Annotated in this window: 44 protein-coding genes, 2 pseudogenes and 2 riboswitches; of the genes and pseudogenes, 20 read left to right on the top strand and 26 right to left on the bottom strand. The window is 67.7% G+C overall.

All coding sequences use genetic code 11. The annotated features are described in order from the left end of the window. Positions 1-252: 252 nt before the first annotated feature. The gene (locus DFR50_RS29285; RefSeq protein WP_113893530.1) at positions 253-1,284 is read right to left on the bottom strand and encodes an NAD(P)-dependent alcohol dehydrogenase; all 1,032 of its coding nucleotides are present in this window, start codon (positions 1,282-1,284) and stop codon (positions 253-255) included. Positions 1,285-1,403: 119 nt separating this feature from the next. On the opposite strand from DFR50_RS29285, the gene DFR50_RS29280 reads away from it, so the two are divergent. Further along, positions 1,404-1,829 (top strand): MerR family transcriptional regulator, encoded by a 426-nt coding sequence (locus DFR50_RS29280; protein WP_113893528.1) that lies wholly within the window; start codon positions 1,404-1,406, stop codon positions 1,827-1,829. Positions 1,830-2,166: 337 nt separating this feature from the next. Here the strand turns inward: DFR50_RS29280 and DFR50_RS33220 are convergent. The 4 genes and pseudogenes from DFR50_RS33220 to DFR50_RS29260 all read right to left on the bottom strand — a co-directional run. Continuing rightward, positions 2,167-2,301: pseudogene (locus DFR50_RS33220) on the bottom strand (crotonase/enoyl-CoA hydratase family protein); the annotation flags it as partial. A gap of 31 nt (positions 2,302-2,332) precedes the next feature. Further along, entirely contained in the window at positions 2,333-2,740 is a 408-nt protein-coding gene (locus tag DFR50_RS29270) for a MaoC family dehydratase (protein WP_425376102.1), read from the bottom strand. Between the two features lie 2 nt (positions 2,741-2,742). Then, the gene (locus DFR50_RS29265) at positions 2,743-3,201 is read right to left on the bottom strand and encodes a MaoC family dehydratase N-terminal domain-containing protein (protein ID WP_113893526.1); all 459 of its coding nucleotides are present in this window, start codon (positions 3,199-3,201) and stop codon (positions 2,743-2,745) included. Next, the gene (locus DFR50_RS29260; protein WP_113893524.1) at positions 3,201-4,385 is read right to left on the bottom strand and encodes a lipid-transfer protein; all 1,185 of its coding nucleotides are present in this window, start codon (positions 4,383-4,385) and stop codon (positions 3,201-3,203) included. The genes DFR50_RS29265 and DFR50_RS29260 overlap by 1 nt, the downstream gene beginning before the upstream one ends. Positions 4,386-4,494: 109 nt before the next feature. Here DFR50_RS29260 and DFR50_RS29255 point away from each other — a divergent pair, with 109 nt between their 5' ends. The 7 genes from DFR50_RS29255 (at position 4,495) to DFR50_RS29230 (ending at position 11,793) form a co-directional block, all read left to right on the top strand. Beyond that, positions 4,495-5,658 carry an acyl-CoA dehydrogenase family protein gene (locus tag DFR50_RS29255; RefSeq protein ID WP_113893522.1) on the top strand — a complete coding sequence of 388 codons (1,164 nt, stop codon included), beginning with the start codon at positions 4,495-4,497 and terminating at the stop codon, positions 5,656-5,658. 36 nt (positions 5,659-5,694) lie between these two features. Then, a complete protein-coding gene (locus tag DFR50_RS29250; protein ID WP_113893520.1) occupies positions 5,695-6,507 on the top strand; it encodes an enoyl-CoA hydratase-related protein in 813 nt (270 codons plus the stop codon). Positions 6,508-6,534: 27 nt separating this feature from the next. After that, positions 6,535-7,146 carry a hypothetical protein gene (locus tag DFR50_RS31775; protein ID WP_147262964.1) on the top strand — a complete coding sequence of 204 codons (612 nt, stop codon included), beginning with the start codon at positions 6,535-6,537 and terminating at the stop codon, positions 7,144-7,146. 442 nt (positions 7,147-7,588) lie between these two features. Further along, on the top strand, positions 7,589-9,166 hold the full coding sequence (locus DFR50_RS29245; RefSeq protein WP_113893540.1) for a cobyric acid synthase: 1,578 nt from the start codon (positions 7,589-7,591) through the stop codon (positions 9,164-9,166). A gap of 5 nt (positions 9,167-9,171) precedes the next feature. Next, a complete protein-coding gene (cobF, locus tag DFR50_RS29240) occupies positions 9,172-9,969 on the top strand; it encodes a precorrin-6A synthase (deacetylating) (protein ID WP_113893518.1) in 798 nt (265 codons plus the stop codon). Then, a complete protein-coding gene (locus DFR50_RS29235; RefSeq protein ID WP_170153439.1) occupies positions 9,966-11,411 on the top strand; it encodes a cobyrinic acid a,c-diamide synthase CobB in 1,446 nt (481 codons plus the stop codon). The genes cobF and DFR50_RS29235 overlap by 4 nt, the downstream gene beginning before the upstream one ends. 52 nt (positions 11,412-11,463) lie before the next feature. After that, a complete protein-coding gene (locus DFR50_RS29230; protein ID WP_113893514.1) occupies positions 11,464-11,793 on the top strand; it encodes a cysteine-rich small domain-containing protein in 330 nt (109 codons plus the stop codon). Here DFR50_RS29230 and DFR50_RS29225 read toward each other — a convergent pair. From DFR50_RS29225 to cbiE, 9 genes are all read right to left on the bottom strand, one after another. Beyond that, on the bottom strand, positions 11,768-12,439 hold the full coding sequence (locus DFR50_RS29225) for a hypothetical protein (RefSeq protein ID WP_113893512.1): 672 nt from the start codon (positions 12,437-12,439) through the stop codon (positions 11,768-11,770). The two genes, DFR50_RS29230 and DFR50_RS29225, sit on opposite strands and share 26 nt — an antisense overlap. After that, positions 12,436-13,011: a histidine phosphatase family protein gene (locus tag DFR50_RS29220; RefSeq protein ID WP_113893510.1), complete on the bottom strand. Its 576-nt coding sequence runs from the start codon at positions 13,009-13,011 to the stop codon at positions 12,436-12,438. The genes DFR50_RS29225 and DFR50_RS29220 overlap by 4 nt, the downstream gene beginning before the upstream one ends. Positions 13,012-13,031: 20 nt before the next feature. Continuing rightward, positions 13,032-13,817 (bottom strand): CbtA family protein, encoded by a 786-nt coding sequence (locus DFR50_RS29215; protein WP_113893508.1) that lies wholly within the window; start codon positions 13,815-13,817, stop codon positions 13,032-13,034. Between the two features lie 138 nt (positions 13,818-13,955). Beyond that, complete coding sequence (locus DFR50_RS29210) at positions 13,956-14,165, bottom strand: CbtB domain-containing protein (protein ID WP_113893506.1); 210 nt, start codon at positions 14,163-14,165, stop codon at positions 13,956-13,958. A 48-nt stretch (positions 14,166-14,213) separates the two neighbouring features. Next, positions 14,214-14,301, bottom strand: a riboswitch (adenosylcobalamin (AdoCbl) riboswitch). Positions 14,302-14,390: 89 nt separating this feature from the next. Then, a complete protein-coding gene (locus DFR50_RS29205) occupies positions 14,391-15,701 on the bottom strand; it encodes a cobyrinic acid a,c-diamide synthase CobB (RefSeq protein ID WP_113893504.1) in 1,311 nt (436 codons plus the stop codon). Continuing rightward, positions 15,698-16,495, bottom strand: coding sequence for a uroporphyrinogen-III C-methyltransferase (gene cobA / locus DFR50_RS29200; protein ID WP_113893538.1), 798 nt, complete (start codon positions 16,493-16,495; stop codon positions 15,698-15,700). Before cobA ends, DFR50_RS29205 begins: the two co-directional genes overlap by 4 nt. A 66-nt stretch (positions 16,496-16,561) precedes the next feature. Beyond that, positions 16,562-17,323 carry a precorrin-4 C(11)-methyltransferase gene (cobM, locus tag DFR50_RS29195; protein WP_113893502.1) on the bottom strand — a complete coding sequence of 254 codons (762 nt, stop codon included), beginning with the start codon at positions 17,321-17,323 and terminating at the stop codon, positions 16,562-16,564. Continuing rightward, complete coding sequence (locus tag DFR50_RS29190; RefSeq protein ID WP_113893500.1) at positions 17,320-17,715, bottom strand: cobalamin biosynthesis protein; 396 nt, start codon at positions 17,713-17,715, stop codon at positions 17,320-17,322. Before DFR50_RS29190 ends, cobM begins: the two co-directional genes overlap by 4 nt. Further along, positions 17,712-18,923, bottom strand: coding sequence for a precorrin-6y C5,15-methyltransferase (decarboxylating) subunit CbiE (gene cbiE / locus DFR50_RS29185; protein WP_113893536.1), 1,212 nt, complete (start codon positions 18,921-18,923; stop codon positions 17,712-17,714). Before cbiE ends, DFR50_RS29190 begins: the two co-directional genes overlap by 4 nt. Before the next feature lie 26 nt (positions 18,924-18,949). On the opposite strand from cbiE, the gene DFR50_RS29180 reads away from it, so the two are divergent. Continuing rightward, complete coding sequence (locus DFR50_RS29180; protein ID WP_113893498.1) at positions 18,950-19,696, top strand: cobalt-precorrin-6A reductase; 747 nt, start codon at positions 18,950-18,952, stop codon at positions 19,694-19,696. Here DFR50_RS29180 and cobJ read toward each other — a convergent pair. The 6 genes from cobJ to DFR50_RS33215 form a co-directional block, all read right to left on the bottom strand. Then, positions 19,678-20,442 carry a precorrin-3B C(17)-methyltransferase gene (cobJ, locus tag DFR50_RS29175; protein WP_113893496.1) on the bottom strand — a complete coding sequence of 255 codons (765 nt, stop codon included), beginning with the start codon at positions 20,440-20,442 and terminating at the stop codon, positions 19,678-19,680. The two genes, DFR50_RS29180 and cobJ, sit on opposite strands and share 19 nt — an antisense overlap. Then, positions 20,439-21,164 carry a precorrin-2 C(20)-methyltransferase gene (locus tag DFR50_RS29170; RefSeq protein ID WP_245428214.1) on the bottom strand — a complete coding sequence of 242 codons (726 nt, stop codon included), beginning with the start codon at positions 21,162-21,164 and terminating at the stop codon, positions 20,439-20,441. Before DFR50_RS29170 ends, cobJ begins: the two co-directional genes overlap by 4 nt. Before the next feature lie 2 nt (positions 21,165-21,166). After that, on the bottom strand, positions 21,167-21,796 hold the full coding sequence (locus DFR50_RS29165) for a precorrin-8X methylmutase (protein ID WP_113893492.1): 630 nt from the start codon (positions 21,794-21,796) through the stop codon (positions 21,167-21,169). Positions 21,797-21,881: 85 nt separating this feature from the next. Next, positions 21,882-25,232, bottom strand: a complete 3,351-nt coding sequence (gene cobN / locus DFR50_RS29160) for a cobaltochelatase subunit CobN (RefSeq protein ID WP_113893490.1) — start codon at positions 25,230-25,232, stop codon at positions 21,882-21,884. A 12-nt stretch (positions 25,233-25,244) separates the two neighbouring features. Next, positions 25,245-26,276 carry a cobalamin biosynthesis protein CobW gene (gene cobW, locus DFR50_RS29155; protein WP_113893488.1) on the bottom strand — a complete coding sequence of 344 codons (1,032 nt, stop codon included), beginning with the start codon at positions 26,274-26,276 and terminating at the stop codon, positions 25,245-25,247. Further along, positions 26,273-26,674, bottom strand: coding sequence for a DUF1636 domain-containing protein (locus DFR50_RS33215; protein ID WP_245428213.1), 402 nt, complete (start codon positions 26,672-26,674; stop codon positions 26,273-26,275). Before DFR50_RS33215 ends, cobW begins: the two co-directional genes overlap by 4 nt. A 90-nt stretch (positions 26,675-26,764) precedes the next feature. Then, positions 26,765-26,947: riboswitch (cobalamin riboswitch) on the bottom strand. 65 nt (positions 26,948-27,012) lie between these two features. Between DFR50_RS33215 and cobO the strand changes: the two genes are divergently transcribed. The 3 genes from cobO to DFR50_RS29135 all read left to right on the top strand — a co-directional run bounded on the left by cobO (position 27,013) and on the right by DFR50_RS29135 (position 29,938). Continuing rightward, on the top strand, positions 27,013-27,621 hold the full coding sequence (gene cobO / locus DFR50_RS29145; RefSeq protein ID WP_113893485.1) for a cob(I)yrinic acid a,c-diamide adenosyltransferase: 609 nt from the start codon (positions 27,013-27,015) through the stop codon (positions 27,619-27,621). A gap of 315 nt (positions 27,622-27,936) precedes the next feature. Beyond that, positions 27,937-28,233 carry a GIY-YIG nuclease family protein gene (locus DFR50_RS29140; protein ID WP_113893483.1) on the top strand — a complete coding sequence of 99 codons (297 nt, stop codon included), beginning with the start codon at positions 27,937-27,939 and terminating at the stop codon, positions 28,231-28,233. A gap of 244 nt (positions 28,234-28,477) precedes the next feature. After that, a complete protein-coding gene (locus DFR50_RS29135; RefSeq protein WP_113893481.1) occupies positions 28,478-29,938 on the top strand; it encodes a cobyric acid synthase in 1,461 nt (486 codons plus the stop codon). Between the two features lie 626 nt (positions 29,939-30,564). On the opposite strand, the pseudogene DFR50_RS29125 reads toward DFR50_RS29135, so the two are convergent. The 3 genes and pseudogenes from DFR50_RS29125 to DFR50_RS29115 all read right to left on the bottom strand — a co-directional run. Further along, a pseudogene (locus DFR50_RS29125) lies at positions 30,565-30,847 on the bottom strand (class I SAM-dependent methyltransferase); the annotation flags it as partial. Positions 30,848-30,896: 49 nt separating this feature from the next. Further along, the gene (locus tag DFR50_RS29120; RefSeq protein WP_113893534.1) at positions 30,897-31,301 is read right to left on the bottom strand and encodes a GFA family protein; all 405 of its coding nucleotides are present in this window, start codon (positions 31,299-31,301) and stop codon (positions 30,897-30,899) included. A gap of 114 nt (positions 31,302-31,415) precedes the next feature. Then, positions 31,416-32,357, bottom strand: a complete 942-nt coding sequence (locus DFR50_RS29115; RefSeq protein ID WP_113893478.1) for a LysR family transcriptional regulator — start codon at positions 32,355-32,357, stop codon at positions 31,416-31,418. A 103-nt stretch (positions 32,358-32,460) separates the two neighbouring features. Here DFR50_RS29115 and DFR50_RS29110 point away from each other — a divergent pair, with 103 nt between their 5' ends. From DFR50_RS29110 to DFR50_RS29100, 3 genes are all read left to right on the top strand, one after another. Continuing rightward, positions 32,461-32,820: an FMN-dependent NADH-azoreductase gene (locus DFR50_RS29110; RefSeq protein ID WP_170153438.1), complete on the top strand. Its 360-nt coding sequence runs from the start codon at positions 32,461-32,463 to the stop codon at positions 32,818-32,820. A 27-nt stretch (positions 32,821-32,847) separates the two neighbouring features. After that, positions 32,848-33,477 carry an NADPH-dependent F420 reductase gene (locus tag DFR50_RS29105; protein ID WP_113893474.1) on the top strand — a complete coding sequence of 210 codons (630 nt, stop codon included), beginning with the start codon at positions 32,848-32,850 and terminating at the stop codon, positions 33,475-33,477. Positions 33,478-33,539: 62 nt separating this feature from the next. Next, positions 33,540-34,388 (top strand): pirin family protein, encoded by an 849-nt coding sequence (locus DFR50_RS29100; RefSeq protein WP_113893472.1) that lies wholly within the window; start codon positions 33,540-33,542, stop codon positions 34,386-34,388. Between the two features lie 282 nt (positions 34,389-34,670). Here DFR50_RS29100 and DFR50_RS29095 read toward each other — a convergent pair whose 3' ends face one another. Further along, complete coding sequence (locus DFR50_RS29095; protein WP_113893469.1) at positions 34,671-35,558, bottom strand: LysR family transcriptional regulator; 888 nt, start codon at positions 35,556-35,558, stop codon at positions 34,671-34,673. Positions 35,559-35,788: 230 nt separating this feature from the next. On the opposite strand from DFR50_RS29095, the gene DFR50_RS29090 reads away from it, so the two are divergent. The 3 genes from DFR50_RS29090 (at position 35,789) to DFR50_RS29080 (ending at position 37,691) form a co-directional block, all read left to right on the top strand. Next, positions 35,789-36,523: an SDR family NAD(P)-dependent oxidoreductase gene (locus DFR50_RS29090; RefSeq protein ID WP_113893532.1), complete on the top strand. Its 735-nt coding sequence runs from the start codon at positions 35,789-35,791 to the stop codon at positions 36,521-36,523. 67 nt (positions 36,524-36,590) lie between these two features. Further along, complete coding sequence (locus tag DFR50_RS29085; protein ID WP_113893467.1) at positions 36,591-37,190, top strand: NADPH-dependent F420 reductase; 600 nt, start codon at positions 36,591-36,593, stop codon at positions 37,188-37,190. Between the two features lie 84 nt (positions 37,191-37,274). Then, positions 37,275-37,691: a nuclear transport factor 2 family protein gene (locus DFR50_RS29080; RefSeq protein ID WP_113893465.1), complete on the top strand. Its 417-nt coding sequence runs from the start codon at positions 37,275-37,277 to the stop codon at positions 37,689-37,691. Positions 37,692-37,781: 90 nt separating this feature from the next. Here DFR50_RS29080 and DFR50_RS29075 read toward each other — a convergent pair whose 3' ends face one another. Further along, positions 37,782-38,342 carry a TetR/AcrR family transcriptional regulator gene (locus DFR50_RS29075; RefSeq protein WP_245428211.1) on the bottom strand — a complete coding sequence of 187 codons (561 nt, stop codon included), beginning with the start codon at positions 38,340-38,342 and terminating at the stop codon, positions 37,782-37,784. Between the two features lie 93 nt (positions 38,343-38,435). Here DFR50_RS29075 and DFR50_RS29070 point away from each other — a divergent pair, with 93 nt between their 5' ends. Then, positions 38,436-38,618 (top strand): hypothetical protein, encoded by a 183-nt coding sequence (locus DFR50_RS29070; protein ID WP_113893461.1) that lies wholly within the window; start codon positions 38,436-38,438, stop codon positions 38,616-38,618. Positions 38,619-38,812: 194 nt separating this feature from the next. Then, the gene (locus DFR50_RS29065; protein WP_113893459.1) at positions 38,813-39,565 is read left to right on the top strand and encodes an SDR family NAD(P)-dependent oxidoreductase; all 753 of its coding nucleotides are present in this window, start codon (positions 38,813-38,815) and stop codon (positions 39,563-39,565) included. A 207-nt stretch (positions 39,566-39,772) separates the two neighbouring features. On the opposite strand, the gene DFR50_RS29060 is transcribed toward DFR50_RS29065, so the two are convergent. Continuing rightward, positions 39,773-40,447, bottom strand: a complete 675-nt coding sequence (locus tag DFR50_RS29060) for a DNA-3-methyladenine glycosylase I (protein ID WP_113893457.1) — start codon at positions 40,445-40,447, stop codon at positions 39,773-39,775. Between the last annotated feature and the right edge of the window lie 363 nt (positions 40,448-40,810).

The raw sequence follows: 40,810 nt of genomic DNA, 5'->3' as shown, positions 1-40,810 counted from the left end.
CGCGGCGACGCGGTTACCTTCGACTTCCGGGCTCGCGAACAGCCCGGGCGTGGACTTCCACCACGCTGACAAAGCGTCCTCGCGGACGCACGAGGGTGCGCGTCTCGCGCACCCCGGCGGCGAGACGCCGCCGCTCCCGTTGAGCGCCGTGACCGCCGCTCGTACGCCGGCTTGGGAGTTACCTTTTCGCGTCCTTGGCGGTGAGGCCGGTCGAGCAGGCCCGGGCGCCGCGGCGCTCGGCCAGCCAAGCCGTCACGGCATCTCGACAACGAGCTTGCCGACGACGCGACCCTTGCGGCTCGTCTCGAGGGCTTCGATGACGCCCGCGGCGCTGAACTCGAACGCGCGCTCGATGGTCGGCTTCACCAGGCCGCGAGCGACCATGTCGTCGACTCGGCTGAGCAACGTGTTCGACGCGTCGAGAAAAGTCATGATGTATTTGTGCTTCTGGCCGAACCGGGACTGAAGCTGACGCCACAGGATCGGCGCCAGACGCAGCGCGGCGCCGAGCGTGACCTCGCCGTCCTCGTCTCGCGATATCGTCACAAAGCGCCCGCCTTCGCGCAGGACGCGCCGGGCGGCGAACCATTGCGCCTTGCCGCCGGCGCAGTCGATGACCGCGTCCATCGAGCCGACGGCGAGCGCGACGTCGAAGGCGCGGCTCGTATAGTCCAGAACGGCGTCCGCGCCGAGCGACCGCGCGAACGCTTCGTTGCGCGCGCTGCAGACAGCGACCACGCGGGAGACGCCGAGCGCCTTCGCCATCTGAACGACGAAGCTGCCGACGCCGCCCGAAGCGCCGACGACGCAAAGGCTGTCGCCGACGCCGACCTGCGCCTGATCGAGCGCGAGGAGCGCCGTCTGTCCCGCGAGGGGGATCGCGGCGGCTTCGGCAAAGCTGAGGCGAGGCGGGGCTAGGCAGACGAGATCCTGCTCGACGTTGACGACCTGCGACGCGCCGCCCCCGTTCAGCTTGTTGTCGCAATGCACGAAGTCGCCGACCTTGAACGTCTCGACGGATGCGCCGACAGCGGTGACGATACCGGAGAGATCGAAGAGAGGGACGAAGGGAAAGCTCCGCCGTGCGATCATGCGGCGATTTCCTTCGATCATCTGCCAGTCGATCGGATTGACCGAAGCCGCCCGGATCTCGATCTGCACCTGCGTAATCGAGGGCGCAACGACCGGGACATCCGATCTCCACGCGAGGACGGCGCCCGCGGACCCGTAGCGGGACTGGACGACCGCGCATTGAGTCGCCTTGGCGGACAGGGGGTAGACCATTGATACGGCTCCGAAACGTCGAACGGCGCGGACGAACGGAGACGCATCGCGCTTCCGGTTGTCACGCAGCGCCCGACGTGTAGACCTTCCACCGCACTCGAGGGTCAACAGGGGCCATCATGCGCATCGGCGAGATTGCGGCGGAAGCGGGGGTGACCCGAACGCGGATCCGGTTTTACGAAGAGCGCGGCCTGCTTCCGCAGGCGCCGCGGCGGAAGAACGGCTACCGCGACTATGCGCGTTCGACCATCGCGACGCTGAGGCTGATCGAGGACGCGCAGGCGCTCGGCTTCAGCCTGCGGGAAATTCGCGCCGTGATGCCGTCGCTCGGGTCGCCGAGCATAACGGGAACGATTCTCGACGCCCTCGAACGGCGACTTGCGTATGTCAAATCCGAAATCGAGACGTCGCGGGCTCTCCAGAGGAAGCTTGTGCGACTAATCGGGGAGCAGCGCGCCTGTGGCGCCGGCGCGGATGCGGCGCCCCCGCCGCAGGCCGACCGATCGCCGTCCAGGCCGCTTCCGCTACGGGCGCGCAGGCCTTAGGGCTTCGTGTCTCGGTGTCCTTGGTGGTGAAAGATTCCGTCGATCGGTTCACGACTCCGCGTCGGCTTCGTCCTTCCGCAGGCTCCCCGCTGGCGATCGTGGCAAGGCCGCGATCGATCTCGCAGGCGGCCGCCGCCTCGCCGAGATCCATTGCGCGATCGCCGACACGATCCTCAGGTCGCACCAGAGCGCAAGCTCCGTTCCGCCGGCGACCGCCGGTCGCAATCACCGGCTTGCCGAAGCTCGAGGCGAGTGGACCCCATCGGCCGAAGTCGCGGTCCTTCTCGAACCGCCCGGGCTCGTGCGCCGCCAGCGCCTCAAGGTCGGCGTCCGCGCAGAACGCTCCGCCGGCGCCGGTCAGCACCGCGACGTCGGCGCCCGGATCGGCGACGAACCCTTTGAACGCGTCAAAGAGGACGCGGGCGGTCGCGAGATCGACGGCGTTGCGCGCCTGCGGCCGCTCGATGGTCACGATTGTCAGCCGCCCCTCCGCGCCGATCGGATCAGACCGCGACAACGGCCTCGCCGGCGAGCTTCACGTCGCCGGTCTCGTCCTTCGCGGTCAGGGCGATGCGGGCGCGACGCTCGCCTTCGGCCTCGAACAGTTCGGCGACGGCGCCCTCGCAGGAGATCGCCGCGCCGAGCTGGGTGATGGCGACGAAGCGCGTCGAGAACGACCTCAGCCGGTGCGGCGGCGCGACGTCGGTCACCGCCTGCCCGAGCAGCCCCATCACGAACATGCCGTGCGTGAAGACGTCGGGAAATCCCGCCGCCCTGGCGAAATCGCTGTCGATGTGGATCGGGTTGTGATCGCCCGACGCGCCCGCGTAGAGCGCGAGCTTTCCGCGCGTGATCGCCGGAAAGGTCTTGGAGACGACCGCATCGCCGACCTTCGCCTCGTCGAGCGCCACGATCACGAGAGGCCTCCCTGGTTCCGCACCACGACCACGCGGACGCAGTCCGCGACCGGCTCGCCGCGCTGGTTGGTCACGTGGGTGGCGACGTCGACCAGCGTCAGCGCGCCGCCCTTCTTCTGCCGCACGTCGGTGACGCTGGAATGGAACGTCAGTTCGTCGCCGACGTAGGCCGGCGCGCGATAGATGAACGTCTGCTCGCCGTGCAGGATTCGGGCGATGTCGATGTTCAGCGCCTCGAGGATCGCGAACCGCCCGTCGTTGTCGATCATCTCAAGGCAGAAGAGATACGTCGGCGGGATCGGCCGGGCGGCGAAGCCGGCGGCCTTGGCGGCCACGGCGTCGCGATAGATCGGGTTCGTCTCGCCGATTGTGTCCAGGAAGAAGCGCAGGCGGCCCGGCTCGACGCAAGCGCGCGTCGGCTCGAACGTCATTCCGATCGTGGAAGCGTCGACCATCACGTCCGCTCGTACATCGTGACCACGCAAGCGCCCCCGAGGCCGAGATTGTGCTGAAGCGCATGGCGCACGCCCTCGACCTGGGTCGGGCCCGCGGTTCCACGCAGCTGGCGGGTCAGCTCGTAGCATTGGGCGAGGCCGGTCGCGCCGAGCGGATGCCCCTTGCTGAGCAGGCCCCCCGACGGGTTCGTGACCACCCGCCCGCCAAACGTGTTGTCGCCGGCGTCGATGAACGCCTCCGCGCCGCCTTCGGGACAGAGCCCCAGCGCCTCGTAGCTGATGAGCTCGTTGTGGGCGAAGCAGTCGTGCAACTCGACGACCCCGATTTCCTCCGGGCCGACGCCGGACGCCTCGTAGACCTTCAGCGCCGCCGCCTTCGCCATATCGTAGCCGACGAGGCGCATCATGTCGCGCGCCTCGAAGGTCGAGGGCGTGTCGGTGGTCATCGCCTGGGCCTTGATCGCGACGCCGGCGTCGAGGCCGCGCGTCCTGGCGAACGATTCCGAGACCAGCACCGCCGCCGCCCCGCCGCAGGTCGGGGGACAGGCCATGAGGCGGGTCATCACCCCGGGCCAGATCGGCGTGTCGTTCATGACATCGGCGACGGTGACTTCCTTGCGGAAAATTGCGAACGGATTGTGCTTCGCGTGTCGGCTCGCCTTGGCGCGGATTTTTGCGAAAGCGTCGAGCCTCGTTCCGTACTTCCGCATGTGGGCGAGGCCCGCGCCGCCGAAGTAGCGCAGCGCCAGCGGGATGTCGCGCGCGCTGACGAGTTCGTCGGCGAGCGCGTCGAAGTCCTCGAAGGCGCTCGGCCGGTCGGTGTAGACGGAGCCGAGCGCGCCCGGCTTCATCTGCTCGAAGCCGAGCGCGAGCACGCAGTCGGCGGCGCCGGAGGCGATCGCCTGGCGGGCGAGAAACAGGGCGGTCGAGCCGGTCGAGCAGTTGTTGTTGACGTTGACGATCGGGACGCCGGTCAGGCCCAGGCGGTAGAGCGCCCGCTGACCGGACGTTGAGTCGCCGTAGACGTAGCCGGCATAGGCCTGTTCGATGGCGTCGTAAGCGAGGCCGGAGTCGGCGAGCGCGCGCTTTCCGGCCTCTGCGCCCATCTCGTGATAAGGTGGGCTGGCGCCGGGCTTCGAGAAAGGGATCATGCCCACGCCCGCGACGACCACTCTCCCCGACATGACCCCTCCCCAACTTTCTCGCAGCACATTAGGGTTGCGGCGCGGCCCGGACAAGCGGCGCGCCGACAGGGACGGACGCCCTGGCTCGACGATTTCGGGGAGGAGACCGATGGCGGCGCTGGACATCGAGCGGGCGGATTTCCTGAAGGACGAAGACATCGTCATCTTCGCGCGATCGGTCGAGAAATTCCTGGACGAGCATGCGCCGCCGGGGCGCGTCGAATCCTGGCGGCGGGACGGAATCGTCGAGAGGGGGTTCTGGCGCGAGGCAGGCGCTGCGGGCCTGTTGTGTCCCGCGGTTCCGGAACAATACGGCGGCCCCGGCGGCGACTTCCGTCACGAGGTCGTGGTGATGGAGGCCGTCGCGCGCCGGCAGGTCAGCGGATTCGCGGCGTCGCTGCACAGCGCGATCGTCGCGCCCTACATCCTGCACTACGGTTCGGAGGAGCAGAAGCGGCGCTGGCTTCCCAAGATGGCGTCGGGCGAATTCATCGGCGCGATCGCGATGACCGAGCCGGGCGCGGGCTCGGACCTGCAGGGCGTGAAGACCAGCGCCCGCCTCGACGGCAACCACTACGTCGTCAACGGCCAGAAGACCTTCATCAGCAACGGCCAGCTCGCCGATCTGGTGATCGTGGTCGCCAAGACCGATCCGACAAAGGGGGCGAAGGGCACGTCGCTGATCGTGGTCGAGACGGCCGACGCGCCCGGATTCGAGCGCGGGCGGAACCTCGACAAGATCGGCATGGAGGCGCAGGACACGTCGGAACTCTTCTTCGACGACGTGCGCGTGCCGACCTCGAACCTGCTCGGGGCCCATGAGGGCATGGGCTTCGTCCAGCTCATGCAGCAGCTTCCGCAGGAGCGCCTGACGATCGGCGTCGGCGGCGTCGCGGTGATCGAGCGGGCGCTCGAGGAAACCATCGCCTACGTCAAGGAGCGCAAAGCGTTCGGCCAACGGCTGATCGACTTCCAGAACACCCAGTTCAAGCTCGCCGAGTGCAAGACCGAGGCGACGGTCGCCCGCGTGTTCGTCGACCGGTTGATCGGCCTGCATCTCGACGGCCGGCTCGACGCCGCGACCGCGTCAATGGCGAAGTACTGGGTCTCCGAACTCGAGAACAGGATCGTGGACACCTGCCTGCAACTGTTCGGCGGCTACGGCTACATGAACGAGTACCCGATCGCGCGCATGTTCCGCGACAGCCGGGTGCAACGCATCTACGGCGGCGCCAACGAGATCATGAAGGTGTTGATCGCGCGGACGTTGTGACGAACATGGCGTCATGACCTGAAAGGACGGCGGCGCATGACGATGGTCAAGTCCGAGCGGCGCGGCGCGGTCGCGCTCCTCACGCTCGACAATCCGGAGAAATACAACGCGCTCGGCGGCGCGCTGCTGGCCGATCTCAGGGCGGCGTTCGAGGCGGCCGAGGCCGATTCCGGGACGCGCGCCGTCGTGCTCACTGGCGCCGGCAAGGGATTTTGCGCCGGCGCGCAACTGGGGACGGCGACCTTCGAGGCCGGAGCGGAAGTCGGCGACTGGATGCGCGCCTCGATCAACCCGCTGATCGAAAAGGTGCGCGCTTCGCGTCTGCCCGTCGTGGTGGCGGTCAACGGCCCGGCGGCCGGCGCAGGGGTCGGTCTCGCGCTGATGGGCGACATCGTCCTCGCGGCGCGCTCGGCAAGATTCGTGCTGAGCTTCGTCGGCCTCGGCGCCGCGCTCGACGGCGGAACGACCGTGTTCCTGCAGCGCGCGATCGGCGCGCCGCGCACCCGGGCGCTGGCGCTGCTCGGCGAGCCGCTCTCCGCCGAGACCGCGGCGGTGTGGGGCCTCGTCTGGAAGGTCGTCGCCGACGACGACCTGATGCGCGAAGCGTCGGCGCTCGCCGAGCGCCTCGCGAACGGGCCGCCCGCGTCGATCGCGCTGATCAAGGCGCAGCTCGAGTCCGCCTGGAGCGCCGGGCTTGCGGAGGTTCTCGACGCCGAGGCGAGCGCGCAATCGACGGCCTTCGCCACCGACGACCTGCGCGAGGGCGCCGCGGCGTTCATGGAGAAGCGAACGCCTCGGTTCTCCGGCGCCATGCGCGCCCGAGGCGTGAAGCCGGCCAAGGGAGACTGAGCGCCGCAAAAGATCGAGGCAATTCGAATGGCTACAGTCGAACATTCTGGCGATTTACGCGTTCGTTTGCCTAAAGGTCATGGCAACCTGCGCTGGCTCGTAACGTTCGCGTTCGGCTTTCCCTTCGTTTTGATAGCGCTTGCTGCATTTCCGATTGGCTCTAATTTTGCCTATGTGTTGTTCGGCATCCCTTTATTATTTATCGTTTGGTTAATTGTAAATGCTATCCTATTCAAATTATTTGTTCGTTATCTCCTTGCAAAAGCGTGGAGACAAAGTCTTATTGCTCTGGCGCCACTGCTAATATTTGTTATTTTCGCGGTGAATCCAATTGCTTTCATCCGATTGAATAACCATATCGGGGACTTGGTTCACTTTGTCGTCTTGAAGCGCTATTATGACGAGAGGGTGGCTGCTCTCCCAAATGACGCGGGACCTCGTTTGGCGGTATTCAATTGGGGGGGCATGATCTGGGCGTCCCATGGGCTGGTCTACGATGAGTCGGACCAGGTATCCTTGCCACGCGGCCGCCAGTCGACGGACTGGGTGGAGAAGGCGAGGCGCAACGAATTGAGTTGTGAAGGCTATAGCGTTCACCGGCTTTGGGACCACTACTATCTGGCAAGCTTTCCTTGCTGATTTGCGGACGTTTGCGTCCGAAATTGCCTTGGCTCGCGCCACAGGCCGAGGCGAGGCGCCTCTCGAATGGCCGGCGCTGATCCGGCGGACAACGAGAACCGTATCGTCGGGTGGACAGGCGCGTCCGAATTCGTTTGATCCCATTGACAATCGTCACGTCCGGCGTGACGTAGCTCCGCCGCCCTTGACCGCGTCCAAAACCGGAACGAGTCGGATGCGCGGCCGCTGATCGACCTCGACCATGACGGTCCGACAGAGCGAGAGCCATTGACGGCGGGCTGATGAGGTTCGTGTTCGGTTGCAGGACGGTCGATGGCGCGGAGCGGGCCGATAAGGATCGCGCGCGCTTGTTCGCCGCGACCTGGACGGTCGACCATGGATCGGGGCGGCGCGGGAGCGCCTCCTATCGACGGTCATCCTTCATGAAGGACGAGTGTACGACATGACGCCCCCGCAAGTTGCCGAGATGATCGCGAGAATCCAGTACGCCGCGCGCCCGGACAGCGGTCCGCGCCGGGCCAGAAGCCTGATGATCCAGGGCACGAGCTCCGACGTCGGCAAGAGCATGGTGGTGGCGGGCCTGTGCCGCGCCTACGCCCGGCGAGGGCTGGTCGTGCGGCCCTTCAAGGCGCAGAACATGAGCAACAACGCCGCCGTCGCCGCGGATTCCGACCTGCCCGCCGGACCGGACGGCGAGCCGCAGCACGGCGAGATCGGCCGGGCCCAGGCGCTGCAGGCGCGCGCCTGCCGGGCCGCCCCCTCGATTCACATGAATCCGGTGCTGCTCAAGCCGCAAAGCGAGATCGGCGCGCAGGTCGTGCTCAGGGGCCGGGTGCTCGGCAATTGCCCGGCGAAGATCTACCACCACATGCGCCGCCAGCTGATGCCGGCGGTGGTCGACAGTTTCGAGCGCCTGGCGCGCGAGTCCGACCTGGTGCTGGTCGAGGGCGCGGGCAGCGGCGCGGAAGTCTACCTGCGGTCGTCGGACATCACCAACATGCGCTTCGCCGAAGAAGCCGACCTGCCCGTCGTTTTCCTCTCCGACATCGACCGCGGCGGAACGATGGGAGCCTTGGTCGGCAGCTGGGCGCTGCTCAGCGAGGCCGATCGCGCCCGCGTCGTCGGCTACATCATCAACAAGTTCCGCGGCGACTTCTCGATTTTCGAGCCCGGGTGCCGAACCATCACCGAGAACACGGGCTGGCCCTTCCTGGGCGTGCTGCGCTGGTTCCCCGCCGCCGACCGCCTGCCGGCCGAAGATTCCCTGGCGCTCGAGCGGGCGGCGGCGGCGAGCCGGGGCAAGGTCAAGATCGCGGTGCTCCGCCTTCAGCGGGTCGCCAATTTCGACGACCTCGATCCGCTGGTCGCCGAGCCGGACGTCAATCTCATCTGGATCCAGCCGGGATCGGCGATCCCGGGCGACGTCGACGTGGTGGTGATTCCGGGTTCGAAGGCGACGCGGATCGAGCTCGACCTGATCCGGCGCGAGGGCTGGGACATCGACATTCGCGCCCATGTCCGGCGCGGCGGTCGGGTCGTCGGCCTGTGCGCCGGCTATCAGATGCTCGGCCGCGTCGTGCGCGACCCCATGGGCGTCGAGGGGCTGCCGGGAGAGACCGAGGGCCTCGGCCTGCTCGATCTCGAAACCGACATGTCGGGCGACAAGCGCCTCGTCGAGGTCGACGCCTTCGACCGGATCTCGAGCGTGCGGGTGACCGGGTACGAGATGCACATGGGGCGAACCACCGGGGCGGGTCTCGCCCGACCGTGGATGTCGCTCGATTTCGGCGGCGGCGCGATCCGACCCGAGGGAGCCGTCTCGCACGATGGTCGGGTCGCGGGTGGCTACCTCCACGGCATCTTCGCCGGCGACGCCTTCCGCTCCGCCTGGCTGCGTCAGGTCGGGGCGCAGGCGTCGAGCCTCGCCTTCGAAGCGCGCGTCGAGGAAACGCTGGAGACCCTCGCCGACCACTGCGAAGCCAATCTCGACCTCGACGCCCTGTTCGCTCTGGCGCGGTAGCGGATATGCGCACGCTCTACCTGATCGGCATGGGTCCCGGCGGACCCGAGTACCTGACGACGCAGGCGATCGAGGCCCTGCGCAAGGTCGACGTTTTCTTCATCCTCGAGAAGCAGGGCCGCGGCAAGGACGCCCTCGCCGAGGCGCGCCTGCGCATCCTCGACGCCTGGCGCGGCCCAGGGAATTATCGCGTGGTCAAGGCCCCGAGCCCGCCGCGCGATCGGGCGACCGAGGATTACCTCGACGTCGTCGCCGACTGGCACGCCCGCAAGGCGGAGATCCTGGCCGATCTGATCGCAGAGCACCTCTCCGAGGGCGAGGCGGGCGGCGTGTTGGTGTGGGGCGACCCAGCGCTCTACGACAGCAGCATTTCGATCCTGCGCAAACTGCAGGACGACGGGCGCGTGCAGATCGCGCTGCAGGTGATCCCGGCCGTCAGCAGCCTGCACCTGCTCGCCGCGCGGCACGCCATCCCGCTGCACGCAATCGGCGGCGAGCTTCTGGTGACGACGGCGCGACGGCTCCTGGCGGGCGCGGCAAGGGGCCACGACGCCGTCGCCGTCATGCTCGATTCCAACGCCGCCTTCAACACGATCGACCCGGAGGATTTCGACATCTACTGGGGCGCCTATCTCGGGACCGAGCATGAGATCGTGGCCTCGGGGCCGCTCCGCGAGGTCGGCCCGGCGCTCGCCGAGACGGTGGCGCGCGAAAAGCAGCGCCACGGCTGGATCCTCGACATCTACCTGCTCAGGCGCGGCGGGGCGAAACCCTCGATCGATCCGGTGGAGGCGGGCCGTTGACGGCCCGGATCGTCGTCGCCGGCGTCGGCTCCGGCGTCGGCAAGACGCTGCTGACGGCGGGATTGATCGGCGCCTTGCGCCGGCGCGGCCTCGCCGTGCAGCCGTTCAAATGCGGTCCGGATTACATCGACCCCGGCTGGCTCGGCGCCGCGGCCGGACGTCCGTGCCGCAATCTCGACGCCTGGATGCTCGGCGACACGGCGATGCGCGAGAGTTTTGCCCGCGGCTGCGTCGGCGCGGACCTCGCGGTGGTCGAGGGCGTGATGGGTCTGTTCGACGGCGCGCGCTTCGACGACGACGCCGGCTCGACGGCCGCCATCGCCGCGACGCTCGCGGCGCCGGTGCTTCTCATCATCGACATCTCCGGCTCGGCGCGCAGCGCGGCCGCCATTGCCTTCGGCTTCGCCCGGTTCGATTCGCGCCGGCCGGTGGCGGCGGTGGCGCTCAACTTCGCCGGGTCCGAGGGTCACGCGCGCGGCTGCGCCGCGGCGATCAAGACGGCGACCGGCCTTCCCTCGCTCGGCTGGCTGCCGCGCAAACCGTCGCTCTCGGTGCCAGAACGGCATCTCGGCCTCGAACTCGCGGCGGAGAGCGGCGGACGCGGCGCGACGCTCGCTGCGGCAGCGGATGCGGTCGCCGAGGCGTTCGATCTCGACGCGCTGCTCGACGTCGCGCGCTCGGCGCCAGATCTGCCGCCGGCGGCAGCGCCCCATGACGTCCCGGCGGCGGACGGCGGGCGCCCCATTCTCGCGCTTGCTTCGGACGCGGCGTTCTCCTTCTACTATCAGGACGATCTCGACATCCTGGCGGCTATGGGCGCGCGCATCGTGCGCTTCAGCCCGGTTGCCGGAGACCGGCTGCCGAAGGGAACGGCGGCGGTCTTCCTGGGCGGCGGCTATCCGGAACTGTTCGCTCGCCAGCTCGCCGCCAACCACGGGCTGTGGCAGGATCTGCACGATCTGCATGGCCTTGGGGCGCCGATCCTGGCCGAGTGCGGCGGGTTCATGGCGCTGACCCAGGCGCTCGTCGACGCCGACGGCGTGCGCCACGACATGGCGGGCCTCGTCCCCGGGACCGTGCGGATGACGCAGCGCCTGGCGGCGCTCGGCTATCGCCGCGCCACCGCGCTCGTGGACACGCCGCTGGTCCGGGCTGGGGAAACGTTGCGCGGCCACGAATTCCATTACAGTGTCTGGGATTGTGAAGGCTCGGCGCCGGCCCCGGTCTGGTTCCTGCGCGGCAACCGGGACAGCGACCCGACCCTCGAAGCCGGTCACGCCGAGCGTGGGCTCGTCGCGAGCTACCTGCATATTCCGCTGGCGCAGCGACCGGAACTCGCCGCTCGCCTGGTCGAGCAGATGCGGGACGTCGACCGTCGCCGTCGGCGAGCGTCGACAACCGAGGGGTCAGCGCCCGAGTTGGCCGAACAGGCGCTGTCGTGACGAGCGGCTCGACAAGGCCCGGGAAACGGTATCGAGCGGAGAAGGGAACGACATGGAGCCGAAGAACACGACTGCCAACACCGCCTATATGGGGTTCACAAATTCCGCCTGTCCATTCATGCCCTGCCATCAGGGAGTGGAGCGCGAGTTCAACTGCCTGTTCTGCTATTGCCCCCTCAGCGCCTATGAATGCCCCGGACCGTACAAGGTGCTGGTCGATCGCAACGGGATCACGCGTAAGGACTGCTCCGCGTGCACCCTGCCGCACAACGGCTACAAGCGTTCGTGGAATTTCATCCAGCGCTGGCTGGAGAAACCCAGGCGCTGGGACGGAAGCGAGCAGGACCCGAGCCGGATCAAGGACGCCGATTCGCTTCCCTGACGCCGCGCTGTCCCTCTGTCGGAACAGCCGCCTCCGGACGGCGCCTGACGCGCCGCCTCGGCCATAGGCCCCACGCAGTCGCGCCGATTGCGACGGACACGAGGGCTGCGAACGCGGCGGTCGGGGGGTGCGACGGGATTTCGCTCCAGCGCGGAAATATCACGTCGTTGGTGTTGAACGGCTCGTCGCTGTAGCGGCACAGCGTCAGCGAGGCGCCGTTGGCCAGCATCTCGACCTCGATCTTGCTCGTGAGCGCGTCGACCGCCATGCGATCGACGCTCGACGCCGCGCGCAATTGCAGGAGGAGAGCCCGTCCGGCGGCGAGATAGGCATGGGCGCATTCGTTGAACGGGCTCGCCTCGTCCGCGACGGCGCCGGGAACGAGACCCCAGAGGCAGGCGAAGGACTGAAGGCTCAGGTAGTCCTCCAGCCGCCATGTCGTCATGTCGAATCCGGTTCGCGTCCCGGCCAACGCGCGGATCGCGGCGAGATTGTCGCTGATCACCGCCATCTGGCCATGGGTGAGACTGGGGATCGAGATCCCGGTCGGGGCCAGCCCGTCGCGCGTGGTCGTCCGATGCGCTTCCGCCGAAGGCGGCCCGAGCGCGACGATAGTCGCTGTCAGAGCCATGAGCAGGAGTTTCACGACTGGCCTCCGAGAGGTCCGAGCGCGACGAGATTCCAGCGCCTCTCGCGACCGCTGAGCCTTGCAAGCGTGAGCGGCGCGACGTCGATCCGCCAGAAGACCGAAGGACCGCCGCCGAGCACGCTCGCAATCGCCGCCCGGACGACGGAGGCGTGGGTAACGGCGAGCGTCCTGCCATCCCGCGCCGACAATTCGGCAAGCCAGGCGCCGACCCGCTCGATCAGAACCACGATCGACTCGCCGCCGTGGGGGGCGGCTGCTGGATCGGCGAGCCATGCCGCGAAACCGTCCGGCTCGCGCCCAGCGACATCGGCCGAGGCGAGTCCGCGCCAGCGTCCATAGTCGCAGTCCCCGAGCGCCGCCTCGACGACGGCGTCGAGCCCGAGCGCCGCAGCCGTCCCGCGCGACGCGCGGGCGGGGGCGGTCAGCACGCGATCATACGATCTGAGCCGACCGCTGAGCGCTTCGAGCGCGCCGACGGCGGAGGCTTCGAGCGCTTCGTCGTCCGGGAACCGCGCCGCGCGCGTCGCCGGAGAGGCGCCGTGCGCGAGGAGGTCGAGACGCGCGGTCATGGGCCTGCGCGCCGCCCGCGTCAGGCGGTCCGCAGCCTGCCCTGCTTCACCGGCGCGAGAACGCGTTCCACCCAGACCCCGAAGCCGAGACCAAGGACCGTCCACATGATCGCCTGCGCGCCGAGCGAAGCCATGCGGAACTGCCAGAGGACTACGGCGGGAAAGCCGTCGGGAACCTCGTTCAGCGGAGGCATGGCCAGGGCGAAGGCGACCACTGCGACAAGGTAGACGGCTCCGCCGACCAGCGTCGCATCCCATGCGCCGAGTTGGTCGACGAGGCGATTGCGGACGTTCCAGGCGGCGATCATCGAGGCCAGGGACAACAGCAGCATGCCGAAATAGATCGCGGTGCGCAGACCGATCGTGTCGGGGTTGCCGACCGACGGCGGGTTCGCCGGATACTTGAGGATCGGGACCACGTAGACGGCGATGAAGCCGCTGATCGCGATCAGCGCCGCGCTTGCGCGAGGGCTGTAATCCCCCATCCGGCCGTAGAGAATCGCGAAAGCCAGCGCGAACAGACCGCCGAAGGCCACATTGTAGACGGTGACGCCGGTGAAGAGCCCGATCCCGCCCTGAACGGGTCTGCTCACCAGCTCCTCCTCCTGCTCGACCGCAGGCGGGTTTTCGCCCTTGGCCACCGCGGCGTCATGTTCGGCCTTGGCTTTCGCCTCGTCCATCGCAGTCTCGAAAGCGATCGCGCGGTCGACCGCGGGTTCGCCCACCGTTTTCAGCAAACCGAACGAAAGAATGGCGGCGACAAAGCCGACGATCATTCCTCGCCACAGCAAAGATCCAGTCGTCATCGTGATTACCCTCGAGCCAAAGCGCGGCTGGCGCCGTCGCAGACGCTTCCAGCCGGCCGCAAGCAAATGCGTGTTTCCCTAATCAGCGCTCCCGGCGCGACTCGCGCCGCCGCCGGAGACAAGAACCCGCTGACATCGTCAGTGGCAGGGGAAGCCGAGGAGATGACGGCTGTCGTGCACGAATTCGTGAATATACATACCTTTGAAAATGGCAGTCGCGCCCTGTTCGGCGCCGACGAAATAGACTCCGAGCAGGCAAATCAAGCCGGCGAAGATCAGCCACGGCAGCACTTCGCGCAGCGGAATTGCTGTCACGCCAACGGTCGGCGCCAGATAGGAATTCGTCATGACCAAACACTCCTCGGGGAATTCGCGTCCCCATGCGTGACGCCCTTGGCTTCAGGAGCAGGTCTGACTTTTGGCCCGTGGGCCGATCACAGTGGCGCGACCGCGCCGGATTCTCACCGGCTTCCGCGCCCGAAGCGATGCGCGAGGTCATCATAGGCGGGACAAGTCGGGTGTCAATGCGACAACGGGCGGCATCCTACGCCGCGATGCAGGATTTTGCCTTCCTCACCCCTCCGCGATCACGTGAAAGAACGATCCGGTGACGCGCCCCCGGCGAGACCCCGTATTCTCGCTCGCGGCGCCGTAGGCGTCGGTCGTCGCGGCGAAAGGCGCATCCTCGCCCCTGCCCGCGATCGTGGCGTAGTGAAACTCGTGTCCGAGCAGAACCTGCCCGCGACGCCCGAGGGCGCAGTCGTCCGCCAGCGTCGCGCGGCGGTACCCGAGCGTCATCCGGCGTTTGAGGAAACTCGTCGAGACGGACAGGAGACCGGCCATCGGATGCGTCACGCCGGCGGCGTCGGTCAGCGACACGCCGAGCGCCATGTATCCGCCGCACTCGCCGTGAACCGGCTTCGTGTCCGCGAACCGCCGCAATCCGTCGAGGAAGCGGCCGGCGGCCGCCAGCCGGCCGGCGTGCAGTTCGGGATATCCCCCGGGCAGCCAGCAGACGTCTGCGTCGGGCGGCGGGGACTCGTTCTGCAACGGCGAGAAGAAGCGGATCTCGGCTCCGGCGGCGCGCCAGCCCGCCAGGAGATGCGGGTAGATGAAGGAAAAGGCGGCGTCCGAAGCGATCGCGATCCTCTGCCCCGGCGGTTTCAGCGCCGGCGTGCGGCCCGGCGCGCTCCGCGGCGGCCGGGCGAGCGACCGGATCGCGTCGACATCGACATGCCGGGCGGCGAACGCGCCGAGCCCCGCGAGCCGCGCTTCGAGGTCGGCGGTGTCGGCGGCCTGAACGAGGCCCAGATGGCGCTCGGGCAGCGCAATCTTGGGGTCGCGGGGCAGCGCGCCCAGCACGGGCAGGCCGATCGCTTCGATCGCCGTCGCCGTCAACCGCCGATGCCGCTCGCTGCCGACCTTGTTCAGGATCACGCCGGCGATCGTGAGCCGCGGATCGTACGAAGCGCAACCCTTGGCGACTGCCGCCGCCGATTGCGCCTGCCCCGAGACGTCGAGAACCAGCACGACCGGCAGGCCCAGAATGGCGGCAACGTCGGCGGACGCGCCGGTGCGCCCGGCGGGACCGGGAACGCCGTCGAACAGCCCCATCGAGCCCTCGGCGACGACGATGTCGGCGTCGGCCGCGGTCGCTGCGGCGAGCCCGGCGATCAGGCTTTCGTCCATCGCCCAGGAATCGAGGTTGACGCTGGGGCCTCCGGTCGCTGCGGCGTGGAACGCGGCGTCGATGTAATCGGGTCCCGACTTGGCGCCGGCGACGCGCAGCCCCTTGTCCCGGAAGGCCCGCATGAGCCCCAGCGACACCGTGGTCTTGCCGCTGCCCGAGCGCGGCGCGGCGAGCAGGAGCCCGGGGGCGGTCACGGCCGCGGCGCCGCATTCAGGAGCGTCGCCAGCAGCCGGTCGCGAAGCGCGACGATGGCCCCGACGGCGATGATCGCCGGCGCGGCGCAGCCCTGCGCGTCGGCGTCCCGCTTGGCTCGCCCCAATGTCGTCACGAGCACGCGCTGACGGGGCGTCGTGGCGTCCTCGACGATCGCCACCGGGGTGTCCGGCGCCGCGCCGCCGCGCATCAGCGCATCGGCGATCGACTCGAGTTTCTGCATCGCCATGTACAACACCAGCGGGACCCCCAGCGCGCCGAGCCGCTCCCAGTCCGGCGTTTCGGCATCCGCCGAATGCCCGGTCGCGAGGATCAGCGCCTGGTTGGCGCCGCGGGTCGTGGCCGGGACGCCCGCGTAGGCCAGCCCCGCGAGCCCGGAGGTCGCGCCCGGAATAACGCGGAACGGCACGTCGGCGGCGGCGAGGCGCATGGCTTCCTCGCCGCCGCGGCCGAAGACGAACGGATCGCCGCCCTTCAGCCGCAGGACGCGAAGGTTCTTCCGCGCGAGCTCGACCAGCCGGTCGGAGATGTCGTCCTGATGCGGCGACGGACGGCCGCCGCGCTTGCCGGCGAACTCGCGCCGCGCTTCCGAACGCGCGAGCGCGAGCACGTCGTCGCTGACGAGAGCGTCGGTGACGATCACGTCGGCGTGTTGAAGCGCGTGAAGGGCGAGCAGGGTGAGGAGGCCCGGATCACCCGGGCCGGCGCCGACCAGCCAGACCGTCCCCGGCTCGAAACGCGGCAGGTTCGGGGTCAGGGAGCGAGGGAGCGACACGGGGCCGAACTCATCGGAAAAGGACGCGCTTTGCTTCACGTTGGCGGAAACCTCGAAGAGGGGCGGTCAGGCGCGGCGCGGACGGAACCGGCGCAGATAGTCGGCGTCGTAGAGCGCGCTGTCGCGAAAGTCCTGCGCCGCCAGCGCTCTCCCGACAAAAATCAGCGCCGTACGCTCGATCGGCGCCTCGGCGAGGCGCGCTTCGATGGTCGCCAGCGTCGCCTCGAGGATACGCTCCTCCGGCCACGTCGCCCGGAACACCACCGCGACCGGGCAATCGGGTCCGAGGATCGGCGCGAGTTCCGCAACGACGCGGTCGATCGCGTGGATCGAGAGGTGGATCGCGAGCGTGGCGCCGGTGGCGGCGAAGGCCGCGAGCGTTTCGCGCTCCGGCATCGCCGAGGCCCGCCCGCTGGTGCGCGTCAGCACCACGGACTGCGCGACCTCCGGCAGGGTCAGTTCGCGCTGCAGGGCCGCGGCGGCGGCGGCGAAGGCCGGCACGCCCGGCGTCACGTCGAAAGGGATGCCGAGCTTGGCCAGGCGCCGCGTCTGCTCGGCGAGCGCGCTCCAGATTGACAGGTCCCCCGAGTGGAGCCGGGCGACGTCCAGGCCTTCGGCGTGCGCCCGCTCGATTTCCGCGACGATGTCGTCGAGACTCATCGGCGCGGTGTCCACGACGCGCGCATCAGCGGGGCACCATTGCAGCATCTCCCGCGGCACGAGCGAACCGGCGTAGAGGCAGACCGGGCAGCGGGCGATGAGGTCGCGGCCGCGCACTGTGATGAGGTCCGGCGCGCCGGGGCCGGCGCCGATGAAATGGACGGTCACGCGATGGCCTCCGGGGCGACGGCGACCGCACAGGAGACGCCGTCAGCGCTGAATTTGGCGACGACGAGGCGCGAGCCCGCCCCCGCGCCGACGAGCGCGGCCGCTTCCGCGAGGCTGCCGACGCCGATGATTTTTTCCACGCGCGCGGATCGCGATACGACCTCCACGTCACGCGTCGCAAGCGTCGCCTCGTTGTGAAAGACGAGATCGAGCCCGAGGCTCAGCGCGGCCTGCCGCAGGGCCGCGTCGCCGGATTTTCGGTCGCTTGTGTGAAGGGTGGGCGCCGAGGCGGGCGAGGGGGCGCGCGCCAGCGCTCGCCGCACGGCGCGCACGATCGCCTCGGCTCCCGCATCCGATTTGCAGCCGACCCCCACCGCGCTGCGCCCGCTCATGGCTTGACGAGGCTCCACTGGACGCTGGGCATCGCCGGCCGGAAGCCGCGAAACCGGCCGATCGGCTCGGCGTGGGCGAACTGCGTCAGGAGAAGCTCGCCGCCGAGCCGCTGCTGCGCAGCCGTGACTTCCGACTGGCTCTCGAGCGTCACTGCATTGACCACCAGCCGGCCCCCGGCGCCGAGCGCCGACCAGCACAGGTCGATCAGGCCCGGCGACGTCACGCCGCCGCCGAGGAAGACCGCGTCCGGCCGCCTGAGCCCGCTGAGCGCCTCGGGCGCCTCGCCCTCGACGATGTCGAGATGGGGAACGCCGAGAAAAACCGCGTTGCGGCGGATGCGCCGGCATCGCTCGCCATCGCGCTCGACGGCGACCGCGCGCATCGAGGGGTCGGCGAGCAGCCATTCGATCGAGACCGACCCTGCCCCCGCCCCGACGTCCCACAAGAGCTCGCGCGGGCGCGGCGCGAGTTGGGCGAGCGTCACGGCGCGCATCTCGCGCTTGGTGATCTGGCCGTCGTGCTCGAACCACGCGTCGGGCAGCCCGGCGGCGCGCGGCGGAATGCGCGCGCCCGGTCCGGCCGCGACCTCGATCGCGACGGTGTTCAGCGGATCGACGCCGACCATGTCGAACGCCTCCGCGATCGCGACGCGCAGGCGCTCGCGCGGGCCGCCCATCGCCTCGCACAAAGTCAGCCGCGAGGCGCCGAGGCCGCGGTCACTGAGCAGCGCCGCAAGCTTCGCCGGAGTGTCCCCGTCCCAGGACAGCGCCAGCACGCGGCCCCCCGGTTGAAAGTGCGGGATGACGCGTTCCAGCGCCCGCCCGTGCAGCGACAGGAGCGCGCAGTCCTGAAGCGCCCAGCCGAGCCGGCTCGCCGCGAGGCTGAACGCCGAGGGCTGCGGAAAGCAGAGGATTTCGTCCGGCGCCACGATCTCGGCGATCAGCGAGCCGACGCCGAAAAAGAACGGATCGCCGGACGCGAGCACCGAGACCGGCTCGCCGCGCCGCGCCAGGATCGCCGGAAACGCCTGCTGCAACGGTGACGGCCAGGCCATGCGCTCGGCCGCCGTCTCGCCGATCAGCGCGAGATGCCGGGCGCCGCCGACGACGAGCGAGGCTTGCGAGAGGCGCGCTCTTGCGACAGGAGACAATCCGTCGAGCCCGTCCTCGCCGAGCCCGATGATCGTGAGCCACGCGGACCCGCTCATGAAGCCCAACCCCGAAGGCGCGCGCAATGAAGATTCTGCTGCTCGGCGGCTCCAGCGAAGCAAGCCGCCTCGCCCGCGCGCTGGCGGCGCGGCCGGACGTCGAGACGGTGCTGTCGCTCGCCGGCCGGACCGCCAACCCGGCGCCGAGCCCGCTGCCGACGCGGGTCGGCGGATTCGGCGGCGTGGACGGTCTCGTTCGCTATCTTGCGGCCGAACGCGTCGACGCGGTGGTCGACGCCACCCATCCCTTCGCCGCCCAGATGAAGCGTCACGCCGCCGAAGCCTGCCACGCGGCGGGCGTAGCGCTCGCGGCCTTCACCCGCGCCGCCTGGACGGCCGGTCCCGGAGATCTTTGGACCGAGGTCGACGACGCGGCCGCCGCGGCGCGGGCGCTCGGAGAATCGCCGCGGCGCGTCTTCCTCACCGCGGGGCGCCTTCAGGCGGGCGCTTTCGCCGGTCCCTCGCCGCACCATTTCGTGCTGCGGTCGATCGACGCGCCGGCGCCCGAGACGCTGCCCGCTTCGGTCGAACTGGCGCTCGCGCGCGGTCCGTTCACGATTCCGGACGAAATCGAATTGATGACGTCGCGGCGGATCGACGTGGTCGTGAGCAAGAATTCCGGCGGCGAGGCGACGCGGGCAAAGCTCGACGCGGCGCGCCGGCTCGGCCTGCCGGTGATCATGATCCGGCCCCCGCCGGCGCCGGCGCGTCCGACCTTCCACGATCTCGACGGCGTGCTCGGCTGGATCGAGGTTCACCGGCCGGCTCCGTAGCTTCTCGGCGTGAGCAGGAACGGCGCCCGTTCCGTCCGCGCCACCACCCGGGTGGTCGAGGCGCCGACGAGCACCAGCGTGCTCATGTCGGCGAGCCCCGGGTCGGCCTCGCCGATCGTCGTCAGGACGACCCGCTCGTCGTCGCGGCCGATCGCGCGCGCGAACGCGACCGGGGTTTCGGGGTCGCGCAGGCGGCGCAACAATTGAAACGCATCGTGGATCTGGCGAGGGCGCGCGCGCGAGGCGGGATTGTAGATGGCGATGGCGAAGTCGCCGTGGCACGCGGCCTCGAGACGGCGCTCGACCAGCGCCCACGGCTTGAGATTGTCCGAGAGCGAGATGACGCAGAAGTCGCCGCCGAGCGGGGCGCCCAGCCGCGCCGCCGCCGCCTGCATCGCGCTGATGCCGGGAACCACCGCGATGTCGAGCCCGCGCCATTCGGGCGGGCCGTCCTCGAGCGCCTCGACAACCGCCGCCGCCATGGCGAACACGCCGGGATCGCCGCCCGAGACGACCCCGACCGTCTTGCCCTCCGCGGCGAGTTCGAGCGCATGGCGGGCGCGGTCGCGTTCGACGCGGTTGTCGCTCGCATGCACGCGGACGCCCTCGCGGGGCGCCGCCCGCTCGACATAAGGAAAATAGCCGACGAGGTCGGTGACGATCGCCAGCGTCGCGCTCGCCTCGGGCGACAGCCAGGCCGCCGGTCCGGGCCCGAGCCCGATCACGAAGACCCTCCCCCCGCTCATGGGCGCCGTCCCCGGCCGGGCAGCAGGATCAGCGAGAAATAGGGCGCGTCGCCGTCGGTCTTGTCGGCGAGCGGCAGGATCTTCTCGTTCGGCATGGTGCCGCGCTCGACATAGAGCGCCCGCTCGAGGAGCCCGGCCTCCGCAAAGGCTTCGCGCACCTTGTCGAAGTTCTGGCCGAGCTTCATCACCACGGCCGAGTCGCTCGTCTTCAGGCGCTGGACCAGCGCCTCGAACGGCAGCGTGCCCGGCAGGACCGTCAGGACGTCGTCGCCCCAGGTCATCGGGGCCGAGGCCGAGGCGGCGCAGCCGGCCATCCCCGTGACGCCCGGCACGATGCAGGTCTCGAACTCCGCTTTCAGCCGCTCGAACAAATGCATGAACGATCCGTAGAACAGAGGATCGCCCTCGGCCAGCAACGCGACATCGAGCCCGCGCCGCAGGCGCCCGGCGAGTCTCTCCGCCGCCTCTTCGTAGAAGGCCGCGAGGATCGCCGTATAGTCCGGGTGGTCGAACGGGATCTCGGTCGTGACCGGATAGCCGAGCGGCAATTCCTCCGCGGTCGCCGGGATCCAGCGGTCAGCGATGGTGCGGGCGTTGCCGCGCCGCCCGGTCTTGGAAAAATAGGCGATAACCGGACATTCGGCGATCACCCTGACCGCCTTCACCGTCAAAAGCTCCGGATCGCCCGGGCCGAGACCCACCCCGATGAGACGCCCCGCCACGGTCACTCCTTCGCGCTCGCCAGCGCATTGATCGCCGCCGCCGCCATCGCGCTGCCGCCGCGTCGTCCCCGCACCGCGATGTGCGGCGACCCGGGAAACGCGATCAGCGCCTGTTTCGATTCGGCCGCGCCGACGAAGCCGACCGGCATGCCGACGATGCAGGCGGGCATGGGCGCGCCGTCGGCGAGGATTTCCAGAAGCCGGAACAGGGTCGTCGGCGCGTTGCCGATCGCCACCACCGAGCCGCCGAGCCGCTCGCGCCAGAGGTCGACGGCCGCGGCCGACCGGGTCAGTCCGCGGGCCTTGGCGAGATCGGCGACGGCCGGGTCGTTGAGCGTGCACACGACCTCGTTCTGCGCCGGCAGGCGCGCCCGCGTCACTCCGCGCGCCACCATCTCGGCGTCGCAGAGGATCGGCGCGCCGGCCGCCAGCGCTTCCACGCCAGCCTGCGCCGCGCCTTCCGCGAACACGAGATCGTCGGCGGCGTCCGGCATGCCGCAGGCGTGGATCACCCGGACCGCGACCCGTTCCTCAACGCCGCGGAAGCGCCCGAGGTTCGCCTCCGCGCGGATGATCGCGAACGAGCGTCGGTAGATCTCGTCGCCGTCGCGAACATAATCGTAAGTCGCCATGCCTCCGCCGCTCCTCATCTCCGTCCTAGCGCCAAGCGCGGGCGAGCGCGAGGCCGGACGCATGGCCCGACGATCGCCCCGCCGCTCATGCCCGCTCCTTCAGCGCGCTCAGGATCGGACCGACGCTGTTCCGCCGGGTTCGCCACAGCCCGCGGCTGAGCGCGCTCTCGAAGCGGTCGGCGATCGCCTTCGCCGCCTGCGGATTGGCTTCAGCCAGGAACGTCCGCACGGCGGCGTTGGCGCAGATCGAGTCGAACAGCAGGTCGAAGTGCCTGTCCGCCACGCAATCCGTGGTCGCGGCGAAAGCGTAGAGATTGTCGACGCTTTCCGCGATCTCGGCCGCGCCGCGATAGCCGTGGCGCATCTGCCCCTCGATCCAGCGCGGATTGGCCGCCCGGCCGCGCAGCGCCCGGGCGATCTCCTGCGACAGCGCCCGCGCCTTCGGCGCGGCGGGGTCTGTCGCGTCGAGGTGATAGAGCGCGGGCGCGGCGCCCGAAGCCTCGGCGGCCGCGGCGAATCCGCCCTCGTGATCGGCGAAGGCGTCGGCGTCGAGCACGTCCTGCCCCGGCATGTCCTGGACATGGACGAAGGCTTGGGAGGATGCGACACGGTCGCGAAACTCGGTCGTCGCGCGAACGGCCTCGCCTTCATAGGCATAGCCGGTCGCCGCCAGATAGGCCGCGCCGAGTTCGGCGCGCGACGCCCATTCCCCGGAAAGCGCCCGTTTGACGACTCCGGTTCCGTAGGCCCCGGGCGCCGCGCCGAAGATGCGCGAGCGCGAGCCGCCGCCGAGAGCCGCCTCGCGCAGCGGATTGTCGTCGTCGGATTCGTGTTCACGGTCGGCGATCGCCCTGACGGCCGCGTCGACGAGCGAGATCTGTTCGGGGAAGACATCGCGGAACAGACCCGAGATTCGCACCGTCACGTCGACGCGCGGCCGGCCGAGCGCGGCGATCGTCCGAACCTCGAACCCCGAGACGCGGTTGGAGGCGTGGTCCCAGACCGGCCGGGCGCCGATCAGCGCCAGGACCTGCGCCAGATCCTCGCCGCCGGTGCGCACCGCAGCGCTGCCCCAGAGGTCGAACATCACCCGCTTCGGCCAGTCGCCGTGATCCTGAAGGTAGCGCGAGAGAAACTCCTGCGCGGCGCGTTGCCCGAGCTCCCAGGCGGTGCGGGTGGGAACCGCGCGCGGATCGACGGCGAAGAGATTGCGCCCCGTGGGCAGGACGTCGATGCGCCCGCGCGCCGGCGCGCCCCCCGGGCCCGGTGCGACGTGGCGGCCGCCGAGCGCGGCGACGAGGGCGTCCATTTCGGCCGCCGGCGAGCGTTCGAGGCGCACCAGCGCCTCCCCGGCGTCGGCGCCGGAATTGGCGGCGAGCGCGGCGAGCCGTTCAGCGCCGATCGCCGCGCCGAACACGTGCAGCCCGTCGCCGATCCGCATCTCCTTGACGTCGCACAGAAAGGCGTCGAGCCGCCGGAGCGCTTCGGCGGGGCTCGGATCGCCGTCGAGGCCGGCCTCCTCGGCGAGGCCGGTGTCGCGCGCCCGCTCGAGGATCAGGTCGGCGAGGCGCCGCGCGCGGCGGCCGTCGAGCGCCTGCGCCTCGGCGTATTCGTCCATCAGGCCTTCGATTTCCTGGAGCGCCCCGTGGGCGCCGGCCGCGATCAGCGGCGGCGTGAGATGTCCGAGCGTCACCGCCGCGGTCCGCCGTTTGGCCTGCGCCGCCTCGCCGGGGTTGTTGACGATGAATGGATAGATGACTGGAATGGCGCCGAGCGCAGCGCGCGGCGCGCAGTCGGGAGCGAGCGCGACCGATTTGCCCGGCAGCCATTCCAGCGTCCCGTGGGCGCCGACATGCACGACGGCGTGCACGCCGAACACATCGGCGAGCCAGAAATAGAAGGCGACGAAGGCGTGGCGCGGCGGCAGCACCAGGTCGTGGTATTCGTCCTTGCGGGCGGCGCGGCGGCCGCGATCCGGCTGGCGCGCCACGACCGAGCGGCCGAGCCGCAGGGCCACGAACCGGAACCGGCCGTCCGCGCAGCCGGGGTCCGCTTCCGGCTCGCCCCATTGCGCCGCGATCGCAGCGGCGAAGGCCGGCGGCGCCTCGGCGAGCCGACGGCGATAGGCGTCGAGGCCGAGCGATTCCGTCGCCGCGCCGGTGAGGCCGCGGGCGATCGCCGCCGCGGTGGGAATGTCGCCGATCCCGTAGCCTTCCCGCGCCAGGCGGCGCGCGATCGTTTCGACCGAGGCGTAGGTGTCGAGACCCACCGCGTAGCCGGTGCGGCCGCCCTTGCCGGGATAGTCCGAGAGCAAGAAGGCGATCCGCTTGCGCGCCGCCGGGGTTCGCCGCAACGCCGTCCAGGCCGCGGCGAGTTGCGCCACATGGGCGATGTTGGCCGCGTGCGGACGGGCGCGCAGCGGCGCGTATTCGAGCCCCGGGATCGGCGGCTCGGCCGCCTTGAACGCGATGGCGCCGGCGAAGATCCGGCCGTCGACCTCCGGCAGCGCGACGTTCATGGCGAGATCGGCCGGCGACAGGCCGCGGGCGGACTCGCGCCATTGCGCTTCCGTCGCCAGGCTGACCGCGACCTGAAAGACGGGCGCGTCGCAGGCGTCGAACGCGGTCGCGCCGCCTTCGAGCCGCGCCGAGAACGCGGTCGCGTTGAGGATCACGTCCGGCGGCTCGTCGCTGAGGCGGCCCGTCAGGCTCGCGACGGCGGACGGGTCCTTGAGGCTGGTCACGAACGCCGCCTCGACGCCGAAGCCCTGCGCCTCGAGGGCGTCCGCCAGCGCTTCGTAAGGCTCGGTGTCGCCGGCCAGCCACGCCGATCGGTAGAAGACGACGAGCGCGCGCGGCGCCCCCGGCGCGGCCGGGCGGTAGGCCGCGTCGAACGCGCCGCTGCTCGCTTGCTGGCGCGGCTCGGCGAAGGCGCACGGGCGGTCGAGCTTCGCCGTCGCGAAGCGCAGGCACTGGCGCGCGTTCTCCACCCCGCCCTGCTGGAGCCAGCCCCAGATGCGGCGAAGATCGGCCGTCGAGGCGGTGGAGGCCGCGTCGAGGCGCGGATCCTCGCGGTGATCGCCCGGCACGACGGCGAGATAGGCGCCGTTCGCCCGCGCGATCCGGCCGAGCTCCTCGATCCCGTAGCGCCAGTAGTCGAGCCCTCCGAGCAATCGGACCAGCACGAAACGCGCGTGCGCGAGAACTTTTTCGGCGTAGAGATCGACCGAGTAGGGGTGCCGCAGGTCGGCGAGGCTCGCGAGCCGCAGCGACGGCGCCCCGGCCTGCCCGGCGGCCAGCCCCTCCCACGCCTTGGCGAGCACGGCGAGGTCGCTGTCGGTGAACGACAGCGCGACGATCTCCGCCCGCGACTGATCGAGGTCGATGGCCTGAGCCGTCTCGTCCAGCGATCGGATGTCGGTGCGCAGGAGATGCATGGCGACCTTTCGTCAGCGAAGCGCGGCTTCGATGGCGTCCCGGTTCAGCCCCTTCTGGCCGATCACCACCAGGCGGCCGCGGCGCGCCTCGTCCGCGCGCCACAGCCGGTCGTACTGCTGGCGGAAGCGGGCGCCGACCCCCTGCACCAGCAGGCGCATCGGCTTGCCCGCGACGTCGAGAAAGCCCTTCATCCTGAGGACGTCGTGACGCTCGGTGATTTCGGCCAGCCGCCGGACATAGTCCGCCGGATCGGCGAGCGGCGGCACCTCGACGACGAACGAGTCGAAGTCGTCGTGATCGTGCGCCTCGGACCCGTCGTGATGCGAAGGCCGGGAGGCGAGGTCGTCCTCGGCGCCGGCTTCCAGCCCGAGCGCGATGGCCGGGTCGACCCGGCCCTCCTCGGTCGCGATGACCTTGGCCCGGCCGCGCGCCGCGGCTGCGATCGAGCGCGACACGCGCTCTGCATCGTCCGGATCGAGAAGGTCGATTTTGTTGAGAACGACGAGATCGGCGCAGAACAGCTGGTCCTGGTAGACTTCCTCGAGCGGATTGTCGTGGGCGACGGCGGGATCGGCGGCGCGCTCGGCCGCGAGCTTCTCGGCGTCGTCGACGAAGCGCCCGTCCGCCACGGCGGCCGCGTCGACCACGGCGATCACGCCGTCCACCGTGACGCGCGCGCGCACCTGCGGCCAGTCGAACGCCTTGAGCAGCGGTTTCGGCAAGGCGAGACCCGACGTCTCGATGATGATGTGGTCGAGCGCGTCCGACCGCTTCAGCAGCGCCTCGATCGCCGGCAGGAATTCGTCGGCGACGGTGCAGCACAGGCATCCGTTCGCCAGCTCGACGATATCCTCGTCCCGGCAGGACTCGACGCCGCACGACTTGAGGATGTCGCCGTCGACGCCGACGTCGCCGAATTCGTTGATCACCAGCGCGATCCGCCGCCCGCCGGCGTTCTCGAGCAGGCTGCGGATGAACGTCGTCTTGCCGGCGCCGAGGAATCCGGTGACGATGGTTGCAGGGATTTTTCGCAACGCGCTCACGGGCGAGGCTCCTGTTCGGTCGGCGATGGCGGGATTCGGGCGACGACCCCGCGCTTCAGCGCTGCGGGCCGCTCCTTCCACGGAACGATTCCCTTCGGCGCGGCGCCGTAGAGGCGGGCGGTCGAAAAGATCTCCTGCGGGTCGATCGCGGCGGCGACATCCGCGACGACGTAGGTCCAGGCGCCCGGCGCCGAGAAGCTCAGGGTGCAGGGTCTGCGGCACACGCTGAAACATTCGACCGGCGCAATCTCCGGGTCGCCGGGGCCGCTCGCCGACCGGAGCGCGGCGTAGAGGCGGGCGCCGGCGCGCGCCTCGCGCGGCTCCAGCGCTTCGCCTTCGGCGCGACAGGTGGTGCACACCTGCACGACCACCGGATGATGTTCATTACAATGCGCCAACCACCGCCCTCACGCTCGAGACGCTCCCGGGGCGATGAAAGGCGAACGGCAAAGCATTGCCGCCCCGAACGCGGCGCCCCGCCCGTCGGGTCTAGTCTGCGGACGACGGCAGGTCTCCTGGCTCTCGGGTCCTTGACGCCCGCGTCGCCTTCCCGGATCGCTCCAGTGGCCTATCGACGCGGACTTCCCGATCACAGTTGCGGGGGCAGCTACGGAATGACCGTATTCCCTCTTGGCCTCGCTTCACGCGAGGACCGTCGTCACATTTCTGGTAGGCTCGGACGCGGGACGTGTCAACGCGCCGGCGCCGCCAATTCGCCGGAAGCGAAAGGACTTTCATGGATTCGACGCAAGAACTGGCCCGGCACCGGGAGAAGATGATCAAGCGCAAGCAGGTCCAGGACGCGGAGGTCGCCTCGAAGACCGTCGTGGAGAAGAGCCTCCTGATCGTCCACACCGGCCCCGGGAAAGGCAAGTCGACCGCCGCCTTCGGGCTCGCGCTGCGCGCGCTCGGCCACGGCTGGACGATCGGCGTCGTCCAGTTCGTCAAGGGCCGCGACACCGGCGAGCGCCACGCCTTCGCAGCCTTCGGCGACCGGGTGCAATGGCGGACGATGGGCGAGGGCTTCACCTGGGTGACGCAGGATCGCGCGCGCGACGTCGCGGCGGCGCGCGTCGCCTGGGACACGGCCCGCGCCATGATGGCCGACCCGGCCATTCGCCTGCTGGTGCTGGACGAACTGAACATCGCGCTGCGCTACGACTACCTGCCGCTCGACGAGGTGGTGGCGACGCTTCAGGCGCGCCGGGCCGACCTGCACGTCGTCGTCACCGGCCGCAACGCCAAGCCGGCCTTGCTGGCGGCGGCGGATCTCGTGACCGAGATGGGCGCGGTGAAGCACCATTTCGCCGCTGGGGCGAAGGGGCAGGCGGGGATTGAGTTTTAGGGGGCGAGATCGGGCGCATGGCGCCGGACTGGCTGGCAGGAGTGCGCAAGAGGCGGGCGCTCCCGGACGCATCGACGAACGTCTCGCCCTCGGTCCTTTGCCGCCCTCCGACTCACCCAGGTAAGGCAGAGGGCGCGAGGCGCGGACCTTCGAATGTGCCGGCGGTGATGACGCAATCGCCGGCGCCCTTAACCGTGTCACCCCCGCGAAAGCGGGGGTCCAGCGCCCCGCCGCCACCGCTTGACCACGGACAGGTGACAATACAATCCTGGATCGCGCTTTCAGGACAAGGGAAAGCGGCTGCGGGGGCAAGGGATGACCGAGCGGCGCTACAGCGTCTACATCATGGCGAGTCGGCGCAACGGAACCCTCTATGTCGGTGTAACGAACCATCTCGGAGCGCGCGCGTTTCAGCATCGTAACGGGGTCGGCTCACAATTCACCGCGAAATACAGCGTCAAGACGCTCGTCTGGTACGAGCATTACGATGATGTCCGGGAGGCGATCGCGCGTGAGAAGCAGTTGAAGAAATGGGAGCGACGGTGGAAACTCGAACTGATCGAACGGTTCAACCCAGACTGGCGAGACCTCTACGAGACGCTGAACAATTGACTTGGCGGCGCGTCACTGGACCCCCGCGTTCGCGGGGGTGACACCGAGGGTCGCTCCGCGCAGACCGCGATGAGAGGCGAGGCCCGCTTTCCGGTCCATTTGAGGAGTTCAAGATCGCGCTTTGGGCTGCAGCAATACGTCACCCTGGGCCGTCGGGTCCGATCGCCTTGGCGTGCGAACGAACCGTCGGGTATTCGACCCGAGCCGGCGAACCGGGCGCCGCTCGCCACGACAGGGAAACCGCATGACCGCGCGCGCGCTGATGTTCCAGGGCACCGGATCCGACGTCGGCAAGTCGCTGCTGGTGACGGGCCTGTGCCGGGCGCTGACCGCGCGCGGCCTGCGGGTCCGGCCGTTCAAGCCCCAAAACATGTCGAACAACGCCGCGGTCGCCGCGGACGGCGGCGAGATCGGCCGCGCCCAGGCGCTGCAGGCGCGCGCCTGCCGGATCGAGCCGAGCGTGCACATGAACCCGGTGCTGCTGAAGCCCCAGAGCGACGTCGGCGCGCAGCTGGTGCTGCGCGGAAAAAGCCTCGGCTCGGCGGGCGCGCAGGACTTTCAGGCGTGGAAGCCGCGCCTCATGGCGAGCGTGGTTGAAAGCTACGAGCGCCTCAAGGCCGAGGCCGACATCGTGCTGGTCGAGGGCGCGGGCAGCGCCGCGGAGATCAACCTGCGCGACAACGACCTCGCCAACATGGGTTTTTCCCGCGCCACCGGGACGCCGGTCGTGCTGATCGGCGACATCGACCGCGGCGGGGTGATCGCCCAGATCGTCGGCACGCGGGTCGTGCTCGACGCGGCCGACGCGGCGATGGTGCGCGGCTTCATCGTCAACAAGTTCCGCGGCGACCCGTCGCTGTTTGCGGCCGGCATGCAGGCGATCGTCGAGCGCAGCGGCTGGTCGTCGTTCGGGCTCGTGCCGTATTTCCACGACGCCGCCTGGTTGCCCGCGGAAGACGCCGTCGTCCTCGAACGGCCACGCGGCGTGACCGGCGGCGGGCGGCTCGTCGTCGTGCCAAAACTGCCGCATATCGCCAACTTCGACGATTTCGACGCCCTCGAACGCGAGCCGGGCGTCAGAATCGTGTTCGCCGGCCGCGGCGCGCCGCTGCCGGCCGGCGCCGACCTGATCGTCCTGCCCGGGTCGAAGGCGACCATCGCCGACCTCGCGGCGCTGCGCGCCGAAGGCTGGGACATCGACATTATCGCCCACGCCCGGCGCGGCGGCAAAGTGCTCGGCGTCTGCGGCGGCTACCAGATGCTCGGGCGAACGGTTTCCGATCCCGGGGGGATCGAGGGCCGGCCGGGCTCGGTCGCCGGGCTCGGACTGCTCGACGTCGAGACCGTGCTCGAAGGCGAAAAGACGCTCCGGCGCTGCGCCGGCGTCTCGGTCGCCGAGGGCGCTCCCTTTCACGGCTACGAGATTCACGTCGGGCGCACCTTCGGCCGCGACGCCGAGCGGCCGCTGCTGCGCTTCGCCGACGGCCGGCCCGACGGCGCCGTGGCCCCGGGCGGAAACATCCGCGGCGCCTACGTTCACGGCCTCTTCAACCACGACCTGCAGCGCCGCGTCTGGCTCGACTGGATCGAGGCTCTGCCGTCCGACCTCGACTACGAGCACGACCTCGACGCCACGCTCGACGCGCTGGCGGACCATCTGGAACGCTGCCTTGCGGTCGACCGGCTGATCGAGACGGCCCGCTGAGCCGAACAACCTCTTCTGCAAATCGGAAGGATGGGTTATACCCTGACTCATTATCATTCGGCGTTCGAAAGAAGCGGCCGGTCCAAGGTAAACGCCCGGCAATCCGCCACAGGGCGCCGGCGCCGGCGTAACCTTTGAAATTATTGGTCCGCAGACTCCAGAGTCCCGCAATCTGCCCGTCAAATTGAAGCGCTCGGTCCAAAATCAGCGTCCAGCGCACCGGGCTCGCCCGGGAGCGGCCCTGCACCCTCAGAGGGTCCGCCGAGACGCGCCGGACCTCGCGCCCGAGCTATGACTCCGCCCCGTTTTCCACCGCGGTGGACACAGCGCAGTATCCACAAGGGGAAGCCGATGAAGCCCCTGTCCAAGTACACCATGGCCCGTCTGCGCAATCACTTCGAGGTGCTCCTCGGCCACCGGCGGGCGAGTGAGATCAACTCGGGCGACATCGAAACGGCCCACAGCGACGGTCGCCCCCGCACGGCTGCAAGTCGCACTCTCGGCCCTGACCGGAGATCAGCGCCAAACTGGGTCCCCGTCTAAACCCGACCTATAGCCCTGATATTTCAATCATATTTGCTTTGTGAGCGGGGGCGTTTCCGTCGGCGCCGACGCCGGTCAGGGCTTCACGACCGATGTACAAACCGATCAGTTCGGCCCTTGATCGACGGATCAATCAAACACCTTGATCAAGTCGGAATCGTCCGCGTTCGCGAGCATGCTGCTTTCCGCCTACGGTACGAAGCCGGCCGCCTCCACCTCCTTGCGGACGGATGCAGGGTCGATCCGATGCAGCGACCGGGTGTCGCTCGCGCCCGTCCCTGCGGCGGCGGCGTGATCGAAGATCACGTAGGCGCAACCGGGCTTGAGCCGCTCGTAGACGGCTCGATTGAAGCCGGCCGCCGTCGCACTGAACCGACCGACACTCATCGCAAAGCGCTCATTCCGGACCCACCCGTCAGCCCATGATCCGAGCCTCTTGCACATAGCTGAAGGCCCCCTTGCCCGGCCAAGCTCGCCCGTCAGGATAGCGCAATTCTATTCCGGCCAGGTCCTTCTCATCCGCCAAACGCATATTGACGCCCATCTGGACGTTGCCGAATTTCGATACGGCGCTTGCGGTCAAATTAAAATGTGTCGTGGAGCCACAATTTGCACAGAAATGGATTTCTGCGGCCGGGTCTTCCTTATCTTCCCGGCGATATCCGCTCGTCGTTCCCACGACGATGACTTCCGATGGGTGAAAATAAGCCCAGCGGGCGCCAGACTTGCTACAAAGCGTGCAGTTGCACTCATTGATGAAGTCCGGTCGCTTGGAAATTTCGATGCGGACTTGGCCGCAGAGGCAGGAAAGCTTCAACATCGTCATTATCCCATCAGCAGAGCCGCTCGCTTGGTAGAGGCCGTTCGTGTTCGGCGTTCGTCACGCTTCCAGCTCGGCCGCGCCAGGGCGTTTCAGATTTTGACCACGACGGCATCATCCTCCCGAGATTTGTGCCGCGTGCCTGCTGGTTGCGTTGAGATGCAGCCCCGGCCCCGCCGTTAGTCGTTCGACCAACCATCGAGCGCCGGGGCCTAACCGATCGGCGGTGAGATAGGCGCATCCCATGACAAGACGAGCGACCCGCGGATCGAAGTCTGCCGGTCGGATGATCTTCAACCGTCCCCGCTCGATGTCATCTTCAACCATGTGAAGGGGCATGTTGCCCCAGCCGAGGCCGGCCAGCAGCATCGACTGCTTGGCGCTCAGGTCTGCCAAGCGCCAGGTTCGCGCGGAAAGGACGCCATAATCCCGTCCCGCCGTCAGGGCGGAGCGATCGGTCAGCACGAGCTGCACGTGCTGCTGCAGGACATGCGTCTCGATCGCGCCTGCGATCGCCGCGAGTGGGTGACCGGGAGCGACGACGGGAACGAGCTCGATGGTCAGGAGCGGAAAGCTCTTGAAGGCGGCCATGTCACTGAAGATGAGTGGGAGGAGACCGACCACGCAAGTTCCGTCGAGCACCAGTTCCGCGGCTGCGCCGAGCGGCTGCACGTAGACGCGCGGTTGGATGGTTGGAAACGCCATCGTAAAGGCCCGGAGCGCTTCGACGATCGGTGGCGCCGGGAACATCGAGTCCATCACGATCGTCAACTCGGCTTCCAGCCCGCTCGCCAGGCTTCGCGCGGACTGCTGGAAAGCGTCCGACTCCTCGGCAATGCGTCGCGCACGCCATAGCAGCGTGCGGCCCGCCTCGGTGAGCGCCGGACGGTAGGCTGTTCGGTCGAACAGCGGCAGCCCGATCTGCGCTTCGAGGTTCTGGATGCCATAGGTCACGGCGGACCGCGCACGGTTCAGCCTAGTCGCCGCTTTCGTGAAGCTCCCTTCGTCGACGACGGCCAGGAACACGCGGATTTGATCGAGCGTCAGCGGGCTCATGTTCGAAAATATAGGCCGACTTGATCGCAACTTCGCCAGTTTTTTTCACCGCCGCGATGCGCGAGCTTGCAACCGTAGACCTGCTCGGCATGGGAGCGCCGCAATGACCACACGTCTCGCCATCGATTCCAGCCCTCGATGCGAGCACTCGACTTCCCGCAAGCTCACGTCGCTCTTTGTCGAAGAGTGGCAGGCGGCCCACCCGGACGGTGAGGTGATCCGGCGCAATCTGATCAAAGCGAGCTTACCGTTCGTCGACCTGCCGTGGATCGGCGGCGCGTTCACGCCGCCCGAGCGGCATTCGCCGGAAAGCGCCGTCGCCATCAAGATATCCAACGATCTCGTGGCCGAGCTGCAGGCGGCCGACCGCATCGTCATCGGCATGCCAATGTACAATTTCGCCATCCCGGCGGCGCTGAAGACTTACATCGGCGACGTGGTCGCCCTGGCCGCCGCCGCCTGAGTCATCGTCTGTTCGGGGAGCACCCTCATGAAAGTTGGGTTCATCGGCGCTGGTCGCATGGCTACGACCATCGGTCGTCATTTGATCGGTGCGGGCCACGAGGTCGTCCTGTCCAGTTCGCGGGGGCCCGACGCGTTGGCGGGGCTCGTCGCCGATCTGGGTCCTTCCGCCAGCGCAGGATCCAAGCAGGAAGCCGCGCAATGCGATGTGGTGATCCTCGCCACGAACTGGGCGGATGCGCCGGAGGCGCTTAAGGGAATTGACTGGAGCGGCCGCATACTCGTCGACGGAACGAACCCCCACATAGGCGAGAAACGGGACATCAGCGCTGCCGGCGTAGCAAGATCGATTGCCGCTTTGGAGGGCCGCACGTCGAGCGAGATTATCGCCGCAATGGCGCCCGGGGCCAGGCTGGTGAAATCGATCAGCAATATGCCGATGGCTTGGATACAGGATTTCTCGCCACAGAAGCCGAAGACCGTACTGTTCGTGTCAGGAGACGATCGCGGCGCCAAGGCGCTCGTGGTCGAACTCATCGATTCGACTGGCCTGGTCGCGCTCGACCTCGGCTCTCTCGCGGACGGCGGCGCGATGCAACAGCTTGGCGGCCCTCTATCCGCTGTGGAATTGCACTTCGTTCGCCGGATCGTTCGCTAAGACATACTCGAGCCGCGTGCATTGCGAGTCCGCGAATTCGTCACCGTTTCAGAAAGTTCAGTATGAACACCCCCAAACCGATCTTTGTTCGAGAAGTGGCCCGCATCGACGACCCTCAGTTCGTGTCGGGACAAGTCGACCGACATCGCGCGCGCCGTTTGATCGACGCGCCGGACGCCGCATTCGCCGATCCCTTCCTCCTGATGGCCGAGGATTGGACGCCCCCGGGGCTATTCGCTTTTCACCCACATCGCGGCATCGAGACGGTTACGTTCGTCATCGAGGGGTCGATCGAGCATCGCGACAGCGCCGGATATGGAGGGGTGATCCATGCCGGCGATGCTCAATGGATGACTGCCGGCCGGGGCATCCGGCATGAGGAAAACCCTCCGGCCGGGACAATTGCACATACCCTGCAGCTCTGGATAAATCTGCCTGCGGCCCAGAAGATGACGGCTCCACGGTATCAAGACCTGGTGGCTTCCGCCTTGCCGGTCCGGAGCGAGGATGGCGTCGAGATCAGGGTCTTTTCCGGAGCCTACGGCGATATGATCTCACCCACTCTCAACCATCTTCCTGTCACGATGCTCGAGGTGAGGGTCGAAAACGTTGGCGCGTTTCGGCATTCGTTTGCAGCGACCGACAATGCCTTTGTCTACGTCCTCGAAGGCCCGGTCGAGATCGGGCCCGCCGGCGACTTTTTGGAGGCCAGCCAGCTTGGCTGGTTGACGCGATCGGAGGCGCCGGGAGCGTCGGAACTCACCATAACCGTGCGGGGTGCTGCCGGCCGCTTTCTGCTTTTCACCGGCCAGCCTTTGCGCGAGCCGATCGCGTTTGGAGGCCCGTTCGTCATGAATACGCAGGCGGAGATCCAGCAAGCGTTCGCCGATTACCGGGCTGGCCGTTTCTAAAGACCACAATCGATTTCGCGGATTGCAGTTTTCCAGCGAAACGGAACTTCAAGTTGACGTCGGCGATAGCGAGCTTTCGCCCGAGGACTGAACCGGCTGCACCGGCCCGCACTCATTATCAACGCTATCCGCTCCGCATGTGTAGCGGTAACACGTGCGCGTTTGAGACCTAACGGATACTGATGCGTGCCCAGCTCAGAGACCAGGATTTTGCTCTCAACATTCAGGCGCGTGTCGGCCGGGTCGTGGACCGCGGCAAGCGGCGCCTGTGGCCTGCCGGCGTCAATCGCGCGATATGGATAGCCCCGCGAGAAGCGGAGCATAGGCGGCAAGTCTGCGGGATACGAACTCGGTGAAGAGCCGCACGCGCTTGGTCTTGCGTGTCTGGGTGAGAAGCCAGACCGGTCCATAGAGGTGTAGGTTGGCGCCCGGCGCCCTCTCCAATAGGGGATCGGTATCCCCGACGAAACACGGCAGCGTCGTGATGCCGATACCTTGCCGGACCGCCGCTATCTGGGTTTCGAAATCCATGGTCCTGAACGGAGCCCCAGTTGTGCGTTGCTCGCCCTCGTGGGTCCAGTCCGGCGCCCCGTGACCGCTTATGGTGATCCACCTGGGATCCGGCCCGCCCGCTCGCCACTCGGCGAGTCGATCGCCGGACATATAGAAGCCGCCGAACAGCTCAGGTCCCTTCAGACCGTGAAGATTGAGCGGCAGGGCTTCGCGATCATAGACGACACGGATCGCCACGTCGGCTTCTCGGTTGGTCAAGTTGGCCAGCTCGCCAGAGGACAAGATTTCCATCTCGATGCCCGGATGCAAACGTACGAAAACGGCGAAGTCGGGCATGAGGAGGTGTGCTGCGAGGGGCGGCGGCAGCGTCACCCGCAGGAGCCCGCGCACGCTCTGATCGCGTCCGAAGACACGCGTTTCGAGCTGGTGCGACGACGCTTCCATCTGGTCCGCGAACTCGAGGACCTCCTCGCCCGCAGCCGTGAGGCGATAGCCCGAAGGTAGTTTTTCGAACATCTGCGCCCCGAGGCGTTCCTCGAGCTGCGCGATGCGTCGTAGCACGGTCGCGTGGTTCACCCCGAGGCGCTTGGCGGCAGCCCGCACCGAGCCTCCGCGCGCCGCAGCAAGAAAGTAGCGCACGTCATCCCAGTCGATCATGGTGCATTCCTGCGCCGCGCGATGCGGCTTTTGAACCTCATTCCAACACGCAGAGCTTGAAGTGTGCACGACCGTCGCGGCTTACAATCGCCGAGCCGGATCGTTTTCGCACCACTGATGTGCGCAATTCCGCACTCACCGCCCGACTTCCGCGAACCCACGTTGAGGGTCTCGGGGAGACCTCCCCGTACCGCCAAAGACCCGAGATGGCGAAACGAAGGATGCGTTACATGACCAGACTGAATGGAAGGACCGCTGTGATCACCGGCGGCGCCACGGGCATCGGCCTCGCCGCTGCAAAGCGCTTCATCGAGGAGGGCGCCTTCGTCTTCATCTTCGGCCGCCGGCAGGACGCGCTCGACGCAGCTTTGGCCAAGCTCGGGCCGAATGCCCGCGCGGAGAAGGGATCGGTCGCGGACGAGGCCGACCTCGACCGACTCTATGCTGCGGTGAAGGCCGAGCGCGGAACCCTCGACGTCGTATTCGCCAATGCCGGCACGGGAAGTCCGCTCAAGCTCGGCGAGATCACCGCCGAGCACATCGACGAAACCTTCGACACCAACGTGAAGGGTACGATTTTCACCGTCCAGAAGGCGTTGCCGTTGATGGCCAGGGGCGGCTCGATCATCCTGACTGGATCGAGCGCCGGCGCCACGGGCGCCCCGGCATTCACTGCTTACAGCGCCAGCAAGGCAGCAGTGCGCAACCTCGCGCGGACCTGGGTGGAGGACCTGAAGGGCGCCGGCATCCGCGTAAACGTGCTGTCGCCAGGGGCGATTGCGACCGAACTCGCGACGGAAGCGCTCGGCGAGGAAGGCCTGAAGGCCTACGGCGCGATGACGGGGTTCCAACGCATGGGCGATCCGGCGGAGCTCGGAGCAGCGGCTGCCTTTCTCGCGTCCTCGGACAGCAGCTTCATGACCGGCAGCGAGGTCGCCGTCGACGGCGGCCTGGCGCAAATCTGACGCGTCGGGCCCGGCGCTTCGTTCGATTGTTGGGAGCGTCGGGCTCGGAAACTTAAGGAGAAAGTATATGAGCTACGCAATTATCGGCTTCGGCAATATCGGCAAGGCCCTGGCCAGGGCATTTGCCCGCAAGGGCATCGAAGTATCCGTGGCAACCACACGCGACCCAAAAACCTTCGCAGCCGATGCAGCCGCGATTGGGCCCAAGGTCATTGCCAAAACTCTGGCGGAAGCCGTCAAGGCGGACATCGTCTTTTTGGCTGTCCGGTTCGAGTCGCATCCGGATGTCGCGAAGGCGCTCTCCACCTGGCAAGGCAAGACCATCGTCGATGTGACCAATGCCTACGGCGTGCCGCCCGAGGACCTGGGAGGCCAGCCTTCTTCCAAGTTCCTTTCGAAGGCTTTCTCTGGCGCAAGACTGGTCAAAGGCTTCAACCATTTGGGCGCTGCTGTTCTTGACCAGGATCCGGCCGTGCATGGTGGCAGGAGAGTGGTGTTCCTGGCGAGCGATGATGACGCTGCTTTAGAGGAAATTGGCGCGCTCGCGGAAGAGCTCGGTTTCTCGCCGATTAAACTTGGCGGCCTTTCTGAAGGCGGGCTGCTTGTGCAGGCGCGCGGAAAGAGCTGGGGTCGGCTGATCTTTAAGGACCTGGTCAAGTTCGGCTGATGAACACGACCTGCCCGCCGGCAGGCCCACGATGCACAGACCAGATCGAGTGCGATGCGACCCGTGCGAAATGGAGGAATTCCCATGAGCATTGAGAAGAACATCCAAACCGTGAAGGACTTCTTCGCCGCGATCGGTCGCGGCGACAGGGAGGCTCTGCTGGCGCTGGTCGCCGAAGACATCGAGTGGATCATTCCGGGCGAGGACTGGCCCCTAGCCGGAACGCACCGCGGGCGCGCCGGAGTGGCGGAAGCGCTTGCGAAGGCTGCCGAGGAGGCGCCGTTTTCCTACCCCGAGCCTCCCGAATTGGTGGCCCAGGGAAATCGGGTAATCGTCATCGGCTTTGCCAAGGGGAGGATCAAAGCCACGAACAAAGCGTTCGCTGACCATTTTGTCTTCGCCATCACAGTCCGGGACGGCAAGCTGACGAACATCCGGGAGTACATCGACACACAGGCGCTGGCGCGGGCTGCGCAGATCGATAAGTCCGGGTCAGCTTAGGGTCCGCGGCCATCGGTCGAGGTGAACGGCGGATCAGCCGCGGGCCTGGCGTTCGCGCGCCGCGCATCGACCGTCAGGTGCGATCGTTGTTCAATGCGCTGCCTTCTCAACATCGTTGCCAGTCGGGCATGCCAGGACGGCGCTGGCGACAATGTGTGTGAGATGATCGGCCCGTGACGCGAATGAAGGTAAGTCGACGAGCCATCCGAGCGCCGCCATCAAGCCAAACAGATCATCACCGTTCATATCGGCGCGCGCCCTGCCTTCTCCCTGAGCACGGGCCAGCAATCGAGCGCTGGCTGAGTGCACCGCAGCGCATGAAGCGTAAAGGGCGGAATCCGGGTTCGTGTGCGCGGCTGCCATCATTTCGACAACGCCCTTTTGCCCTTGAGCGAACGCTATCCATTCGTGAAACCAAGACAGGAGCGCTTTGTCAGGCTGGGTCGACGTTTCGAGTTCGTCTGCCTTCTGCGTTAATGCGTCCAGCTTCGTGCACACCAACGCTTCAAACAGGGCCTCCCGCGTCGGGAAATGACGAAGCAGCGTGGCCAGGCCGACGCCGGCGCGGCGGGCAATATCGCGCATGGATGCGTTGGCGCCGCGCTCTGCGACGGCGTCACGCGCGACCATGAGAATATGGTCGTAATTCATCCTAGCGTCGGCTCGCATAGTACGCCTTGATAAGAGGATCAGCGATCCATATAAACGGATCAGTGGTTCAATAGATAGCGTTCATATCCGCAGATGGCAACCGAGACGCTGCTCGACGGCGTGGAAATCGAAGCCATGAGAAGCAGGAATGTGCGCAACATCAGCGGCTTCGGCAGCTGCGGCGCGGCTGCGCCAATCGGCCCTATCGCCTCAGCCGGCGGCGTCAAGGAGCAAGAGCATGCACTGGACAACGGCCATTACTTCCCGGGCGGCTAAGTTGAACCGACGGCGGGGTCTCGCATCGCGACGAGCAGATCCCGAATTCGGTCGGCTCCGCGACATACGGACAACGCGCCGAATGCCCCCGGTTCACGCCGCCCCTTGATAAACGGTTCAGTGGTCCATATATCCGGATCGGTGCTCCACAAACGGCGCATGAGATCAACCTGAGAAAAGCGAAGGATGCACATATGACGAAGCTGAATGGAAAGATCGCCGTGATTACGGGCGGAAGCAGCGGTATCGGCTTGGGCACAGCCAAGCGTTTCGTGGAAGAAGGCGCCCAAGTCGTGATCTTTGGGCGACGCGAGAAGACCCTACGGGAGGCCGCGGCCGATATCGGGAAAAACGTGACGACTGTCATGGGCGACGTGTCGCGCCTGGAAGATCTGGACCGGCTCTATGCGACCGTGAAAGAGAAGCATGGTCACATCGACATTCTTTTCGCAAACGCAGGCGCAGGAACAGTCGCGCCGCTCGCAGTAGCTACTGAGGCCCATTTCGACCAGACCTTCGATGTAAACGTGAAGGGTTTGTTCTTTACGGTGCAGAAGGCCCTTCCCCTCTTCAAAGACGGCGGATCGATCATTCTGAACTCTTCGGTTTCGAACGTGATGGGGTTGCCAGCGTTCAGCGCCTACGCAGCAAGCAAGGCGGCTGTTCGCAGCTTCTCGCGATCCTGGACCATGGAGCTGAAGGACCGACACATCCGCGTCAATACGATGAGCCCCGGCGCGATCGAGACTCCCGCCTTGGCGACAACGACCGGCCTTACCGCTGAGCAGGCCGAAGAGGCGGTCGCCCAGTTTTCTGCACAGATCCCGATGGGTCGCAGGGGCAAGCCGGCTGAAATCGCGGCTGCGCTCACGTTCCTCGCCTCCGATGAAAGCTCCTACATCACCGGTATCGATCTCGCCGTCGATGGTGGCTGGGCACAGGTCTGACCCAGATGGGTCACACGACCGGTTGGCCCTCCAGCCCGCCGGTCGCGGGACCAAACTTCGCGGACATCAAACGACGACAGCGCCGTGCCGGCGAAGCTCACCGCCGGCGGCTTGCCGCAAACTTCGAAATTGCGACACAGCGATTGCCCACTTCATGTTCTGAAGTTCGACAGTCACCGCACCCCATTTTAACCTTTGATGTTGCTGTCAACCGACGCTCATGGCGAGCGTTCGGCTAATCGATGTGAGATCGAGACCAGATTGATCCGACCACTGATTGAAGGCCGCCTGTATTTTCAACAAGTCGCCCCTTCCGGACGGGCTTTTGCTGAGCACCTCTTCGCGAATGAGGGCTCTCACGACATCAGGCGTCGGGATGAAGGCTGGCTTGCCGATCGAGCGAAGGAATCGCATTCCCGTTTCGCCGCCGAGTCGGCTCGCGTTTTTCTTGAGGAATTCGAGAAGACCTACATAGTCCTTGTCAGGCCATTCTGCGAAAAACCGGGCGGCTGCGCCATGCTTCGCGGCCAACTCCATTACGAAGCGACCATTTTCCAACACAGATTTGATCTTCGCGCCGTTCTTGACGATGTCCGGTCGCTTGAGGAGTTCGTCGAGGCGCTCCTCCGTCATCCATGCACAGCGTGCCGGATCAAAATGCTCGAACGCGGACTCGAACGCCTCCCATTTCGAGTCGATCACCTTTGAGGAGAAGCCCGCGTAAAAGACGCGCCGCGTCATGGTCGCCAGGATGCGATCGTCCGGGATCGCCGCGATAACGTGCAGCGGCGACGGGCGGGTTTCAGCGAGCATTCGCTCGAAAGCGTCTGATCCGCCATGGCGCCCGACCGCCAGTCCGATGATCTCGTCGAAGGGTCGCATTGCGAAAGTTCACTCCCTCCACTCTGGTGACACCGCCGCAGTGTACGCGGGAAGGTCCGGATGGTCTCGGTCATCTGGTGAACGGTCCTGAGGGTTTGGCCTCGGTCCTCCAGCACCGATGGGCCACAGCTTTCGATCACCAGGATCCTATGTCACGAGGGTTGGCCGCCGCCGGCGCCCACGGGCGTGAAGCGCCAGCCTTCGCACCGCCCTGCGGCGCCCACTGTGCTCGTGCGGACGGGCGGATCAACTGTACCCATCACGACAGTGTCGGGCGACATGCAAAAGGGGACCGGAGGCGACAGGCAAAAGGGTACCACCTCGGCCTGAGAGGAGGCGCCTTTGGTTAACGTTTCGGCTGAG

This window comes from Roseiarcus fermentans (assembly GCF_003315135.1).
Lineage (GTDB): Bacteria > Pseudomonadota > Alphaproteobacteria > Rhizobiales > Beijerinckiaceae > Roseiarcus > Roseiarcus fermentans.
The sequence above is the reverse complement of the archived record's forward strand: the minus strand, read 5'-3'. Positions and strand labels throughout refer to the sequence as shown.

What these genes read in the sequence shown, in the direction of transcription:
- DFR50_RS29285 (WP_113893530.1), bottom strand. Translation starts at nt 1,284, where the DNA reads ATGGTCTACCCCCTGTCCGCCAAGGCGACTCAATGCGCGGTCGTCCAG.
- DFR50_RS29280 (WP_113893528.1), top strand. Translation starts at nt 1,404, where the DNA reads ATGCGCATCGGCGAGATTGCGGCGGAAGCGGGGGTGACCCGAACGCGG.
- DFR50_RS29265 (WP_113893526.1), bottom strand. Translation starts at nt 3,201, where the DNA reads ATGGTCGACGCTTCCACGATCGGAATGACGTTCGAGCCGACGCGCGCT.
- DFR50_RS29260 (WP_113893524.1), bottom strand. Translation starts at nt 4,385, where the DNA reads ATGTCGGGGAGAGTGGTCGTCGCGGGCGTGGGCATGATCCCTTTCTCG.
- DFR50_RS29255 (WP_113893522.1), top strand. Translation starts at nt 4,495, where the DNA reads ATGGCGGCGCTGGACATCGAGCGGGCGGATTTCCTGAAGGACGAAGAC.
- DFR50_RS29250 (WP_113893520.1), top strand. Translation starts at nt 5,695, where the DNA reads ATGACGATGGTCAAGTCCGAGCGGCGCGGCGCGGTCGCGCTCCTCACG.
- DFR50_RS31775 (WP_147262964.1), top strand. Translation starts at nt 6,535, where the DNA reads ATGGCTACAGTCGAACATTCTGGCGATTTACGCGTTCGTTTGCCTAAA.
- DFR50_RS29245 (WP_113893540.1), top strand. Translation starts at nt 7,589, where the DNA reads ATGACGCCCCCGCAAGTTGCCGAGATGATCGCGAGAATCCAGTACGCC.
- cobF (WP_113893518.1), top strand. Translation starts at nt 9,172, where the DNA reads ATGCGCACGCTCTACCTGATCGGCATGGGTCCCGGCGGACCCGAGTAC.
- DFR50_RS29230 (WP_113893514.1), top strand. Translation starts at nt 11,464, where the DNA reads ATGGAGCCGAAGAACACGACTGCCAACACCGCCTATATGGGGTTCACA.
- DFR50_RS29220 (WP_113893510.1), bottom strand. Translation starts at nt 13,011, where the DNA reads ATGACCGCGCGTCTCGACCTCCTCGCGCACGGCGCCTCTCCGGCGACG.
- DFR50_RS29215 (WP_113893508.1), bottom strand. Translation starts at nt 13,817, where the DNA reads ATGACGACTGGATCTTTGCTGTGGCGAGGAATGATCGTCGGCTTTGTC.
- DFR50_RS29210 (WP_113893506.1), bottom strand. Translation starts at nt 14,165, where the DNA reads ATGACGAATTCCTATCTGGCGCCGACCGTTGGCGTGACAGCAATTCCG.
- DFR50_RS29190 (WP_113893500.1), bottom strand. Translation starts at nt 17,715, where the DNA reads ATGAGCGGGCGCAGCGCGGTGGGGGTCGGCTGCAAATCGGATGCGGGA.
- cbiE (WP_113893536.1), bottom strand. Translation starts at nt 18,923, where the DNA reads ATGAGCGGGTCCGCGTGGCTCACGATCATCGGGCTCGGCGAGGACGGG.
- DFR50_RS29180 (WP_113893498.1), top strand. Translation starts at nt 18,950, where the DNA reads ATGAAGATTCTGCTGCTCGGCGGCTCCAGCGAAGCAAGCCGCCTCGCC.
- cobJ (WP_113893496.1), bottom strand. Translation starts at nt 20,442, where the DNA reads ATGAGCGGGGGGAGGGTCTTCGTGATCGGGCTCGGGCCCGGACCGGCG.
- DFR50_RS29165 (WP_113893492.1), bottom strand. Translation starts at nt 21,796, where the DNA reads ATGGCGACTTACGATTATGTTCGCGACGGCGACGAGATCTACCGACGC.
- cobN (WP_113893490.1), bottom strand. Translation starts at nt 25,232, where the DNA reads ATGCATCTCCTGCGCACCGACATCCGATCGCTGGACGAGACGGCTCAG.
- cobO (WP_113893485.1), top strand. Translation starts at nt 27,013, where the DNA reads ATGGATTCGACGCAAGAACTGGCCCGGCACCGGGAGAAGATGATCAAG.
- DFR50_RS29140 (WP_113893483.1), top strand. Translation starts at nt 27,937, where the DNA reads ATGACCGAGCGGCGCTACAGCGTCTACATCATGGCGAGTCGGCGCAAC.
- DFR50_RS29135 (WP_113893481.1), top strand. Translation starts at nt 28,478, where the DNA reads ATGACCGCGCGCGCGCTGATGTTCCAGGGCACCGGATCCGACGTCGGC.
- DFR50_RS29120 (WP_113893534.1), bottom strand. Translation starts at nt 31,301, where the DNA reads ATGTTGAAGCTTTCCTGCCTCTGCGGCCAAGTCCGCATCGAAATTTCC.
- DFR50_RS29115 (WP_113893478.1), bottom strand. Translation starts at nt 32,357, where the DNA reads ATGAGCCCGCTGACGCTCGATCAAATCCGCGTGTTCCTGGCCGTCGTC.
- DFR50_RS29110 (WP_170153438.1), top strand. Translation starts at nt 32,461, where the DNA reads ATGACCACACGTCTCGCCATCGATTCCAGCCCTCGATGCGAGCACTCG.
- DFR50_RS29105 (WP_113893474.1), top strand. Translation starts at nt 32,848, where the DNA reads ATGAAAGTTGGGTTCATCGGCGCTGGTCGCATGGCTACGACCATCGGT.
- DFR50_RS29100 (WP_113893472.1), top strand. Translation starts at nt 33,540, where the DNA reads ATGAACACCCCCAAACCGATCTTTGTTCGAGAAGTGGCCCGCATCGAC.
- DFR50_RS29095 (WP_113893469.1), bottom strand. Translation starts at nt 35,558, where the DNA reads ATGATCGACTGGGATGACGTGCGCTACTTTCTTGCTGCGGCGCGCGGA.
- DFR50_RS29090 (WP_113893532.1), top strand. Translation starts at nt 35,789, where the DNA reads ATGACCAGACTGAATGGAAGGACCGCTGTGATCACCGGCGGCGCCACG.
- DFR50_RS29085 (WP_113893467.1), top strand. Translation starts at nt 36,591, where the DNA reads ATGAGCTACGCAATTATCGGCTTCGGCAATATCGGCAAGGCCCTGGCC.
- DFR50_RS29080 (WP_113893465.1), top strand. Translation starts at nt 37,275, where the DNA reads ATGAGCATTGAGAAGAACATCCAAACCGTGAAGGACTTCTTCGCCGCG.
- DFR50_RS29075 (WP_245428211.1), bottom strand. Translation starts at nt 38,342, where the DNA reads ATGAATTACGACCATATTCTCATGGTCGCGCGTGACGCCGTCGCAGAG.
- DFR50_RS29070 (WP_113893461.1), top strand. Translation starts at nt 38,436, where the DNA reads ATGGCAACCGAGACGCTGCTCGACGGCGTGGAAATCGAAGCCATGAGA.
- DFR50_RS29065 (WP_113893459.1), top strand. Translation starts at nt 38,813, where the DNA reads ATGACGAAGCTGAATGGAAAGATCGCCGTGATTACGGGCGGAAGCAGC.
- DFR50_RS29060 (WP_113893457.1), bottom strand. Translation starts at nt 40,447, where the DNA reads ATGCGACCCTTCGACGAGATCATCGGACTGGCGGTCGGGCGCCATGGC.